General features: G+C 73.9%; 38 protein-coding genes, 1 tRNA gene and 1 pseudogene (1 of these 40 running past the window's edge). 19 read left to right on the forward strand and 21 right to left on the reverse strand.

All coding sequences use genetic code 11. The annotated features are described in order from the left end of the window. Positions 1-1,028: the 3' portion of an FAD-dependent oxidoreductase gene (locus WJX68_RS22365; RefSeq protein WP_340294326.1), read on the forward strand. The gene continues 484 nt to the left of window position 1, outside the view; 1,028 of the gene's 1,512 nt are visible here — the last part of the coding sequence; its start codon lies beyond the left edge, outside the window; it ends in the stop codon at positions 1,026-1,028. 6 nt (positions 1,029-1,034) lie between these two features. On the opposite strand, the gene WJX68_RS22370 is transcribed toward WJX68_RS22365, so the two are convergent. The 4 genes from WJX68_RS22370 to WJX68_RS22385 all read right to left on the reverse strand — a co-directional run bounded on the left by WJX68_RS22370 (position 1,035) and on the right by WJX68_RS22385 (position 5,802). Next, positions 1,035-1,688, reverse strand: coding sequence for a hypothetical protein (locus WJX68_RS22370; protein WP_340294328.1), 654 nt, complete (start codon positions 1,686-1,688; stop codon positions 1,035-1,037). Between the two features lie 110 nt (positions 1,689-1,798). After that, the gene (locus WJX68_RS22375) at positions 1,799-2,986 is read right to left on the reverse strand and encodes an MFS transporter (RefSeq protein WP_340294330.1); all 1,188 of its coding nucleotides are present in this window, start codon (positions 2,984-2,986) and stop codon (positions 1,799-1,801) included. A gap of 73 nt (positions 2,987-3,059) precedes the next feature. Then, positions 3,060-4,640 (reverse strand): MmpS family transport accessory protein, encoded by a 1,581-nt coding sequence (locus tag WJX68_RS22380; protein WP_340294332.1) that lies wholly within the window; start codon positions 4,638-4,640, stop codon positions 3,060-3,062. Between the two features lie 133 nt (positions 4,641-4,773). Next, positions 4,774-5,802 carry a cation diffusion facilitator family transporter gene (locus WJX68_RS22385; RefSeq protein WP_340294334.1) on the reverse strand — a complete coding sequence of 343 codons (1,029 nt, stop codon included), beginning with the start codon at positions 5,800-5,802 and terminating at the stop codon, positions 4,774-4,776. Positions 5,803-5,900: 98 nt separating this feature from the next. On the opposite strand from WJX68_RS22385, the gene WJX68_RS22390 reads away from it, so the two are divergent. Continuing rightward, positions 5,901-6,896: an LLM class flavin-dependent oxidoreductase gene (locus WJX68_RS22390; protein ID WP_340294336.1), complete on the forward strand. Its 996-nt coding sequence runs from the start codon at positions 5,901-5,903 to the stop codon at positions 6,894-6,896. Positions 6,897-6,912: 16 nt separating this feature from the next. After that, positions 6,913-7,509, forward strand: coding sequence for a GNAT family N-acetyltransferase (locus WJX68_RS22395; RefSeq protein ID WP_340294338.1), 597 nt, complete (start codon positions 6,913-6,915; stop codon positions 7,507-7,509). Positions 7,510-7,546: 37 nt separating this feature from the next. Here the strand turns inward: WJX68_RS22395 and WJX68_RS22400 are convergent, their stop codons facing one another. Next, positions 7,547-7,996 (reverse strand): ArsI/CadI family heavy metal resistance metalloenzyme, encoded by a 450-nt coding sequence (locus WJX68_RS22400; RefSeq protein WP_340294340.1) that lies wholly within the window; start codon positions 7,994-7,996, stop codon positions 7,547-7,549. A gap of 72 nt (positions 7,997-8,068) precedes the next feature. On the opposite strand from WJX68_RS22400, the gene WJX68_RS22405 reads away from it, so the two are divergent. From WJX68_RS22405 to WJX68_RS22415, 3 genes are read left to right on the forward strand one after another with little or no spacing between them, the layout of a single operon-like run. Continuing rightward, positions 8,069-8,452, forward strand: coding sequence for an ArsR/SmtB family transcription factor (locus tag WJX68_RS22405; RefSeq protein WP_340294342.1), 384 nt, complete (start codon positions 8,069-8,071; stop codon positions 8,450-8,452). Next, positions 8,449-9,528 (forward strand): ACR3 family arsenite efflux transporter, encoded by a 1,080-nt coding sequence (gene arsB, locus WJX68_RS22410; protein ID WP_340294344.1) that lies wholly within the window; start codon positions 8,449-8,451, stop codon positions 9,526-9,528. The genes WJX68_RS22405 and arsB overlap by 4 nt, the downstream gene beginning before the upstream one ends. Further along, positions 9,525-9,977, forward strand: a complete 453-nt coding sequence (locus WJX68_RS22415; RefSeq protein ID WP_340294346.1) for an arsenate reductase ArsC — start codon at positions 9,525-9,527, stop codon at positions 9,975-9,977. Before arsB ends, WJX68_RS22415 begins: the two co-directional genes overlap by 4 nt. On the opposite strand, the gene WJX68_RS22420 is transcribed toward WJX68_RS22415, so the two are convergent. Beyond that, complete coding sequence (locus WJX68_RS22420) at positions 9,931-10,764, reverse strand: Ltp family lipoprotein (protein WP_340294348.1); 834 nt, start codon at positions 10,762-10,764, stop codon at positions 9,931-9,933. The two genes, WJX68_RS22415 and WJX68_RS22420, sit on opposite strands and share 47 nt — an antisense overlap. A gap of 466 nt (positions 10,765-11,230) precedes the next feature. Here WJX68_RS22420 and WJX68_RS22425 point away from each other — a divergent pair, with 466 nt between their 5' ends. Both WJX68_RS22425 and WJX68_RS22430 read left to right on the forward strand, forming a co-directional pair. Then, positions 11,231-11,872: a class I SAM-dependent methyltransferase gene (locus tag WJX68_RS22425; protein ID WP_340294350.1), complete on the forward strand. Its 642-nt coding sequence runs from the start codon at positions 11,231-11,233 to the stop codon at positions 11,870-11,872. Between the two features lie 260 nt (positions 11,873-12,132). Continuing rightward, positions 12,133-12,537 (forward strand): VOC family protein, encoded by a 405-nt coding sequence (locus WJX68_RS22430; protein WP_340294352.1) that lies wholly within the window; start codon positions 12,133-12,135, stop codon positions 12,535-12,537. Between the two features lies 1 nt (position 12,538). On the opposite strand, the gene WJX68_RS22435 is transcribed toward WJX68_RS22430, so the two are convergent. Together WJX68_RS22435 and WJX68_RS22440 are read right to left on the reverse strand one after the other, a co-directional pair. Further along, positions 12,539-12,802, reverse strand: coding sequence for a hypothetical protein (locus tag WJX68_RS22435; protein WP_340294354.1), 264 nt, complete (start codon positions 12,800-12,802; stop codon positions 12,539-12,541). A gap of 686 nt (positions 12,803-13,488) precedes the next feature. After that, positions 13,489-14,382 carry a LysR family transcriptional regulator gene (locus WJX68_RS22440; protein WP_340294356.1) on the reverse strand — a complete coding sequence of 298 codons (894 nt, stop codon included), beginning with the start codon at positions 14,380-14,382 and terminating at the stop codon, positions 13,489-13,491. Between the two features lie 123 nt (positions 14,383-14,505). Between WJX68_RS22440 and WJX68_RS22445 the strand changes: the two genes are divergently transcribed. From WJX68_RS22445 to WJX68_RS22465, 5 genes are read left to right on the forward strand one after another with little or no spacing between them, the layout of a single operon-like run. Then, complete coding sequence (locus WJX68_RS22445; RefSeq protein WP_340294358.1) at positions 14,506-15,432, forward strand: dihydrodipicolinate synthase family protein; 927 nt, start codon at positions 14,506-14,508, stop codon at positions 15,430-15,432. Further along, complete coding sequence (locus tag WJX68_RS22450; RefSeq protein ID WP_340294360.1) at positions 15,425-17,161, forward strand: oxidoreductase; 1,737 nt, start codon at positions 15,425-15,427, stop codon at positions 17,159-17,161. The genes WJX68_RS22445 and WJX68_RS22450 overlap by 8 nt, the downstream gene beginning before the upstream one ends. A 38-nt stretch (positions 17,162-17,199) precedes the next feature. Beyond that, on the forward strand, positions 17,200-18,537 hold the full coding sequence (locus tag WJX68_RS22455; protein WP_340294362.1) for an MFS transporter: 1,338 nt from the start codon (positions 17,200-17,202) through the stop codon (positions 18,535-18,537). Further along, the gene (locus WJX68_RS22460; RefSeq protein ID WP_340294364.1) at positions 18,534-19,307 is read left to right on the forward strand and encodes an SDR family NAD(P)-dependent oxidoreductase; all 774 of its coding nucleotides are present in this window, start codon (positions 18,534-18,536) and stop codon (positions 19,305-19,307) included. The genes WJX68_RS22455 and WJX68_RS22460 overlap by 4 nt, the downstream gene beginning before the upstream one ends. After that, on the forward strand, positions 19,304-20,080 hold the full coding sequence (locus WJX68_RS22465; protein WP_340294366.1) for an SDR family NAD(P)-dependent oxidoreductase: 777 nt from the start codon (positions 19,304-19,306) through the stop codon (positions 20,078-20,080). The genes WJX68_RS22460 and WJX68_RS22465 overlap by 4 nt, the downstream gene beginning before the upstream one ends. Before the next feature lie 702 nt (positions 20,081-20,782). Here the strand turns inward: WJX68_RS22465 and WJX68_RS22470 are convergent. Genes WJX68_RS22470 through WJX68_RS22490 form a run of 5 tightly spaced genes read right to left on the reverse strand, consistent with a single transcriptional unit; the run spans position 20,783 to position 27,802 of the window. Further along, positions 20,783-22,117: a 2Fe-2S iron-sulfur cluster-binding protein gene (locus WJX68_RS22470; protein WP_340294368.1), complete on the reverse strand. Its 1,335-nt coding sequence runs from the start codon at positions 22,115-22,117 to the stop codon at positions 20,783-20,785. A gap of 59 nt (positions 22,118-22,176) precedes the next feature. Next, positions 22,177-23,064, reverse strand: coding sequence for an FAD binding domain-containing protein (locus WJX68_RS22475; RefSeq protein WP_340294370.1), 888 nt, complete (start codon positions 23,062-23,064; stop codon positions 22,177-22,179). Between the two features lie 38 nt (positions 23,065-23,102). Beyond that, complete coding sequence (locus tag WJX68_RS22480; protein WP_340294372.1) at positions 23,103-23,882, reverse strand: enoyl-CoA hydratase/isomerase family protein; 780 nt, start codon at positions 23,880-23,882, stop codon at positions 23,103-23,105. Between the two features lies 1 nt (position 23,883). Then, positions 23,884-26,295 (reverse strand): xanthine dehydrogenase family protein molybdopterin-binding subunit, encoded by a 2,412-nt coding sequence (locus tag WJX68_RS22485; protein WP_340294374.1) that lies wholly within the window; start codon positions 26,293-26,295, stop codon positions 23,884-23,886. Further along, on the reverse strand, positions 26,288-27,802 hold the full coding sequence (locus tag WJX68_RS22490; RefSeq protein WP_340294376.1) for a class I adenylate-forming enzyme family protein: 1,515 nt from the start codon (positions 27,800-27,802) through the stop codon (positions 26,288-26,290). The genes WJX68_RS22485 and WJX68_RS22490 overlap by 8 nt, the downstream gene beginning before the upstream one ends. An 87-nt stretch (positions 27,803-27,889) precedes the next feature. Here WJX68_RS22490 and WJX68_RS22495 point away from each other — a divergent pair, with 87 nt between their 5' ends. From WJX68_RS22495 to WJX68_RS22520, 6 genes are all read left to right on the forward strand, one after another. Next, the gene (locus WJX68_RS22495; RefSeq protein ID WP_340294378.1) at positions 27,890-28,495 is read left to right on the forward strand and encodes a PadR family transcriptional regulator; all 606 of its coding nucleotides are present in this window, start codon (positions 27,890-27,892) and stop codon (positions 28,493-28,495) included. A 111-nt stretch (positions 28,496-28,606) separates the two neighbouring features. Continuing rightward, positions 28,607-29,788 carry a cytochrome P450 gene (locus WJX68_RS22500; RefSeq protein ID WP_340294380.1) on the forward strand — a complete coding sequence of 394 codons (1,182 nt, stop codon included), beginning with the start codon at positions 28,607-28,609 and terminating at the stop codon, positions 29,786-29,788. Beyond that, positions 29,785-31,197, forward strand: a complete 1,413-nt coding sequence (locus tag WJX68_RS22505) for an MFS transporter (RefSeq protein WP_340294382.1) — start codon at positions 29,785-29,787, stop codon at positions 31,195-31,197. Before WJX68_RS22500 ends, WJX68_RS22505 begins: the two co-directional genes overlap by 4 nt. Continuing rightward, on the forward strand, positions 31,194-31,985 hold the full coding sequence (locus WJX68_RS22510; RefSeq protein WP_340294384.1) for an SDR family NAD(P)-dependent oxidoreductase: 792 nt from the start codon (positions 31,194-31,196) through the stop codon (positions 31,983-31,985). The genes WJX68_RS22505 and WJX68_RS22510 overlap by 4 nt, the downstream gene beginning before the upstream one ends. Then, positions 31,982-33,334, forward strand: coding sequence for a UbiD family decarboxylase (locus WJX68_RS22515; RefSeq protein ID WP_340294386.1), 1,353 nt, complete (start codon positions 31,982-31,984; stop codon positions 33,332-33,334). The genes WJX68_RS22510 and WJX68_RS22515 overlap by 4 nt, the downstream gene beginning before the upstream one ends. Continuing rightward, a complete protein-coding gene (locus tag WJX68_RS22520; RefSeq protein WP_340294388.1) occupies positions 33,334-33,933 on the forward strand; it encodes a UbiX family flavin prenyltransferase in 600 nt (199 codons plus the stop codon). The genes WJX68_RS22515 and WJX68_RS22520 overlap by 1 nt, the downstream gene beginning before the upstream one ends. 34 nt (positions 33,934-33,967) lie before the next feature. On the opposite strand, the gene WJX68_RS22525 is transcribed toward WJX68_RS22520, so the two are convergent. The 8 genes and pseudogenes from WJX68_RS22525 to WJX68_RS22560 form a co-directional block, all read right to left on the reverse strand. Then, positions 33,968-34,840: a LysR family transcriptional regulator gene (locus WJX68_RS22525; RefSeq protein WP_340294390.1), complete on the reverse strand. Its 873-nt coding sequence runs from the start codon at positions 34,838-34,840 to the stop codon at positions 33,968-33,970. A 229-nt stretch (positions 34,841-35,069) separates the two neighbouring features. Next, positions 35,070-35,462 (reverse strand): VOC family protein, encoded by a 393-nt coding sequence (locus tag WJX68_RS22530; protein WP_340294392.1) that lies wholly within the window; start codon positions 35,460-35,462, stop codon positions 35,070-35,072. A gap of 20 nt (positions 35,463-35,482) precedes the next feature. Then, a pseudogene (locus tag WJX68_RS22535) lies at positions 35,483-35,773 on the reverse strand (aldehyde dehydrogenase family protein); the annotation flags it as partial. A 546-nt stretch (positions 35,774-36,319) separates the two neighbouring features. Next, positions 36,320-36,393 (reverse strand) — tRNA-Pro (locus WJX68_RS22540). Positions 36,394-36,420: 27 nt separating this feature from the next. After that, positions 36,421-37,146, reverse strand: a complete 726-nt coding sequence (locus WJX68_RS22545) for a LuxR C-terminal-related transcriptional regulator (RefSeq protein WP_340294394.1) — start codon at positions 37,144-37,146, stop codon at positions 36,421-36,423. A 26-nt stretch (positions 37,147-37,172) separates the two neighbouring features. Continuing rightward, positions 37,173-37,946: a DUF5995 family protein gene (locus tag WJX68_RS22550; protein WP_340294396.1), complete on the reverse strand. Its 774-nt coding sequence runs from the start codon at positions 37,944-37,946 to the stop codon at positions 37,173-37,175. A gap of 73 nt (positions 37,947-38,019) precedes the next feature. Continuing rightward, positions 38,020-40,923 carry a helix-turn-helix transcriptional regulator gene (locus WJX68_RS22555; RefSeq protein ID WP_340294398.1) on the reverse strand — a complete coding sequence of 968 codons (2,904 nt, stop codon included), beginning with the start codon at positions 40,921-40,923 and terminating at the stop codon, positions 38,020-38,022. A 28-nt stretch (positions 40,924-40,951) separates the two neighbouring features. Then, on the reverse strand, positions 40,952-41,926 hold the full coding sequence (locus WJX68_RS22560; protein ID WP_340294400.1) for an IS481 family transposase: 975 nt from the start codon (positions 41,924-41,926) through the stop codon (positions 40,952-40,954). Positions 41,927-42,036 lie beyond the last annotated feature (110 nt).

Raw genomic sequence — 42,036 nt, forward strand, 5'->3', positions numbered from 1 at the left:
GCGGGCACACCCTGGCGGCCCGCCGGGTCGTCGGCTGCGACGGAGGCCGCAGCACGGTGCGCCGGCTCGCCGGGTTCGACGTCGCGGGCACCGAACCGCTGTTCACCGGCTACGTCCTGGACGCCGACCTCGAGGACCTCGACGTGCTCGCGCCGGGCTTCAACCCCACCCCGCAGGGCATGTACCTGCGGATGCCCGCCCCCGGGCACCTCGGGATCATGGACTTCGACGGCGGCGCCTTCGACCGCTCGCGGACCCCTACCCGCGAGCACCTGCAGGAGGTCCTGCGCCGGGTGTCGGGCACCGGCGTGACGCTGCGCGCGGTGCGCCGGGTCTCCACCTTCACCGACCGCACCCTGCAGGCCACCACCTACCGCCGCGGGAACGTCCTGCTGGCCGGCGACGCCGCGCACATCCACTCCCCGCTCGGCGGGCAGGGCCTCAACACCGGCCTCGGCGACGCGCTGAACCTCGGCTGGAAGCTGGCCGCCACCGTGCAGGGCCGCGCCCCCGAGGGCCTGCTCGACACCTACGAGGCCGAGCGGCACCCGGTCGCCGCCGAGGTCCTCGACTGGTCCCGCGCGCAGGTCGCGCTGCTGAGGCCCGGTGCGCCCGCGCTGCAGGAGGTCGTGCGTGACCTGCTGTCCACCCGCGACGGCACGACCTACGTCCACCGCCGCGTCTCGGGGGCCGGTCTGGGCTACGACCTCGGCCCGGGCCACCCGCTGCTCGGGCGGGTCGCACCGGAGTTCCGCGGTACCGACGGCACCCGCCTCGCCGACCTGACGGCCGACGGGCACGGCGTGCTGCTCGACACCCGCGACGACCCCACGCTGCGGGCGGCCGCGGCACGCCGGCCGGGCCGGATCCGCTACGCCGGCGGGCCGCTGCGCGACGACCTCGGCGTCCGCGCGGTGCTGCTGCGCCCGGACGGCGTCGTCGCCTGGGTCGGTGCCCCGCAGGACGACGCCGGGGCCGACGCCGGGTTCGACGCCGCGGCCCGGCGCTGGTTCGGCCCGGCCGCCTGACCCGGCTCAGGTGCCGGCTGCGTCGAGCAGCCAGTGGTGGCGCATCCGCAGCGCCCGCTCGGCGGCGCCGAGCGCCGCGGCCAGCCCGAGCGTGACGTTGAGCCACACCGGCAGCACCACCGGCGAGACGAACACGCCGATGGTCTCCGCGATCGGCGGGATGCGGGAGACGTGGCCCGCGATCTGCAGCAGGTTCAGCCCGAGCCCGACGACCAGCGCCAGCACCGACACGGCGCCGATCGCCCTGCTCAGGCCGGGGCGGCGGCGTTCGAGACGGGCCCGGCGGCCCTCCGCGGAGCGCGGGTCGGGCGTCAGCGGGCGGACGGTGCCGTCGGGGGCCGTCCAGTGGCAGCGACGCAGCCCGGCCGCCGAGGTCCGCACCTCGATCTCGCCGCCCCCGGCCGGCAGCAGTGCCGGCACCCGCGAGGACGCGTCGTGGCGGCCGTCGCGGTAGAGGTGCGCGACGACCCGGCCGTCGGCGTCGCCCTGGTGGCGCACGTCGACCGACCAGCGGACCGGACGGCCGTCGGGACCGGTGAGGTCGAGGTGCAGCAGCGCCCGTCCCACGAGCATCTGCCACCAGCGGAAGGGCTTCAGCGCCCGCCCGTCCCCGGGCCGCACCCGTCGTCGTGTCCACTGCGTCCGCCACGTCGTCGCCATGGGTCCCCCGACCTCGTCCTGTGGCCGGCACACCTCTCCGGCCTCGCCCCCGCACGGTAACACAGTGTACTAGTACAGTGTATCGGAACGGTTCGGCCGGGTCGGCCCGGTCACTCCCGGCACAGCCGCAGCACCGTCCCCGCCGCGCCCGCCACGACCATCACGACCACCACCCCGCACAGCACCGACGCCACGGCGGCCAGCCCCCACGCCCCCACCGCCGCCCCGGCCAGCAGGCTCGACACCGCGGCCGCCAGGTAGCAGTACAGGTAGACCGCGGCCAGGGTCCCCGCGTGGGTGCCGTCGGGACTGCGGGCGAGCAGCACCCGCATCGCCCCGGCGAACGCGACGCCGAACCCGGCCCCCGCGACGACGGCCGCCGCGAGGTAGGCGGCGAAGCTCCCGGCGGCGATCGCCGCGACGAACCCGAGCGTCCCCGCCGCCAGCAGCGCGGCGCCACCGGTCAGCGCACGCACCGCCGGGATCCGGCCGGACGCGAGCCCCGCGAGCGGCCCGGCGAGGTGGTACACCGCGACGGCCAGCGCCCCGCTGAACAGGTCGTCGCGGCCGAGCACGAACACCGCCAGCGACGGCGCCAGCGCCTGGGTGAACCCGCCGAGGACGTAGGTGGCGGCCACGACCAGGCACACCGCCGGGAACACCGCGCGCGCCGCGGCGGGGACGGCGACCTCGGGCCGCAGCGACCGCAGCGTCCCGGGGCGGCGTGCCGCGGTCTCCGGCAGCAGCACCAGTGCCGCCGCCGCGCCCGTCAGCACGACGGCGGCGACGACGAACACCCCCACCGGCGCCCCGGACGGCGCGAGCTGCAGCGCGGCCCCCGACGCCAGGGAGCCGAGCGCGATCCCACCCGGCGGGGCACCGCTGGTGATCGCCCCGGCGAGCGACGGGCGCCCCGGCGCGGCCAGGTCGACGACCCAGGCGCCCAGCGCGCCGAGCGCGAGCCCCACCGACGCGCCCTGCACCGCCCGCCCGGCGATCAGCGGGAGCGCGGAGTCCACCGTCGCCAGCACCAGGCACGCCGCCGCGCCCACGAGCAGCGCGGGCACCGCGACGCGGCGCCGCCCGAGGTGGTCGGACAGGCGTCCGCAGCACAGCAGCGCGACCAGCAACGGGACGATGTAGACGGCGAACGCGCCGGTCAGCGCGATCGTCGGGACGCCGTAGGTGCGCTGGTAGACGACGTAGAGCGGGGCGGGCACGCCGGCCGCGGCGCAGACCACGACGAACGCCAGTGCCGCCGTCGCGAACGCCGGGGGGCGGGGCCGGGAACGCAGCACCGCGGATCAGGCGCCGGGCGGCGCGACGGGGGGCACCCCCGCAGCCTAGGCCGCGGGGGCGCCGCCGGCGCCGTCAGCGACGGCCGCTGCAGGACACGGCCGCGTACTCGCCGGTGGCCTGCTCCTCGGAGACCACCGCACCGTCGACGACGATGCGGCAGGCGAGCTCGCCCGAGCCGCCGGAGGCCGTGAGGGTGTACTCGGCGCCGCCGTCGGCCGTCGAGGTGGTGCCCGACCAGGGCAGCGCGACGCCGGCCACCTGCGCCACCGAGGTCCCGGCGCCGTAGGTGATGGTCCCGGCGGTCCCCGAGCCGGTCACCTCGTAGACCACCTCGGCCGCCGCGGGCGCGGCCGCCCCGGCCGGGACGGCCGCGGTCGGCGCGGCGGGTGCGACGCCGGGCTGGCCGCTTCCGGTGCCGGTGGAGGTGTTGAACGCGACGGTGCCCTCGGCCGGGACGGCGCCGTCGTCGGGACCGCCGAGCAGGGCGAACCCGATCGGGACCGCCGCGACGACGGCCGCGGCGGCGCCGACCGCCCACAGGCGGCCGCGGGTGAGCAGCCGGATGCGGCGGCGCGGGCGGCGTCGCGCCCTCGCGCGCTCCGCGTCGGGCCGGTCCCCGCCGTCGCCGTCGCCGGCGCCGTCGCCGGCGCCGTACGGATCGGGTTCGTCGTGCTGTCCGGGCAGCTCCCCGTAGGTGTCGGGCCCGTACGCGCCGGCCCCGTACCCGTCGTCCTCGGGGGCGCCGGGCTCGTACGGGTCGGCCCCGTAGCGGGGGTGCGCGTCGACCTCGTCGTGCGGGTCGGGCACGGCGGGCACCGGCTCGGGGCGGTAGCGGTGCGGGCGGCGGCCCACCGGTGCGACGGCGGCGCGGGGCGCGTCCGCCGGCAGGCCCCAGCCGTCGTCGCCGTAGCGCGGCGGGCGGACCGCGGCGCCGGGCTCGTAGGAGTCCACCAGGGCACGGAACCCGTTGGTCGCCGACGGATCCGCGGCGCGGCGGCGACGGCGCCCGTGCGGACCGGCGCCGTGCGGACCGGCGCCGTGCGGACCGGCGTCGCCCGGACCCGGGTCGTGGGCACCGGCGTCGTGCGGACCGGCGTCGTACGCGCCATCGCGGTGGTCGTCGCGGTGGTCGTCGCGGTGGTCGTCGCGGTGGTCGTCGCGGTGGTCGTCGCGGTGGTCGCCCCGGCGGTCGTCGCGGTGGTCGACCCGGTGGTCGACCCGGCGGCCGTCGTGGCGGGGCCCGGCCGGGCGCGGCCGCTCCGCCGGCACCGGCCCGTACCCGGTGCCGCCCGGCGCGCCGGGCCACTCCGGCGGGGCGTGGGTCAGCGCGTCGTGCACGAGCCCGGCCCACGGCGGGTCCGCGACCGGCCCTCCGGGCTCCTCCGGGCGACGGCGGCGACCGGCCGGTGACCGGTCCACCGGGACGTCCCCGGCCGGGTGGGCCACCGGCCCCTCCGGCGCACGACGGCGCCCGCGGACCCGCCGCGGCACGTAGCCCGGGCCGGGCGTCGCCGGGCGGGTGGCCTCGGGACGGTCACCGTCCGGGTCGAGGACGTCCACCGCCCGGCGCCGGGCCCGCCGCGGGGCCGTCGACGCCGGGGCGTCGTCGAGCACCCAGGAACCACTGTCCGGATCCCACATCGGTCCTGCCACGACGACCCCCTTCGCTGCCGTGCCCGATTCAACGAGTCGGCGCAACGACAGTTACGGATCGGCATCGGCCTCGGCGGCACGTCCCCTCGAACGGCCCCTTGCTCACCCGGTCGGACGCGCTCCCGGGGGCGACTCAGGCGGTGCCGTCGGCCGGCGCGGGGTGGTCGCCGGGAGCGGTGTGGTCGACGGGAGCGGTGCCGTAGCGGCCCAGCACCCGGGCGCGCACGTCCGGGTCCTCCCGCGGGACCGGCTCGAGGAAGATCTCGTCGAGCTCGGCGAACTCCGCGCGCAGCTCCCGTTCCAGCCGGGCGCACATCCGCTCGACCTCGGACGCGGTGAGCGCGTCGTCGAGGTCCAGGCGCGCGCACAGCAGAACCTGGTCGGTGCCCACCATCATCGTCAGCAGGTCCACCACCGCGCTGACGCCGTCGTGACCGGCCAGGAAGTCGCGGATCGAGCGGACCAGCCGCGGTGCCGCCTGGCGTCCGATCAGCAGCCCCTTGTTCGTGTTGCCGAGCAGGTAGGCGACGCCGGTGAGCAGCAGGCCGATGAGCAGCGAGGCGATCCCGTCCCACACCCCCGACCCGGTCAGCTGGTGCAGCCCGACCCCGGCGAAGGCCAGCAGCAGCCCGACGAGCGCGGCGCTGTCCTCGTACAGCACGGAGACGACCGTCGGGTCGTCGGTGGTGCGCAGCCACTGCCGCACCGTCACCCCCTCCGCCCGCGCCTCGGACCGCACCTGGCGCACCGCCTGCACCCACGACGTCCCCTCCAGCAGGAACGACAGGCCCAGCACGGCGTAGGCGACCCACGCCAGGGTCTGCTCGGACTCCCCGCTCGCGATGGCCCGGATCCCCTCCACGATCGCGAACACCCCGCCCGACACGAAGATCGAGACGGCGGCGAGCAGCGCCCAGAAGTAGCGGTCCTTGCCGTAGCCGAACGGGTGACGCCGGTCGGCCGGGCGCGACGACCGGCGCAGACCGGTCAGCAGCAGCGCCTCGGTGGCGGTGTCGGCGGCGGAGTGCGCCGCCTCGGCCAGCATCGCCGCCGACCCGGTGAACAGTCCCGCGAGCAGCTTGAGGACGCCGATCGCGGCGTTGGCCCCCATCGCCAGCAGGACCGTGAGGGTGCTCTCCGGTGTCGCCCCGTCATCCGCCACCGGGGAAGCGTAGGGGTGGGCGGGCGGATCCGCCGGGAAGACCGGAGCCCCCTCCGTCGTTGCAGGGGTGTCACCGTGTCGATCCGTGAGGTGCTGTCATGCCGCTCCCGCTGCCGTTGTCGATCCTCGACCTGGCCACCGTGGCCCGGGGTGAGACCGTCGCCCAGGGACTGGAGGCGAGCACGACCCTGGCGCAACGCGCCGAGGACTGGGGCTTCCGCCGCATCTGGTACGCCGAGCACCACAACATGTCCTCGATCGCGTCGGCGGCCACCAGCGTGCTCATCGCCCACGTCGCCGCCCGCACCGAGCGCATCCTGCTCGGCTCCGGCGGCGTGATGCTGCCCAACCACTCCCCCCTGCAGGTCGCGGAGCAGTTCGGCACGCTCGCCGAGCTCCACCCCGGCCGCATCGAGCTCGGGCTGGGGCGCGCACCCGGCACCGACCAGGCGACCTTCGGCGCACTGCGCCGCGACCCGCGCGCCTCGGAGCGCTTCCCGCAGGACGTGCAGGAGCTGCAGGCGTTCCTCGGCTCGACCAGCATCGTCCCCGGCGTCGAGGCGCACCCGGGCCGCGGCACCGGCGTGCCGCTGACGATCCTCGGGTCCTCGCTCTACGGCGCCCGGGTCGCCGCCGCGCTCGGCCTGCCCTACGGCTTCGCGTCGCACTTCGCGCCGGACGCCCTGGAGCAGGCCGTCGCCCTGTACCGCCGCGAGTTCCGGCCGTCGGAGCAGCTGGCACAGCCGCACGTGCTGGCCGGTGTCAACGTCATCGTCGCCGACTCCGACGACGAGGCGGCCGGGATCCGGCGCGAGGTGCAGCGCTCGCGGGTGCGGTTGTTCACCGGCCGGCGCGGCGCCTCGCTCACCGACGCCGAGACCGACGCCGTCCTGGACGGCCCCTCCGGCGAGCAGATCCGCTCGATGACCCGCTACACCGCCGCCGGGACGCCGGCCACCGTGCAGAGCTACCTGGAGGAGTTCGCCCGGCACGCCGACGCCGACGAGCTGATCGTCACCGGCCCGGCGCCGCGGCGGGAGAGCTGGTGGCGCAGCTGGGAGCTGCTCGCCACGAAGGTGCAGAACGCGAGCTGACCGCTACCGTGGGGCGGTGACCGGCGCCGACCGTTCCCCGGCCCTCGTCGTCCGCATGCTCGACGACGGCACCTGGCCCGCCTTCGCCCGGCTCGCCGAGGCGAACAACGGGGTGTGGGGCGGCTGCTGGTGCGTGGGGTTCCACGTCGCGCTCGGCGCCGGCCGCACTCCGGAGGGCAACCGCGCCGAGAAGCACGACCGTGTCCTGCGCGGCACCACCCACAACGTCCTGGTGTTCGACGGCGAGGACTGCCTGGGCTGGTGCCAGTTCGGCACTCCCGCCGAGCTGCCCCGGGTGAAGAGCAGGCGGCGCTACGAGCAGGGCCTCACCGCGCTGCCGGACTGGCGGGTCACCTGCTTCTTCACCGGCCGGGGCCTGCGCAGGCGCGGGGTCGCGGCGGCGGCGCTCGCGGGCGCCCTCGCCGAGATCGCGCGCCGTGGTGGCGGCGTCGTCGAGGGCTACCCGGAGGAGACCGACGACCGCTCGGTGGCCGGGTCGTTCCTGCACACCGGACCGATGGCCGTCTTCGAGGACCAGGGCTTCACCCGGACCCGCCCGATCTCCCCGCACCGGTGGGTCGTGACCCGGGTCGTGGAGCCGGTGGCCGCCTGACCCGGGCGCGGACCCGCCGCCGGGCCCGGGACCGGGCTCAGGACCGGGCGCAGCACCCGTCGGGGCGGCCCGCCCGTGCGTCCGCCATCGGGGTCACGACGCCGTCGCCGCCGTACTCCGGGGAGTCGTCGGTGACGGTGTAGACCTCCCACGGCTCGTCGCCGGGGCCGTGCACCCACACCTTGTCCTGACGGGCGTAGCAGCAGGTGGTGTCGTTCTCCACCTGCGTGAACAGCCCCAGCCCGGCCAGCCGCTCGGTGGCCTCGTGCACCGTGGCGGTGTCCCCGACCTCGACGCCGAGGTGGTCGAGCACCGTCGGGCGGCCCGGCGCCCCCTCGATCAGCACGAGCTTGAGCGGCGGTTCGGCGACGGCGAAGTTGGCGTAGCCGGGCCGGCGCTTGGCCGGCTCGACGCCGAACAGCGACCGGTAGAACGCGATCGAGCCCTCCAGGTCCGACACCCGCAGGGCGAGCTGCACACGGGACATGACCCCTCCTTGTTTCGATCGATGTCGATACAGAGGTTGCGCGCATGCTTCGACGTTTGTCAAGATAGAAGTATGTCGAAGCAAGGTCCGCCGTCCCCCGGCAGCGGGGTCGAGTGCTGCTCCCCCCTGGTCGCCGAACCGCTCTCCGGTGACCAGGCCGGGGACCTGGCGCGGGTGTTCAAGGCGATGGGTGACCCGGTGCGGCTGCGGCTGCTGTCGTTGATCGCCTCGCACGCGGGGGGCGAGGCGTGCGTCTGCGACCTGACCGACGTGTTCGCGCTGTCCGGCCCGACGATCTCCCACCACCTCAAGGTGCTGCGCGAGGCCGGCCTGATCGCCGGGGAGCGCCGCGGCACCTGGGTCTACTACCGCGTCCTGCCCGGCGTGCTCGGCCGGCTCGCCGACGTCCTCGCACCGGTCGCGACCGGCCGTCCCGCGGCGGGTGCGGCCCGGTGAGCACCACCACGACCGACGACGGCCGCGTCGTCGCACGGCTGTCCACCCTCGACCGCTTCCTGCCGGTCTGGATCATCGCCGCCATGGTCGCCGGGCTGCTGCTCGGACGGCTGGTGCCCGGCCTGGCCCCCGCGCTCGACGCGCTCGCCGTCGACGGGATCTCCCTGCCGATCGCGCTGGGCCTGCTGGTGATGATGTACCCGGTCCTGGCCAAGGTCCGTTACGACCGTCTCGGCACCGTCACCGGCGACCGGCGGCTGCTGGTCACCTCGCTGATGCTGAACTGGGTCCTCGGGCCCGCACTGATGTTCGCCCTGGCCTGGCTGATGCTGCCCGACCTGCCCGAGTACCGCACCGGGCTGATCATCGTCGGGCTCGCCCGCTGCATCGCCATGGTCGTCATCTGGAACGACCTCGCGTGCGGCGACCGGGAGGCCGCCGCCGTGCTCGTCGCGCTGAACTCGGTGTTCCAGGTCGTCGCGTTCGGCGCGCTGGGCTGGTTCTACCTCGTCGGTCTGCCCGGGTGGCTCGGGCTGCCCGTCACCGAGGTCGCGTTCTCGACCTGGGACATCGTGCGGTCCGTACTGGTGTTCCTCGGCATCCCGCTGCTCCTCGGCTTCCTGACCCGCCGGATCGGCGAGCGCGCGAAGGGCCGCGCCTGGTACGAGGAGCGGCTGATCCCGCGGATCGGGCCGTTCGCGCTCTACGGCCTGCTGTTCACGATCGTGCTGCTGTTCGCGCTGCAGGGCGAGGCGATCACCGGGCGCCCGCTCGACGTCGCGCGGATCGCGCTGCCGCTGCTCGCGTACTTCGCCCTGATGTGGGCCGGGTCCTACGCGCTGGGCCGCGCCGTCGGCATGGGCTACGAGCGGACCACGACCCTCGCCTTCACCGCCGCGGGCAACAACTTCGAGCTCGCGATCGCCGTCGCCATCGGCACCTTCGGGGTCACCTCGGGCCAGGCGCTGGCCGGGGTCGTCGGGCCGCTGATCGAGGTGCCCGTGCTCGTCGCGCTGGTGTACGTCTCGCTGTGGCTGCGCCGCCGCCTCGTCCCCCGGAACGGAGCCGTGTCGTGACCCGGGTGCCCGAGGTGCTGTTCGTCTGCGTCCACAACGCCGGACGCAGCCAGATGGCCGCCGCCCTGCTCGCCCACCACGGCGGCGACGCCGTCACCGTCCGCTCGGCCGGGTCCGCACCCGCCGAGACGATCAACCCGGCCGTCCGCGAGGTGATGGCCGAGATCGGCATCGACCTGGCCGGGGCCACGCCGAAGAAGCTCACGACCGACGCGGTCGAGGCGTCCGACGTCGTGATCACCATGGGCTGCGGCGACGCGTGCCCGGTGTTCCCCGGCAAGCGCTACCTGGACTGGCAGCTCGACGACCCCGCCGGGCAGGGCGCCGACGCCGTCCGGCCGATCCGGGACGAGATCGACCGCCGGGTGCGGGGGCTGCTCGTCGAGCTGGACGTGACCGGGGTCAGAGCCCGACCGAGTCCGCGCCGTGCCGGGCCTGCGCAGCGGTGAAGCCCTCGAACTCGAGCTGGTCGATCAGCCCCTGACGGGAGAACGAGCTGATGTCCATGTAGCTCTTCGCGGACTTCGCGGCCTGCTCGTCCCAGTCGACGGTCACGTGGTCGACGGCGTAGGTGGCGTCGGCGGTGGAGTAGTTCTCGAACTCGAGCTGGTCGATCAGCCCGGTGCGGGAGAACGCGCCGACGTCGAGGTAGCTCCTGGCCGACTCGACGGCGTTCTGCCTGCTCACCGACAGGGCCGGGGCGGCCGGCCGGGCCGGGACCACGGCGGACGACGCGGGGGCGGACGCCGTGGCGCTCGGAGCAGGCACGGCGGCCGGGGCCGGCGCGACGAGGGTGGGCGGGACGACGGCGGGCGCGTAGGCCGGCGCCGCGGCCACCGGGGTCTCGGCGCTCCCGCCGCCCCCACCGGCCGCGGCCGCGGCGACGACCACGACGGCGAGGCCACCGACCACGAACGGCCACCTCCGCCGGCGCCGCGCGGCGGGCGGCGGGGGCGGCTGCTGCGCCCGGGGCCACTGCCGGGTGGCCGGGTCCTGCTGCGTGCTCCACGGCGACGCGGCCCACTGCTGCGCCGCCCGGTCCTGCGGCGCGCTCCACGGCGACGCGACCCACTGCTGCGCCGTCCGGTCCTGCGGCGCGCTCCACGGCGACGGGGCCCACTGCTGCGTGGTCCGGTCCTGCTGCGGGCTCCGCTGCTGCGGGATCCGGCCCGGCTGCGGGTACCGGCCGGAGGGGGTGGCGCGGAAGGGGTCCTGGGGGGTCTGCGAGGTCGTCATGGCCACTACGTCGTACGGGGGGATCCGGTGTTGCAATCGGCGGTACCCGTTCATCAGGAATGGGGACGCCGGCCCGGCCGGCCCCGGGACGTCGGACGCGGCGACGACCGCGGCGGTGCCACCGTTCGCCCGTGACGTCCGGCGGCGGCTGTGGGCGACGCTCGCGGTCCTCTCCGTCCGCGCGACCGCGTTCCACGTCCGCCGGGTGCCGCACGTCGCGCCGGGGGCTCCCCCGTCCCGCCGACCCGGGGTGGCAGCTGCGCCGCGTCCTCGGTCCCCTCGTGGTCGCCGCCGTCCCCTTCTCCGGTGCGGCGGCGTACCTCACCTACGCCGCCGACAGCGCCGGACGCGGCGGGCTGGGCCCTGCCGCCGGACCCGTCGTCGTCGCCTGTGCCGCGCAGCCGCCGGGTCCGGGCCCCCGGCCGGATCCGGCGGACGGCGGAGGCCTCGGGCTACGGTGGCGCCCGTGCCTGACGACTGGCTGTCGGATACCCGGTCCTCCTACGACACCGACGCGGCCGGGTACGCCGAGAAGGTCCGGGGGCTGCTCGACAGGAGCCCGTACCTGCGCGCGGGCCTGGGGGTGTTCGCCGAGTCGGTGCACCGTGCCGGAGGCGGGCCGGTCCTCGACATCGGCTGCGGAACGGGCTATGTCACCGGCCACCTGAACGAGGCCGGTGTGGACGCGTTCGGCATCGACCTCTCACCCGAGTTGATCTCCATCGCGCGCCGTGACCACCCCGGTTGCCGCTTCGCGGTGGGGACGATGACCGATCTGGACCTGGCCGACGGCTCGGTCGCAGGCGTCGTCGCGTTCTGGTCCGTGGTCCACGTGCCCGATCACGCCGTGCCCGGCGTGTTCGAGCAGTTCCGCCGCGTCCTGCGCCCGGGCGGACCGCTGCTCGTCGGCTTCCACGTCGGCGACGAGGCACGACACACGTCCGAGGGCTACACGGGCCGCCCGATCAGCGTCGAGAGCTACCACCGCCGGCCGGACACGGTCGCCGGGTGGCTGCGTGACGCGGCGTTCACGATCGAGGCGGAACTCGTGATGCGGCCGGACGAGGACGTACCCGGAGCGATCATCTTCGCCCGCGGCGAGGCCTGACCGGCCCCGACGCCGCCACCCGCTCGACGGGTCCTCGCCGGTGGACCCACGGAGGAGCTGCGGTGGAGACGGCACCGGCGACCCTCGGGCGTGGCCGAGCGGGATGCACCAGGTCGTAGGAGAAGAGGCCGGTACCGATGCGTCGGATACCGGCCTCCGGCCTGTCGGGACGACAGGACGGCGTCCGTGGCTGTCCGGTGGTGTCGCGCGGTTCTCCGGTGGCTCGCGGTCACGGTCGTGGTCACAGGACTCTCGTGCGCATGGCGTACCTACAGCTCACTGCACTCGTCGTCGACGACTACGACGAGGCCATCGGCTTCTTCGTGGACACGCTGGGCTTCGACCTCGTCAAGGACTCGGCAGCACACACCGACGGCGGCCGCCCCAAACGGTGGGTTGTCGTCCGGCCGGCGGGCGCAGAGACCGGGATCCTGCTCGCTCGGGCCGACGGAGAACGTCAAGTCGCGGCAGTCGGCGATCAGCACGCTGGACGGGTCGGGTTCTTCCTGTGGGACGCCGACTTCGAGAATCGGTACGCACACATGCGAGCGGCCGGGGTCGAGTTCCTCACAGAGCCACGAACAGAGGCTTACGGTCGGGTCGTCGTCTTCCGCGACATCTCCGGGAACCACTGGGACCTGCTCGGTCCCGCCGACTCCGGGTGAGTCACAGCGCTCCGCGGACCCGGTCGCGGTCTGCACGGTCCGGCCCGTGGCTCATGAGGGATTCGGCCATCGCCGAGTACCCGTCACAGACGACGTCGGACCGCTCGTGGAGGGCGTCGCCGATCTGCTCCCAGGTCGCACGACCGTGACGAGCCTCGGTGAGGCTGTCGAAGGTGTCGCCGCGCAGGGACCCGATCGACTCGACGGTGGTGCCGAGGACGCGGAGCGGGTCGGTGGTCCGCTCGTCGCGGATGGTCCGGAACATCTCGGGGTAAGTGGGCCCCACATGGTCCCCAGGAGGCTGCGGGATGACCACCGCGATGATCGACACCCGGACAGCGAAACAGCCCGCCGACCTGGGTTTCCCAGATCAACGGGCTGTTGTTCGGCCTGTCGGGACGACAGGATTTGAACCTGCGACCCCTTGACCCCCAGGACAATTCACGAAAGTGCCCGACCTGCACAAATAGAAAACGCGCAGGCCAGAGGATGCAGTTCGGATCCGTTCGATGCGGTTGGATGCAGCACAGCGCGTCCCGCTGCTCCACATCTGCTCCTTGAAATTGGTCAATGATCTTGAAGCGAGGCAGCCACTTGCCCGTCTCCAGAGCCGCCATACGACCGGGAGCGTCAGAGCCGTAAGCGATCGTGGCCCCTCGCGCGTGGACTGCGCCCGATGGTCTGCCGAAGTTGGATCGACGGGTTCACGTCCGGCGGTCGACACGGCGCGCGCCTTACCAGACTGATCACCGGTGCGGACGCCGTCCATGGGCGCCGTCCCGAGCTACCCCGCTCTCCAGGTGGGGCCACTACAGTCCGTGTGCTGCACGCTGTGCACGGTCACGCATCCAGAATGCCGACCGACGGTGTCGACGTCGCCGAGGCACCGTCCTGAGACGCACCGGCGACGGGCATCGGGCGACTCCAGCCGTCGTCCGTCGGACGCCTAAGCTAGGCCGTGTCGTGATCTCGCCGATGCCGCATGCGCTCGGCACTGGCGACGAACGCCGCGACCAGTGGATGCGCGGCCAGCCGCGGCCAAGCCAGCGTGATCGGTACCCGCGGCGAGTCCGCGACGAGCCGGTAGCGGATCTGCGGGTGGGTGTAGAGACGTCCGGTGGAGGCCGGTGTCAGTCCGACGCCCCGCCCGGCCGCGATCGCCTCCATCCACTCGTCGACGTTGCGGACCCGTACGACGGTGTCCGGGCGCCGGGTCGGCTCCCACAGCTCGAGCGTGGTCGTGCCCGAGACCACGTTGATCACGATCGTCTCGCTCGCGAGATCTGCCAGTACGACGTCGTCGCCGGAGACCAGCGGGTGATCCGCCGGCAGAGCGACGACGCGGGGTTCGTCGGCCAGCACCAGCGTCGCGAACCGAGGATCGGCGGGGTCGCCGGGCAGGAAGCCCACGTGGGTGCGGCCGTCGTCGAGTCCGGCCACGGTGTCGTCGTAACGCCGGATCTCCACCGTTACCTGCGGGTGGGACCTCTCGAAGTCCCGCACGATCGGCGCGGTGTACTCGGCCGTGGAACCCCAGGTGAACCCGACCCGCAGGACGGGTGGTCCGCCGGTCGCGGCGTCGACCGCCTCGTCGAGCACGGCCAGCGTGCGATGCACGTGCGGCAGGAACCGCTGACCGGCCGCGGTCAGCGCGACCGTGCGACGGTTCCGCGCGAACAGGGCCGTGCCGACCAGACGCTCCAGCGACGCCACGGTGCGGCTCAGGGCGGGCTGGGTGATCTGCAGGTGCTGCGCGGCGCGGGTGAAGTTGCGTTCCCGCGCGACGGCCACGAACGCACGCAGATGCCGCATCTCCACCCCGTGCTCCGCAGGCATCTCACTCATGCCTGGGCAGCATAAGTGCTGCTGGATCGGCATTTCCACCCGCGCCGACCGCGGGCCTAGCGTCCTGTCATCGCTGATCCGACAGGGAGAGGCCGAGCCGACGACGAGAGGACGGGGCCGACGATGGTCTCCTTCCAGGGTGTGATCCCGGCGCATCTGCTCCCGTTCACCGAGGACGGGCGGATCGACGAGCCGAATCTCCGCCGCCACCTGCATGCCCTGCTCGACGTCGACGGCGTCGCGGGCATCACGACCAACGCACACGCCTCGGAGGTGGCCACCCTCACCGCCGACGAACAGCGCCGCCAGCTCGACATCGTCCTCGACGAGGTCGCCGGGCGGGTCCCGGTGATCTCAGGGGTCTACCAGGACGGCTCCGCCAAGGCCGCACGGATCGCCGCGGACGCCGAAGCGGCGGGCGCCGACGGCCTGCTCGTGTTCCCCACTGTCGTGTTCGACGGCGGTGCGCAGCTGCGCCCGGAGATGGCGGTGGGCCACTACGCCGCGATCGCCGACGCCACCTCCCTGCCGATCATCGCGTTCGTCTATCCGGCGACGTCCGGGCTGCGGCTGGACACCGACGCCCTGGTCCGGATCTGTTCCGAGATCGACAACGTGGTCGCGGTCAAGGAGTGGTCGAACGACATCGTCGTCTACGAGCGCAACCTGCGGGCGCTACGGGCGCTGGACGAGCCGGTCTCGGTGCTGTCCAGCTTCAGTCGCTCGCTGCTCGCCTCGCTCGTGGTGGGCGCGGACGGAATCCTGTCCGGGCACGGCAGCGTCGTCGTGGACCTGCAGGTGGCGCTGTTCCGGGCCGTGGAGAAGCAGGACCTGACCGAGGCGCGACGGGTCTGGGACCGCATCCAGCCGTTCGCCGAGGCGTGCTACGCCGACCCGTTCCTGGACGGGCACAACCGGATGAAGGTCGCGCTGGCCCAGCTGGGCCGGATCGACGCCGCGCACGTCCGGCCACCGCTGCAGCCGGTGCCCGACACCGAGCGGGCGATGCTGCGGGCCGCCGTCGAGCGGGCGGAGCTGCCCCGTGGGTGAGAGCGCCGGCCTGTTCGACCCGATCGAGATCGGCGGCGTCCGGGTCCGCAACCGCACCCTGCTGCCCTCGATGACCACCCGCCTCGCCGACGACGCCGGGCACGTCACCGACGCGGCGCTCGCCTACTACCGGGCCCGCGCCGAGGGTGGTGTCGGGATCGTGACCGTCGAGATGGCCTCCCCCGAGATCGCCGGCAAGCACCGCTTCCGCGAGCTGGGCATCTACGACGACGCGTTCCTGCCCGGCCTGAACCGGCTGGTGGACACGCTGCACGAGGCCGGGGCGTGCGCGTCGATCCAGCTCGGGCACGGCGGCAGCCGGGCCCGGTCCGCGGTCTCCGGCACCACCCCCGTGGCGCCGTCGGCCGTGCCCACCCCGGTCTTCGAGGTGGAGAGCGAGATCGCCGTCCCGGAGGCCATGTCGCCGGCCCGGATCCGCGAGACGGTCGACGCGTACGTGGCCGCGGCGGCCCGCGCGCAACGGGCCGGGTTCGACATGGTGGAGCTGCACGGCGCGCACGGCTACCTGATCTCGCAGTTCCTGTCCCCGCTGGAGAACACCCGCACCGACTCCTACGGCGGGTCACTGGAGAACCGGGCCCGGTTCGGCCTGGAGATCCTGCGCCGCATCAAGGCCGAGGTCCCGGGCCTGCCGGTGATCTTCCGGATCGGGGTGGAGGACTTCTTCCCCGGCGGGCTCACCGCCGACGAGGGTGTGCAGGTCGGCCGGTGGTCCGAGCGCAACGGCGCCGACGCGGTCAGCGTGACCGCTGGGCACTACCGCTCGCTGCCCGCCGCCGAGCGGATGATCCCGCCGATGGCCTACCCCCAGGCGACGTTCGTGGAGTACGCGGCCCGGATGAAGCAGCTCGTCGACGTCCCGGTGATCGGGGTCGGGCGGCTCGGCGACCCCGACCTCGCCGCCCGTGCCGTGGCCGACGGCAAGCTCGACGTCGTGGCCCTGGGCCGGCCGCTGATCGCCGACCCGCACTGGGTGGCCAAGGCACAGGCCGGGGCCCCGGTCCGGCGCTGCCTGGCCTGCAACCACTGCATCACCAACATGCGCTCCGGTGCGCAGCTGTCCTGCGTGGTGAACCCGGCGACCGGTCACGAGGACGCCTACGCCGGCACGAGCGCGCCGGCGGGCAGGCGGATCGTGGTGCTCGGCGCCGGACCGGCCGGGCTGACCTACGCCTCCCTGGTCGCCGAGGACAACGACGTCACCGTGATCGACACGGCGGACCGCGCAGGCGGGGCGTTCCGGCTCACCGGCCTCGCCCCCCGGTTCAACGACGTCGCCGCGGCCGAACCCACGTTCACCGCCTACGTCGGCGAGCTCGAACGGACCTGCCGGCTCGGCGGCGTCCGGTTCCGCTACGGCTCCGAGGCGACCCGCGACGACCTGCGGGGCGCGGACGTGGTCGCGGTGGCCACCGGCGCGGACTATCGGTTCGGGCTCGGCGCACTGGTCCCCCGCCTGCTACGCACCCGGGCCGCCCGCTCCCGGGCCGCCGCCCGGCTGTTCGCCTCGGCCCGGGTCCGCGACAGCCTCTACTACCGGTTGCGCAGCGGACACGGCGCCGCGCTGGCCCGGCGCCTCCCCCTCGACCCGGGCACTGAGGTGCTCGTGCTCGGCGACGCCCGCCGGGCCGGCAAGGCCCGCGAGGCCATCACCAGCGCGTTCGAAGCCGCTCTGACCCCCAGCACCCGCCCCGCACCCACCAGCTGACACCGACAAGAGGTCCGAAAGCCATGACAGAGACGTCAGTGAGCGCAGACCACGCGCCGCCGGACAGCCGGCAGAGCAGCAAGGTCGCCTTCGCCAGCCTGATCGGTACGACCGTCGAGTGGTACGACTTCTACATCTACGGCACCGCCGCGGCGCTGGTGTTCCCGAAGCTGTTCTTCCCCGAGTTCTCCCCGGGAGCGGGCCTGCTCGCGGCGCTGTCCACCTACGCGGTCGGCTTCGCCGCCCGCCCGCTCGGCGGCATCGTGTTCGGCCACTACGGTGACCGGTTGGGGCGCAAGAGAATGCTGGTCATCTCGCTGCTCGCGATGGGACTCGGAACACTGGGGATGGGTCTCGTCCCCGGCTTCACCGAGATCGGCATCCTGGCCCCGATCCTGATCGTGGCGCTCCGGTTCGTCCAGGGCGTCGCCGTCGGCGGCGAATGGGGCGGGGCGGTGCTGATGGCCGTCGAGCACGCGCCGCCGGGCAAGGCCGGCTGGTACGGGTCGTGGCCGCAGGTCGGGAGCCCGCTCGGGCTGGTGTTGTCCACCGCGGCGTTCTCCGCGGTGAGTGTGCTGCCCGACGACGACTTTCTGTCCTGGGGCTGGCGGGTGCCCTTCCTGGCCAGCGCGGTGCTGATCGTCGTCGGGCTCGTCGTGCGGCTGCGGCTGATGGAGTCCCCGGTGTTCGCGCAGATGCAGTCCGCAGGTGACACCGCCCGACTGCCCGTGCGCGACGCACTGGCCAAGCACCCGGGCAGCGTGCTCGGCGCGGCCGGCGCGTTCATCGTGATCAACACGGTGTTCTATCTGGTCACCGTGCTCGGCCTGTCCTGGGCCACCTCGCATCTGGGCGTCCCGCGCGGCACGTTCCTGGCCGCCGTCCTGGTCGCTGCAGTGATCATGTGCGGCACCGTGCCGCTGTTCGGCGCGCTGTCCGACCGGGTCGGTAGGCGCCCGGTGTTCGCGGCCGGGGCGATCCTGGTGGCGGTGTTCGCGTTCCCGCTGTTCTGGCTGATCGAGACGATGTCGGCGCCGCTGCTGTTCCTCGGCGTCATCGTGATCATGGGCATCGGACACCCGCTGATGTACGGGCCGCAGGCGGCGCTGTACTCGGAGATGTTCCCGCCCGCGCTGCGCTACTCGGGTGCGTCGCTGGGCTACCAGATCGGCGGCATGCTCGGCGGGCTCGTCCCGCTCGTCGCCAGCGCCCTGCTGATCAGCTACGACAACGCGTCCTGGCCGATGGGCGCGCTGCTCGCCGTGACCGCCGTGATCAGCCTGCTGTCCCTGCTCACGATCCGCGCCCGCTACGCCGACCACACCCGCGCCGACCACACCGGCGCCGACGACACCGCTGGGGAGGTCACGCCGTGACCGCACTCGATCTCACCGGCCGAACCGCCGCCGTGACCGGCGCGGCCCGCGGCATCGGCCAGGCCATCGCCACGGCGCTGGCCGACGCCGGAGCCCGGGTCGCCGTGATCGACAAGGACACCGACGGCGCGCAGCGGGTCGCCGAGCAGGTCGGCGGCGTGCCGGTGGCGGCCGACCTCACCGACGCCGCCGCCGTCAAGCGGGCGTTCACCGAGGTCGTCGAGCAGCTCGGCGCACCCGACGTGTTCGTCAACAACGCGGGCATCCTGCGGGCCGCTGAGCTCGTCACCTCCGGGGTCGACGACTGGGACGCACAGTTCGCCGTCAACACCCGGGCGGCGTACCTGTCGGTGCGGGCCGCCGCGGGACACATGCGGGCCCGCGGTGGGCCGGGCTCCATCGTCGTGGTCACCTCGAACTGCGCCCGCACCCCGCGGATGGACCTGGGCGCCTACTGCGCGTCCAAGGCGGCTACCGACATGATGGCCCGCTGCCTGGCCCTCGAGCTCGCCGACGAGGGCATCCGGGTCAACACGGTGTGCCCGGGCTCCTGCGACACCGAGCTGCAGCGCGAGCAGTGGCGCACGCTCGGTGTCGGCCCCGAGCGACAGATCCATGGTGACCCCGCCAAGTACCGCACCGGCATCCCGATGGGACGCCTCACCACCCCGCAGGACGTCGCCGACCTGGCCCTGGTGCTCGCCTCGGACGCGAGCCGGTTCGTCACCGGCCAGTCCTGGCACGTCGACGGAGGACAGACCCTGCCATGAACGACGCCACCACCGACTCCGGCGCGGACGACCTCGCCGGACTGACCGCCGTCGTCACCGGCGGGGCCTCCGGGATCGGTGCCGCCACGGCGGCCCTGTTCGTCGCGCGCGGCGCCCGGGTCGCCGTTCTCGACCTCGATCCCGGCGAGGTGCCCGGCCCGCTGCTCGGGGTCCGCGCCGACGTCACCGACGACGACTCCGTGACCGCCGCCGTCGACGAGGTCGTGGCGGCGTTCGGCGGGGTGGACGTCCTCGTCAACAACGCGGGCGTCGGCGCGTCCGGCACGGTGGAGGCCAACGACCTCGACGAGTGGCGGCGGGTACTCGACGTGAACCTGCTCGGGCTGGTGCGCACGACCAGGGCGGCACTTCCGGCGCTGCGCCGCGCGCGCTCGGCGGCGGTGGTGAACGTCTGCTCGATCGTGGCCACCGCCGGCCTGCCCGACCGGGCGCTGTACTCGGCGAGCAAGGGCGCCGTGCTGTCCCTGACGCGGGCCATGGCGGCCGACCACGTCGGCGAGGGGATCCGGGTCAACTGCGTGTGCCCCGGCACGGTCGACACCCCGTGGATCGGCCGGTTGCTCGATGCCACCGACGACCCGGGCGGCGAGCTCGCGGCGTTGCGCCGCCGCCAGCCGACCGGTGGTCTCGTCGGGATGGACGAGGTCGCCCGGTCCATCGTGTACCTCGCCGACCCGCGGATGTGCTCGCTCACCGGCACCGACCTGGCCGTCGACGGTGGGATGTCGGGCCTGCGCGTCCCGCGACGATGAAGCGGCGGCGCCGAGCACGGCCGTGCCGGGAGCATCGCCGACGAGCTCGGTGTGCGGGGTCGTGAGCTCTGGCACGTCCTGGCGCATGCTCGACGGGATCCGGCTACCGGGCGCCGACGACGTCGGCGCCGGATCGGTCCGGGCGTCGTTCACGGACCCCGAACATCACCACCGCCCCCCAGCGCGCTGGGCACGAGCCGTGGCACCAAAGCCACGAGTAGGGCGTCGAGCCGTAGGCCGCCGCACCGAGCAGCGGGCCGAGCCACAGGAACCCGGTCGGAGAGCTCAGGTTGCCGAAGGCGAGCAGTGACGACGAACGGGCCGAGGATCAGGACCGCGGCCATCCTGTCCGCTCGTGCCGGTGACCGGGCCCGGATCGTGTCGTTGCTCGTCGGTCGTCTCGGTCTTTGTCAGCCGGATGACTCCGCGGATGTTCGCGAGAGCGTTTCTGCCCGCCCTGTGTCGTCCAGGTGTTCGGTGTAGTTGTGTGTCTGCCCGCGCAGTAGGCCGGTCATCGAGGTTGGCGAGTCCGCCTGCAGGGACGGGTTGTTCGCCGTCCCGTCGGGCCGGCCCGACTCCGATCGGAGTATTTGGAGGGTACGTAGGAACGACGCGCCGCGCGGGAGGGTCGCCTGGCTCGGCACCGGCTAGCGCTGACAACGCTGCGATGCAGTCGTTCGTCAGCTTGCAGCGGAAACGTCCTCAACTGTCGCCGTTGGACGAGCGACGGGAGCGGGCCCGGTCCTGCACCCGGGTACGGATCCGGTGCGCCGCGGAACGCAGGGCGTCCAGCGCCGCACCGGTCGCCATCCGCAGCGGGCTGGGGCCGGCCGACGACGCGTCCGGTGCCCGCCCGGTGCGGGCGGCCTCGTCCACCGAGCGTCCGAACTGCTCGAACAGCCGCCTGCTGACGTCACCGGCGAGCGCCCGCCCGAACTGCGCAATCCGTCCGGACAGATGCAGGTCGGCGTCGGCGGCCAGAACACATCCGCCGTCCTCAGCGGGCTCGACCCGAAGCTTGATCACGGCGCGGGTCGCGCTGCCACCGGAGTCGGCGCCCTGAGCCAGGACGGTCAGCCGGTGCTCGGCAGGCTCTCGCTGGACTACCTGGGCGAGCCCCTCGAACCTGAGCTTGACCGGCCCGAGGGCGACCGTGGCCCGCCCGCGGTAGCGGCTCTCGTCGAGGGTCTCGACGAGCTCGGCGCCGGGCAGGCAGCGGGCCAGGAGGTCGAAGTCGTCGATCACGCCCCAGACCGACACGACGTCGGAGGTCAGCGTGCTGCGCACCGACACCGTCGCCGACGGCGCCCCGGCGGGGATCCGCACCTCGTCCGGGACCGCCGGGCCCGCGTCCGGGTCACCCTGCGCCGAGCCCGCGTCGGCGGGGCGGGCCCCGCCGCGGCCGACCAGGGTCCGGGAGGCGCAGTTGTACGGGGCGGGGAGACCGTCGGGGTGCTCGGCGGCGACGTCGGCGACCGCGGACAGGATGCCCCGGTAACCGGTGCACCGGCAGATCACACCCGACATCTGTTCGGGCAGTTCCTCCGGCGCGACGGCGGTGCCGTCGGGTCCGTTCGTGAGCAGGTCGTAGCTGCTCATCAGCATGCCGGGTGTGCAGAAGCCGCACTGCAGACCGTGGTGGGCGGAGAACGCCTGCTGCAACGGGTGCTGGTCGTCAGCGGTGCCGAGGCCCTCGACCGTGGTCACCTCCGCTCCCTCGCACTGCACCGCGAACAGCAGGCAGGCGCGCGCGGCGTCGCCGTCGACGAGGACGGTGCACATGCCACAGACGCCGTGCTCGCATCCCAGGTGGGTGCCGGTGAGCCCGAGGTGTTCGCGGAGCACGTCAGCCAGATGCATCCGGGCCGGCACGGCCACCGTCACATCGGTGCCGTTCACGGTCATCGAGACGTCGACGAGGTCGCCCGCGTCCACCTTCGCGGCGGCGGGCAGGCGGCGCTGGACCGGCGTCCCGGCGGCGTCGGGTGTCCCTGTGAGGTCGGGGGCGGCGCTCTGCCGGGGTTGGGTCGCGGTCACGGGTCCTCCTCTCTGCGAGGTGTGTGCCTCGCGGCGTCGATTGCGGTCGGGCGGGGCGGTCAGGAAGGCCGCGATCCGGCTTTCCTCCAGGCCGTCGCCAGCTCGCGCGCGGCCAGCACCGAGAAGAGCCGGCGCCGGTACCCGGTGGAGCCGTGCGCGTCGCCCCCGGTGTCGACGACGCGGGCCGCGAGCTCGCCTGCGCCCGGGCGCAGCCGGGCGGCGAGGTCCTCCCGGCCGTCCCCCGGCAGCACGGAGCGCAGCAGGTCGGTCACGTCCTCGGTGACGGGCCGGTCGGAGATGCCGAAACCGGTCAGCCGGGCCGCACGCAGCGTCCCGTCGTCGTCGGTGTCCACGACGGTGACGACGCCGGCCAGAGCGAAGTCGCCGTGCCGGCGGGCGATCTCGGCGAACCCGAAACCCTGCCGTGGCCGGGCGACCGGCAGCTCCACCCCGGTCACGACCTCGTCCGGACCGATCCCGGTGGTCATGGCCCCGACCACGAACTCGGCGGCCGGCACGCGACGGCGTCCGGACGGTCCGGCCACGGTGACCGTCGCGCCCAGGCAGGACGCGACGGCGGGCAGCTCGGCGGCCGGGTCGGCGTGCGCGAGGCTGCCGCAGACGGTGCCGCGGCTGCGCAGCTCCCGGTGCCCGACGAACGGCATCGCCATCCCGAGCAGCGGGACGTCACGGGACAGCCGCGCGTGCTCGACGGTGCGCTGGCGCACCGCCGCACCGATCTGCAGCGTGTCGCCGGAACGGCCGAACCCGCCCAGCTCCTCGACCGCGTTGATGTCGACGAGCGTGCCGGGCCGCCCCAGCCGCATCGCGAGCACCGGCACCAGCGACTGGCCCCCGGCGAGCACCTTGCCGTCGCCGTCGGCGAGCTCGGCGAGCACGTCGTCGAGACCGGACGGGCGGACGTAGGCGAACGGTGCGGCCTTCATGGCTCCCCTTCCTGGGGTTCGGCGATCGCGGAGGAGGCTCAGCGCCCGGTGAACTCGGCCTTGCGCTTGTCGCCGAACGCCTTCACGCCCTCGGCGAAGTCGTTCGTGGAGCGCAACATGGCGTAGGCCTTCCGCTCCAGATCGATGCCGGTGTAGAGCGGGCCGTCGATCCCCTTGTCCAGCACCTCCTTCGCGGTGCGCTGGGCGGCCGGGGAGAAGTCGGCCATCTTCCGCGCCAGCGCCTCCACGGCGGCGTAGAGCGCGTCCCGGTCGGAGTGCACCTCGGCCAGGACACCCCAGTCGTGCGCCTGCTCGGCGCTGATCCGGGTCGCGGTCATGATGTGGTACTTCGCCCGGGACAGCCCGATCAGCCGCGACAGGCGCTGGGTGCCGCCGGAACCGGGGATCATGCCGAGGTTCATCTCCGGCAGCGCCAGCTGGGTGCGCGGCGTGCCGAGCCGGATGTCGCAGGACAGCACCATCTCGCAACCCACGCCGAAGCAGTAGCCGTCGATCGCGGCGATCACCGGTTTCGCGCTGCGGGCCGGGGCGGTGACGTTGTGCCCCAGGTCGGTGAAGTCGATCGGGTCGACCTCCATGAACCCGGCGATGTCCCCGCCGGAGGTGAAGTGCTCGCCGTCCGAGCGCACCACCACGACCCGGATCCCGGGGTCCGCGTCGATCTCGGCGAAGCGGTCCGCGACGAGCTGCCGCATCTCCCAGGTCACCACGGTGTAGCGGCCGTGGGACAGGGTCAGGTAAGCGATGCGGCCGTCGTCGCTGCGCTCGAGGAGGACGTCGCCGCCGGTGAGTGCCATGTCAGGAGATCTCCTTGGAAGTCGTCTCGAACAACTGGTGCAGTACCTCGCCGTGCAGCGGGAGGCGGTCTATCTCGATCCCGTGCGGAGCCAGCGCGTCGGCGACGGCGTTGGCGAACGCGACCGGGAAGCTCATCGACGACCCCTCACCGGATCCCTTGGCCCCGAGCGGGGTCAGCGGCGACGGCGAGACGACGTGGTCGGTGCGCAGCTCGTAGCCGGTCTCGGCACTGGTCGGGCACAGGTAGTCCAGGAACGTCGCCGACGTCGGCTGGCCGGACTCGGCGTAGGTGAACTCCTCGTACATCGCCCCGCCCAGTGCGTGGGCCAGCGCGCCGTACACCTGGCCGTCGAGCAGCTGCTGGTTGAGCACGGTGCCCGCGTCGTGCACCGAGGACACCCGGTCGATCGTGATCTCGAGGGTGTCCGGGTCGATCCGCACGGCCACGATCTCGGCCACGAACCCGTAGCAGAGCGAAGAGTTGATCTTGTCGTCCATCGTGGCGGCGCGGACCTCGCGGGGCGTGAACGCCGCTTCCTCGTAGAGCCGGGCCGAGGTTCCCTCCGGTAGCGCGCCGGGGTCCCAGTGCACGACGCCGGCCGCGTGGCGGAACTGGACGGACTCCCCCGACGGCGCTCGGACCGTCCCGTCGACCAGCTCCAGCTCGTCGGGTGCAGCGCCGAGCATCGTCGACGCCGCCGCCCGCACGGTCGCCGAGATCCGGTCTGCGGCCTGCACGACGGCGCTGGTCACCACCGGGGCGAAGCGCGAGGAGTAGCTGCCGGAGGTGACCGTCCACGGCGTCGTCGCGGTGTCCATGTCGACCACCACGCGGACCTGCTCCACCGGCAGCCCGAGGCGGTCGGCGGCGACCTGGCGGGCGACGGTCGCATGCCCCTGTCCCTGCGGGACGCTGCCCAGCAACACCGTGACCCGGCCCTGCAGGTCCACCGAGATCCGCACGTGCTCGGTGGAGCCGGACTTGTCCCGGCCCGGCTTGCGGTCCTGCGCAGGGGTGGCCAGGCCGACGTAGCCGATGTTCGTGCCGGACGGGTCGGTGACCAGCGCGACGCCGATCCCGTAGTGGGCGCCGTCTGCGCGGGCCTGCGACTGCCGCGCGCGCAGCTCGTCCATGTCCGCGTTCTTCTCGGCCAGCTCCAGTGCGGCCGGGTAGTCGCCGGAGTCGTAGACGCCGCCCGTCGGCGTCTCGTACGGGAAGGCGTGGATCAGGTTGCGCCGCCGCACCTCCAGCACGTCGAGCCCGGTGGCGCCGGCGACGGCGTCCATCAGGCGTTCGAGCCCGAAGTAGAGCTGCTGGCCGCCGAAGCCGCGGTTGAGCCCGGTCGGCATCTCGTTCGTGACCACGGCGCGGGCCCGGATCTCGACGGCGCCGATCGTGTAGGGGCCGGTGATGTTGCCGAAGCAGCGGTAGAGCGTGGAGGGCTCGGGCGGGCGCAGGTAGGCGCCCACGTTGTCCACCAGGTCGACCTTGAGCCCGGCCACCGTGCCGTCGTCGGAGACGGCGGCGGCGAAGCGCATCACCCGGTCCGCGCCCGAGGAGCTGGCCAACAGGTGCTCGACGCGGTCCTCGGTCCAGCGCACCGGCGTGCCGGAGTGCTTCGAGGCCAGCGCCATCAGGACCACGTAGGGGTAGATCCCGGCCTTGATCCCGAAGCTGCCGCCGATGTCGGCCGGCACGTGCAGGCGCACCTTCGAGGTCGGTACCCCGAGTGCCCCGGCCATCACCGGCACCATCGTGAACGGGCCGTGGAAGTTCGCCCACGCCTCGACGCCGGGCCCGTCGGCCTCGTCGTTCCACTGCGCGATCACCGAGAAGCACTCCATCGGCACCGAGGAGTAGCGCGGGAACTCGTACTCCCCCTCCACGACGTGCACGGCGTCGGCGAACACCTCGTCCACGCCGCCGAAGGAGAACGTGCGGTCGGTGGCCACGTTGGACGCGGCGTCCTCGTGCAGCAGCGGGGCGTCCGGCGCCAGTGCGGCGCGGGCACCGACGACGGCGTCGAGCGGCTCGTAGTCGACGGCGACGAGCTCGGCGGCGTCCTCGGCGGTGTAGCGGTCGCTCGCCACGACAACGGCGATCGGCTCCCCGACGAAGCGCACCTTGTCGGTCCCGGTGGGCAGGTAGGGCATCGCGGCGCCGGTGGAGAGCGGGAACGGGCGCAGCGCCTCGCGGACCTCGTCCGGTCCGATCACCGCGGCCACTCCCGGGTGGGCCCTGGCGCGGGACAGGTCCACCGAGACCAGCCGGGCGTGCGGCTGGGTCGCGCGCACCACGGCCGCGACGAGCGTGCCGGGGAGCGGGTCGACGTCGTCGAGGAAGCGGCCCATCCCGGAGACCAGCGGGGCGTCCTCAATCCGGGCCGGGGCCCAGCGGTCGGTGTCAGGCACGGGCCTCTCCTCTCGCCTGGTACTCACCGGCGGTCAGCGTGCGGCGCAGCGTCTTGCCCACCCCGGAGCGCGGGATGGCCTCGACCGCGATAACCCGCTTCGGGCGCTTGAGCGAGGGGAGCGCGTCCCGGGCGAACGCCAGCGCCTTCCCCGCGGCGCCCATCGGGTCGGCACCGCGAACCGGGACGACGAACGCGGTGACCGCGTGCCCCCACCGGTCGTCGGCCAGGCCGACCACGCACACGTCGTCGATATCCGGGCAGCGGGCCAGCACGGCTTCGATCTCGTCCGGATAGATGTTCTCCCCGCCCGAGTTGATCATGTCGTCGACCCGCCCGGACACCCAGAGGTCGCCCTCGTCGTCGGTGACGGCCAGGTCACCGGTGTAGTACCAGCCGTCCCGGATGGCCTTGGCGTCCGCGTCCGGGCGCTGCCAGTACCCGGCGAAGGCCTCCGGGCTGTCCATCGAGACGATCACCTGGCCCTGCTCGCCGGGCCCCACCACGGTGTCCGGCGCGGCGCCGACTTCGGGCGCGACCAGCCGGACCCGGGAGAAGATGCCGGCCCGCCCGGCGCAACCGGGCTTGGCCGCGGCGTCCGGCCCGATCGTGAACGTGTAGATCTCGGTGGAGCCGAAGTGGTTCACGAACGCCGACGGCGCGACCGTGGCGGTGAGCTCCCTGGCCAGCGCGGGGGTCATCGCGGCCCCGGCGTAGGCGAGCCGGTCCAGGCTGCGGGCCCGATCCAGCCCGCCGGCACGCAGCAGTGACCAGTACATCGTCGGCACCAGGTAGAGCGAGGAGACGCCCTCGTCCACGATCAGCGGGGTGGCCGTGTCCGCGTCGAACGCGGGCTGGGCGACCCAGGTGCCGCCGACCACGATCGAGCACAGCAGCGTGCGCAGGCCCATGGTGTGGAACATCGGCATGACGCCCAGCACCCGTTCGCCCTGGCGCTGCCGGGTCTGCACGGCGTGCGCGACGGCGGCGGCGCGTTCGGCCCGGTGCGTACGCGGGACGCCCTTCGGCTTCCCGGTGGTTCCGGAGGTGTAGAGCAGGACGCTCAGGGCGTCCTCCGACGGTGCGGGGCACGACACGGCGTCCGGCTGCCGCTCGGCGGCGGCGTCGAGCTCGGCCGCCGTCCGTACCGCTACGGCGCCGGCCGCGGCCGTGGTTCGCTCGGCCTGGGCGTCGTCGGTGATGACCAGCGACGCCCGCGCGTCGTCAAGGCAGTAGGCCAGCTCGTCGGTGGCGAACCGGGTGGACAGCGGTACCGAGACGGCGCCGAGAACCTGTGCGGCCAGGTGCAGCGAGGCCAGCGGTTCACCTCCGGTGAGGCTCAGCGCCACCCTGTCCCCCGGCCCGACGCCGGACGCCCGCAGCGTCCGGGCCAGCCGATTCACCCGGGCCTCCCATTCGCGGTAGGTCAGGTTCCGGCCGGTACCGGACACGGCGGTCCGGTTCGGGTGCCGCTCGGCGGTCCACCGCAGCGTGGTCGCGAGATCCATCCGTCTCCCTCATATGATCTGAAACAGACGGTACGGAATGTAGCGCCCGCTGGCAAGCCGACCCCGGAGCCCGGATAGGCTGGAAGGATGGACGTGCGACTGTCCACGACCTCTTACGTCGTGCTCGGCATGATCGCCCTGCGCGGGCCGTCGACCCCCTACGACCTGAAGCGAGCCGTCGGGCACTCGGTGGGCTACTTCTGGCACTTCCCGCACGCGCAGCTCTACTCCGAGCCGGACCGGCTCGCCGCGGCCGGGCTGCTGGAGTGCGAGAGCGAGGACGGCGGTCGCCGGCGCAAGACCTACTCGCTGACCGCGCTCGGCCGTGACGCCCTGCGCGACTGGCTGGCCTCGCCCACCGACGAGCACTTCCAGATGCGCGACGTCGCCGAGCTGAAGCTGTTCTTCAACGAGGTCGGTGATCCCGACGACGTGTACCGGCTCGCCGAGGAGCAGATCGCCCAGCACCGGACCCGGATCGCCGACTACGAGCAGATGGTCGAGCGGTTCGGCGAACGGCCGGAGGCGGGCCCACGGATGATCACCGTGGAGCTGGGGCTGGAGATGGAGTACGCGGCGCTGCGGTTCTGGCAGGCGCTGGCCAAGGACGACCTGGACGGGCTGCGCGCCGCCCGGTACACCGGCGACGGTCGCCCGGGTGCGGGCCCGTCCGTCGTCCCCCCCCGTGCGTGAGCGGCTATCGCTGGCATAGCCAGTTGCGCATCGTCGGGGCAGCGGTCCGCCTCGCAGACTCGGAGCACTCCGCCTTGCGGGTGGAGCAACGAGCGTCGAGAAGAGGCAACGGTGCCCGAGAGCAGACTGAGCGGGACCCTCCCGCAGTTCGATCCGCACGATCCCGGCCTGTCCCCCGAGCGTGCCTACGCGACCTACGCGGAGCTGCGTGAGCGGTGCCCGGTCGCCCACGGCGAGCGCCACGGCGGCTACTGGTCGATCTCCCGGTACGCCGACGTCCGCGACGTCGCCACGGACCACGCGACCTACTCCTCGACCGGCGGCGTGTACGTGCCGCCGGTGTCCGACAGCCGTTTTCCCCCGATCGACCACGACCCGCCGGAGCACGCCGGGTTCCGTGAGCTGATCGCGCCGCTGACCAGCGGCGCCGCGGCGAAGGCGATGGAGCCCGAGGTACGCGCCATCGCCGACCGCCTCGTCGACGGTCTCGCCGGACGGGGTCGTGCCGAGCTCGTCTCCGAGCTCGCCACGCCTCTCCCGCTGGACGTCATCACCCGGCTCTACGACCTGGGTCCGGAGCACACCGAGCAGATCCGCGGCTACTCCGAGGAGTTCCTGGCCCACGCGTCCGGCCCGCGCGGCCGGGAGATCATCGAGCGGGTGTGCCGCTACTGGGTCGCGTTGTTCGCCGACCGCCGCGACAACCCGCGCGGGGACTTCCTCACCGGGCTGGTCGAGGCCAACCGGGAGCTCGGGGCGACCGACGACGAGCTCGCCAACATGATGTTCATCCTGACCTACGCCGGGCACGACTCCACGGCCCTCGGACTGAGCAACACCCTCCGGTACCTGGCCGAGCACCCGGACGTGCAGCAACGCCTGATCGACGAGCCCAAGCTGGTCCCGTCCATGATCGACGAGATCCTGCGCTACGAGACCCCGCTGCACTGGTTCCCGCGGCAGCTCACCGCCGACACCTGCCTGCACGGTCAGCGGATGAAGGCGGGCGAGCGGGTGCTGCTCCTGTTCGCCTCGGCCAACCGCGATCCGGAGGTGTTCGACCGCGCCGACGAGGTCGTCATCGACCGGCGACCGAACCGGCACCTCGCATTCGGCGCCGGGATCCACACGTGCCCCGGGATGGCCCTGGCCAAGCTCGAGATCCGCGCGGCGGTCCAGGCCGTGCTGGAGCGCATCCCCGGGTTCCGGGTGGACGGCGACGTCGAGCGGACCGACCCGCTCGAGGGCGGAGGGCGCCACCTCGGCGTCCGGCGGCTGCCGGTGACCTGGTGAGCGCCGCCGTGCCCGGCCCGACCCCCGCGCCGACGACCCGCCAGATGGTCACCGCGGGCACCGCGTCCACGGTGGGCTTCGCGTTCGACCTGTTCGACCTGTTCATCCTGCTCTACGTGGCCTCCACGGTGGGTCCGCTGTTCTTCCCCACCGACAGCCCCACGCTCACGCTCGCGGCCACGTTCGCCTCGTTCGGGGTGAGCCTCGTGATGCGCCCGCTGGGTGGGGCGGTGTTCGGCCGCTACGCCGACCGGCACGGCCGCAAGCAGACCATGCTGGTCACCGTGGGCGGCGTCGGTCTGGCCACCGCCGTGATGGGCGCGCTGCCGACCTACGCCACGATCGGTGTCGCTGCACCGGTGGTGTTCGTTGCGCTGCGCCTGGTGCAGGGACTGTTCGTCGGCGGCGTCGTCGCCTCGACCCACACCATGGGCACCGAGACGGTGCCCCAACGCTGGCGCGGTCTGGTCTCCGGGCTGGTCGCCGGCGGCGGGCCCGGGCTGGGCGCCGTGATCGCGTCCCTGGTGTTCCTGGCCGTGTCCGCGATGTTCCCCGGACCCGCGTTCGACGAGTGGGGCTGGCGGGTCATGTTCTTCACCGGGCTGCTGGCCTCGCTGGCGAGCCTCGCGTTCTTCCGGTTGCTCGAGGAGTCCCCGGTGTGGGCCGCCGCCGCGCGGGCGCGGGCGGCCGGTACGGCGCCGGAGCAGCCGGCCCGGGGGCGGGACCTGCTGACCGCGGTGCGTCCGCGGACGTTGGTCGCGGCCGCCGCGCTGGTGATCGGCGCCGGCGCGCAGTACTACCTCACCTCGGGCTACCTGCCCACGTTCCTCGACAAGATCAACCAGCTGCCGACGGGCGCGCGCGGGCTGCTGCTGGTGTGGACCAGCCTGGCCATCCTGCCGATCGCGTTGCTGGCCGGACACGCCTCCGAACGGTTCGGCCGCCGCCCGGTGTTCCTGGTCACCGGCGTCGTGAACCTGGTGGCCCTGCCGCTGCTCGCGCTGGCCATGGGCGGACTGGGCCCGGACGACACCGGGGCGCTGCTCGGCTACGGCCTACTGATCACGGTGCTGGCCAACGCCCCCATCGCGGCGGTGCCGATCTTCCTCAACGAGCTGTTCCCGACCCGGTTGCGCGCCACCGCGACCGCGCTGATCTGGAACGGCGGGTTCGCCGTCGGCGGGCTGACCACCACGTTCGTCAGCCTGGCCAGCCCGACCGTGCCCGACATCCCAGGCCGGCTGGCCGTGTTCCTGGCCGCGGTCGTCGCGCTGTTCCTGCTCGGTGCGGCGTTCGCCCCGGAGACACGTGGCGCGCTCGACCGCGAGGACCCGTCGGACGCCGCTCCGGCACCGTCACCCACCGCCGCGGCCGACCGGCCGGAGGCCCTCCCGGGAGGATTGCGATGAGCACGAACGAGCAGAGCGTCGGCGAGCACGTAGGCCGCACCGTCCTGGTGACCGGCGCTGGCGGCGGGATCGGCGGCGACTACGTCGCCGCGTTCGCCGCGGCGGGCGCGAACGTCGTGGCCACCGATGTCGCCGCGGCCGCCGACGCGGGTAGCACCCTGGCCGACAAGGTGGGCTCCGCCGGAGGGGGACGGGTCGTGTTCGTGACGGCCGACGTCACGTCCGACGCCGACTGGCAGACCGTCGTCGCGACTGCGGATACCGAGTTCGGCGGGATCGACGCGCTGGTCAACAACGCCGCCGTCTACCAGGGACTGGGCACCAAGTCGCACCTGACCGAGCTCACCAACGAGTCCTGGGACCGGGTGCTGACGGTCAACGTGCGCGGCACCTGGCAGGCGATCAAGGCGGTGACCCCGGCGATGCGCGCCCGCGGCGGCGGACGGATCGTCAACATCTCGTCCACCGTGGCGCGGATGGGCGCGCCCGGGTTCGCGCACTACGTGGCGTCCAAAGCGGCCGTGGACGGGCTCACCCGGGCCGCGGCCCGCGAGCTCGGTCCTGACGCGATCACCGTCAACGCCGTCGCGCCCGGACTGGTCAGCGACGACGCCAGCCGTACGCTCAACACCGGCGACTACATCGCCGCGGCGGCGAAGGGGCGCGCGCTCGGCCGCGAGATGACTCCGGACGACCTGGTCGGCGCCGTGCTGTGGTTGGCCTCGCCGTCGGCCGGGTTCGTCACCGGCCAGACGGTCGTGGTCGACGGCGGCGGGGTGTTCACGTGAACCCCGACCTGCGTTCCTGGCTCGAGGTGCTCGAGAGTCGCGGCGAGCTCGCCCGGCTGACGTCCCCGATCGACCCGGACCAGGACGTCGCAGCGGTACTGACGCGCGTCGACGGGCGACGCGCCGTGCACTTCGCTCACGTCGTCGGCTCGGAGTTCCCGCTGGTGGGCAACACCGTGCCGGCTCGGACACACCTCGGTCTGGCACTGGGCTGCGAACCGGCCGGGGTCGCCGACCGGTTCGCCGCCGCCCTGGACGCTCCGGTGTGCTGCCCGCAGGTGGCGGCCTCCACGGCTCCGGTGCTGGCCAACCGGATGGCCGGCGACCGGCTGCTGTCGGCGCTGCCGCTGACCCGTCAGCACTCCGAGGACGGCGGCATGTACCTGACCTCGGCGCTCCTGGCGGTCCGCGACCCGTCGACCGGACAGATGAACCTGTCGATCAACCGGCTGCTGGCCGCGGGCGAGCGGGAGCTGCGGGCGCTGCTGCTGCCCGGGCGCCTGCGGAGGATCTTCACCGAGGCCGAGACGGCGGGGCGCGACCTCGACGTCGCGCTGGTGGTCGGGGTGCACCCGGCGCTCGTGCTGGCCAGCCAGTCCCCCGCCGACCGCGAGCTCGACGACTACGCGGTGGCCAACGCGCTGGCCGCGCCGGTCGAGCTCGTCGCCGCCCCGACGGTGGACGCGCTGGTGCCGGCCCGGGCCGAGTTCGTACTGGAGGGCCGCTTCCGGGCCGGGCGGCGCGAGGCCGAGGGGCCGTTCGGGGAGTACCCGCGCACCTACGGTCCCGGCGGCCCCGCCCCGGTGATCGAGCTACTGGAGGGCTGGCACCGAGACACCCCGATGTTCCAGACGATCCTCTCCGGCGGCCGCGAGCACTTCTACGCGGGCGGCGTCCCGCGCGAGGCGGCCTGCCTGCGGGCCCTGCGCCGGGCCGGACTCGACGTGGCGGCGCTGCGGCTGCCCGAGTCCGGGTCCTGCCGGCTCACCGCGGTCGTCGCGCTGCGCGACCCGGCTCCCGGGGCGCCGACCACGGCGATGATGACGCTGTTCCTGACCGCGGCGACGATCAAACAGGTCACCGTCGTCGACGACGACGTGGACATCGCCGACGACGAGCAGGTCGCCTGGGCGGTGGCCACCCGGACGCAACCCGACCGGGACCTGCTGGTGGTGCCGAACGCGAAGGGCAGCAGCCTGGATCCCTCGGCCGAGCACGGGCTCACCGCGAAGCTGGGCCTCGACGCGACCGTCCCGGCCGCCGACCGGGGCCGCTACCGGCAGATGGCGGTGGTCCCGGCCGACCCCTCCGCACTCGAGCGCCACCTCGCGGAACTGGGGAACCTCTGATGCGACGCATCATCGTCGCGCTCACCGGGGCGTCCGGGGCGACGTACGGGATCCGCGCGCTCGAGCTGCTCCGCGAGGTGCCCGACGTCGAGACGCATCTGGTGCTGACGAAGGCGGCGCGGGCGACCATCGCCTACGAGACCGACCGCAGCGTCGCCGACGTCCGCGCCCTCGCCGACGTCGTGCACTCCGACGGCGACCTGGGCGCACCGATCTCCTCCGGCTCGTTCCGGACGGCCGGGATGCTGGTGGCGCCGTGCAGCGTGAAGACGCTGTCCGGGATCGCCTCCAGCTATGACGAGTCGCTCGTGGTACGGGCCGCGGACGTCGTGCTCAAGGAACGCCGACGCCTGGTGCTGCTGCTGCGGGAGACCCCGCTGCACGCCGGCCACCTGCGGCTGATGTCCGAGGTCACCGCGTCCGGCGCGGTGGTGATGCCGCCGGTGCCTGCGTTCTACGCGCGCCCGGGCAGCGTCGCCGACATCGTCGAGCACACCACCGGCCGGGCCCTCGACCTGCTCGACGTGGACACCGACGCGGTCGCCCGCTGGACCGGTGAGCGCGGCGCCGGGGACGACGCCGTCGTGCACCGGTTGTAGGCCCGGTTGCTCCGGCGCACGGCGCCCGCCGCGCTCACCCGCGCACCGTGCTCAGCAGCAACCGGCGGAAGGCCTCGACCGGCGGCGACACGTGCGCGCTGGCCCGGGAGACCACGCCCAGCTCGCGGACTGCGCCGCGGTCGGCAACGGGGACGGTGAGCCCGTCGCCCGCGGCCAGCCTCGGCAGCAGTGCGACCCCCATTCCCGCCGCCACCATGCCGTGCACGATCGCCAGCTGCCCGGTTTCCAACACCAGCCGTGGTCGGACGCCGGCCTCGGCCAGCAGCTGGTCGGCGAGGTCGCGCAGCCCGTAGCCCGCACGCATCCCGACGATCTCCTCGCCGGCCAGCTCGTGGAGGGCGGCCTCCTCGAGCCCGGCCAGCCGGTGCCCGTCCGGAACCAGCAGCAGCACCGGCTCGCGGACCAGCACGTCCGTGTGCAGCCCGCTCAGGGCCACTGGCATCCGGGTGATCGCCAGATCCAGTTCCCCGGAACGCACGAGCTGCTCGAACTCCCGCGAGACGTCGTGCTCGACGATCCGCACGTCGACCCGTGGGTGCGCGCGCCGGAACTCGGCCAGCACCTCCGGCAACATGCGGGCGCCGATACTGGGCAACACGCCCACCCGCACCTCACCCTCGCGCAGCCCGCTGACCTCGGCCACCCGCTGCCGACCGCGGTCAAGCTGATCAAGAGCGAGCTGAGCGTGCTCGAGCAGCGCGGACCCGGCCGCGGTGAGCACGACCTGCCGACTGGTGCGCTCGAAGAGCCGCGCCCCGACGTCCTGCTCAAGCTTGCGGATCTGCACCGACAGTGACGGCTGAGACAGGTAGAGACGCAAGGCTGCGGCAGTGAAGCTGCCCTCGTCCGCGACGGCAACGAAGTAGCGAAGTTGATGCAGCTCCATAGATCACCTCATACCATCCGATTCAGACTATCAAGATGGTAGCGGGGCGACAACTGATCGGACGCCCGTCTGCCGGCCACAACCGACGGGCGCGACCCGGCCGACACACGCCCGGCGCGACAGCCGAGACCTCGCCGCGAGCCCGGCGGCGATGATCACGGTCACCGCGGACGGAGACCTCCGGGACGAGCGGCGCGGGTGACCGATGACGAGCCGCTGTCGACGCCGGTCAGTCCGGTGTGGGCAGCCACATCTCCCAGGCGATGCCGTCCGGGTCGCAGAACGAGACGAACTCGGCGTAGCCCGCGTCGCGAACCGGGGAATGTTCGATGCCGTGCTCGGCCAACCGCGTCGACCAGGCGTCGAGGGTGGTCCGGTCCGGCACGGTCACCGCGACGTGGTCGAGCCCGGTCCGTTGCGGGTCGAACCGGTCACCACTACGTCGGTGAGGCTCGTGGATGCCCAGCGTCAGTCCGCTGCCGGGATGGCGCGTCAACCGCCGGGGATGCCCTTCGGCCGGCGGCCCCTCAGTGACCTCACCGATCCGCTCGAATCCGAGCACGTCCTCGTAGAAGTGCACGCTGGTCGTCATGTCCCGCACGACCAGCGCGACGTGGGCCACGCCGGAGAAGCTCGCGATGCTCACTGGATCCAGATCGTCTTGGCGTTGACGAAGGACTGCGGGCCGAAACTCGCGAGCTCACGGCCGTAGCCGGAGTTCTTGGCTCCGCCGAACGGAACCTCGGGCGTCGACTCGGTGATCTTGTTGATGTAGACCATGCCGCTCTCGATCTCATTGGCGAAGCGCAGCTTCTCGTCCTCGTCCCGGGTCCATGCGCTGCCGCCGAGGCCGAACGGCGAGTCGTTGGCGATGGCGATGGCGTCGTCGACCTCACGGGCGCGGAAGACGAGCGCGACCGGCCCGAAGAGCTCCTCATTGAGCCGCTCGGCGGCCCCGCGATGTTGGCTGGCTGCCCGATCTCCTCGGTGACCCGTTCCACCAGGTCGTCGACATCGCTGGTCCGCACCAGCGGCTCACCCAGCGATTCGTGCATGCTCTCGCTCATCCGACACCCCACGCCGAACACTACAAGCGGCAGCTCGCCGCCATGGTGTGGAGCGAGTCGGGGACCAGCGCGACGCAGTGCGCGCGCATCTGAGGCCACGATACGCGGGGCGCCCGGTATGAAGGCGAGTCCCGCTCGGGTGGCCCGACCACGCCGCCGCGGTTCGATTGTCCTGCTCTCCGCGCGAGCACCGTCGACCGCCGAGGCCCACCGAACGGGGCCCGGCCGAATCGGACCGGCCGGCGCTGCGCTCAGGTACGGACAGGGTGTCGGGCGAGCCTCTACAGCCCACAGTAGACACCATCGTGATCAAATAGAGCGATCGTCAAAGATCTCCGTCAAGGGCAATATCTGCAGGTCAAATGGAACGAGGGCGGCATCACCATAAGGTGAAACCGCCCTCGAACTACCGTCGGGACGACAGGATTTGAACCTGCGACCCCTTGACCCCCAGTCAAGTGCGCTACCAAGCTGCGCCACGTCCCGGCCACCCCTCGCGGGGCGTGTAGAACCTTACCGCACCCCGTACGCGATTCCGCCGGGGGTGTCGTCGCCCGGCTCGACGCTGCGCACCATGGCGACCGCCTCCAGCTGCGACCCCACGTCGAGCTTCGCGAGCACCGCCCTGACCTGCGTCCGGACGGTCGGCAGCGACACCACGAAGTGCTCGGCGATGGCCTGCGCACGTACCCCCGCGGCGAGCAGGTCCAGCACCTCGCGCTCGCGGCGGGTCAGGGTGGCGAGCCGGTCGCGCACGCCGCGCTCGCGCCGGTCCCACTCGAGGTAGCGCGCCACCAGTTCGTCGCGCCGGCTCACGGGCAGCAGCGAGCGTCCCTCCAGCGCCTCCCGGATCGCGGCGACCAGGGCGGGCATCGACGCCGTCTTCGACACCCAGGTGAACGCGCCGTGGTGCAGCGCCGCGCCGACGCGGACCGCGTTCGAGCTGCCGGACAGCACGAGGACCCGCCAGCCCTGGGCGCGCAGCGCGGGGATGAGCGGCACGGAGTCGATACGGCGGCCGTCGGCGTCGCGGCCCAGGTCGAGGTCGAGCACCAGCAGCCCCGGGTCGACCGAGGCCACGGCGCGCCGCACGTCGACGACCGAGTGCGCGGGCCGGAACCCGGCCGGCAGCCCCTCGTGGCGCAGGGCCAGTGCGAGTGAGGACCCGACGAGCTCGTGGTCGTCGACGATCAGCACCGTCCCGGTCGTCGGCAACGCCGCCGCCGGGAGGTGCGACACCCGCCCGACCCCCACACGGGCGGGTGTCACGTCAGTGCTCCGAGCGTGAGCAGCCCGCGCCCCAGCAGCGCGGTCCGCCGGTCCAGCGCGGCGACCTCGTTCTCGTAGGCCATCGGGCGGGACCGCAGCTCCCAGAGCTCGAGCGCCTGCCGCCAGGCCACCTCCCGGGCCAGGACCACCGGGACGTCGGCGACAGTGCCGAGCAGCTGCTCGGACAGCGAGACGGTGCCGGGGTCCGCGGTGTCGTAGCCGTCGAGGAGACGGACCATGTGCAGGGAGAACACGTCGTTCACGGCCCGGTAGTCCGCCCGCTCGGCGGGCCCCGGGCCGCTGCGCCCCAGCACCGTGCAGGTGCGGACGACGGCGGGCGCGAGGTCGTAGTTGACGTGCGCGTTCACCCCGACCACGGCGAGCTCCAGCGGGGAGACGCGGCGGTCGTGGCGCCGGTCGAGCAGCACGCCCCAGGAGCGCGGCGGGGTGCCACCGCCGGCGTCGGCGAGCAGCGCGTGGAAGTAGCGGCGGGCGAACTCGACGTCGAACCGGACCAGGAAGTCGCGGTCGGTGAACAGGTCGTCGTCGAGCTGGGCCCGGATGCCGCGGGTGATGCGGGTGTAGAGACGGTTGAACGCGCCGACGCCGTCGCGGGGGCCGTAGGCGTCGTCGACGATCTCCTGCAGCGCCTCGAGGTGGGCGACGACGCCGTCGATCGTCTCCGGCGTGGTCGCCAGCATCGCCGCGACCCGGGCCGCGCCGGCCGCGGCGGCGCCCGGGTCGGCCGGGGTGTCGATCGTCGCCGTCATGGGTGCCTCCGAACTCGCTCGATCAGGTGACCAGCGTGCTCGACGGCGACCGGTGGGGCATCGGGCGAATGACCTACTCCCGGTGTTCGCGCAGCACGGCGGCGGCGCTGGTGCGGTTGCCGACCCCGAGCTTGGCGAAGATCGAGGCGAGGTGGGCGCCGACCGTGCGGGGCGCGATGAACAGCCGGGTCGCGATCTCCTTGTTGGTGGCGCCCTCGGCCAGCACGTCGAGCACCTCCCGTTCCCGGTCGGTGAGCTGCGCCAGCGGCCCACCGGCGTCCGCGGGCACCGGCGCGGCGGCACCGGGCAGGCCGGGCACCACGACCCGGGCCCGGCGGGCGACGCCGGCGATCTCGGCGAGCAGCGGCCCGGCGCGCAGTCCCGCGGCCAGCTCGGCCGCGCGGCGCAGGTCCGCCGTGCCCTCCGCCGCGCGCCGCCCGGCGAACAGGGCCTCGGCGCTGCGCAGCCGCGCGTACGCCCCGGGGTAGGGCTGGCCGAGCCCGTCGAGGACGTCGGCGACGCCCCGCCAGGTGGCCGGGTCCGCGCCCGGCGTCACCCGCGAGTCCTCCGCGACGCACATCGCCTCGTAGCTCTGCAGCACACCGCGCAGCGCCGGCTCGGAGCGGTCCGCCCGCTCGGCGAGCTCGCGGCGGTGGCGGCGCAGGCGCCGCACGGCGCCCGCCTCCGGTACCCGTCCGGCGAGGACGGCCTGGGCGTGGGCGCGGGCGCCGTGCCACAGCAGCGGCGCGACCGCGAAGACGTCGTCCACCCCGGACTCGACGATCTCCAGACCGCTCATGACGTGCGCGAACGCCGAGTCCGGCCGGCCGCGCCACATGTCGAGGCCGGCCCGCAGGATCAGCAGCGGGAGCCGCTGCTTCGGCAGCCCCGCCGACCCGACGACGAGCTCGGCGGCGGTGAGGTCGACGTCGGAGCCGTCGAGGTCGCCGCGGCCCATCCGCAGCCGGGCCCGGGACAGCCGCAGCTCCACCAGCTGCGCTCCCGACGGCGCCGCGGCCCGCGCCGTCGCCACCTCGCGCTCCGCGTCGTCCCACGCCCCGGCGCGGAACAGGCCGTTCGCGGCGACCACCCGCAACGACACCGACGCGGTGCGCGCCAGCCCGAGTGCCGCCATCCGCTCCGCACCCGCCCGGGCCTCGGCGACGCCGTCGTCGAGGGCGTTGAGCGGGCCGGAGTGCAGCTCCGCGCGCCGGACCAGGCAGTCCCCCAGCGTGACCGGGTCACCGCTCGCCTCGGCGACGGCGACGGCCTCGGTCAGCGCCTCCAGCCCGACCGCGCCGTCGCGGGCGGAGGCGGCGGCGAAGCCGAGCGTCGCGAGCACCGAGGCCAGCGCCCGCGGCTCACCGACGCGGCGGGCGGCCGCGAGCGCGTCGGTCGCCACGGCCCGCGCGCCGGTGAAGTCGGCCCGGTCGAGCAGGGCGGCCGCGTGCCCGGCGAGCACCTCCACCCGGGCCTCGTCCGGCTCGCCGCCGTCGGCGGGCAGCGCGGCGACCGCGCGCCGGAACGCGTCCTCGGCCTCGGTGAGCTGCCCGGCGGCACCGAGGTGGCGGCCCAGCCGGGCGCGCAGCACCGCCAGGGCCGTCCCGGTGGGCGCGTCGGGACCGGCGAGCCGCTCGGCCAGCAGCGCGACGGCGGCGTCGTGGTCCCCGGCGAGCGCGGCCGCCGCGGAGGCCCGTTCCAGGTACCCGCCCCGGGCGGCGACGGCACCGGGCAGCGGCAGGGTCGCCGCGCGCAGCCAGTGCCGGTGCGCCTCGGCGTAGCCGCGCAGCCGCTCGGCCTCCTCGGCCGCGGCCAGCGTCGCGGTCAGCGCCTCGGCGGGGCGCCCGGCGAGCTGCCAGTGGTGCGCGAGGCGCGCCGCGGCCCCGGGCCGGCCGTCGACGCCGTGCAGCGCCGCCGCGTAGCGCCCGTGCAGCTCGACCCGCTCGGCCGGGAGCAGGTCCGCCGCGACGACCTCGACCATCAGGCCGTGGCGCAGCGCGTAGCCGTCGGCCCCGGCGACGACGACGAGGCCCGCGTCCGCGGCCTCCCGCACCGCCGCGGCCAGCTCCGCCCCGCCGAGGTCGACGACCGCGGCCAGCAGCGCGTGCTCGACCTCCCCGACCCCGGCCGCGACCGCGCGCACCACCGCGACGGCGGCCGGGGACAGCGCCGCGACCCCCGCGCGCACCAGCTCGCGCACGGTCTGCGGGACCCCGCGCGGGTCGCCGTCGAGCACGGCGCGCACGGTCTCGCGGGCCAGGAACACGTTCCCGCCGGAGTGCCGCCAGACCAGGTCCTCGACGTCGGGGCGGTCCGGCGCCCAGCGGGCGACCAGCTCGGCCAGCTCCGTGCGGGGCAGCGGCTCGATCCGGGCGAAGCGCACCCCGCGGTGGCGGCGCAGCTCCCCCGCCAGGCCGAGCAGGTCGGCCGGTATCCCGCCGGCCGGGTCGTCGCGGTAGGTGCCGACGAGCAGGACCGGCGCCGTCGCCGGGACGGCCAGCAGGTAGGCGAACAGGTCGCGGGTGGAGCGGTCCGCGCGGTGCAGGTCGTCGACGACGAGCACGACCGGGGCGCGCCCCGCCACCCGGTCGACGACCGCGGCGAGCTCCTCCAGCATCTCGACCCGGCCCGACGGCGCGTCCGCCGCGCGCCCCGCGAGCTCGAGGCGGTCCAGCGCGGCGCGGACGATCCGGGCGACCGCGCCGCGGCCGTCGCGGGCCTGCTCGCGCAGCGCGGTGACCACCGGCCAGAACGGCGGCGCGTCGGCGATGTCCAGCGCGCGCCCGCTGAGGACGACGGCCCCGCCCGCGGCGGCGGCCCGGCCGAACTCCGCGACGAGCCGGCTCTTGCCGACGCCGGCGTCGCCGCCGAGGAGCACCGCCGACGCGCCGCGGGTCGTCGCGTCGCCCAGCGCGTCGTGGAGCGCCTCCAGCTCCGAGACGCGGCCGTGGAAGACCTCGGTCCCCGCCCCCGTCACATCGGAGGAGGCTAGTTGTCGTGACCCGTCAGGTTGTTGACGGGAGCCGGCTGATCGGGGGTCGGCCGCCGAGAGCGGAGTGGGCTCGTTCAGTGTTGTAGTGGCGGGTCCAGTCGTCGAGTGCGGCTCGGCGTTCGGTGTTGCTGGTCCAGGGCCGGGCGTAGGCGAACTCGGTGAGCAGGGTGCGGTTGAGCCGCTCGACCTTGCCGTTCTGCCAGGGGCATCCGGGTCGGATGAACCGGCGCCGGATCCCGAGCCCGACACACACCTGCGCCCAGGTCCGGCCGCGGCGGTAGGCCATCGCGTTGTCGGTCAGGACCCGCTCGATCTGCACGCCCTGGTGGTGGAACCAGGTCGCGGCGCGGTGCAGGAACTGGGCGCAGGTCGGCTCGCGCTCGTCGGGTAGCGCTTCGATGTAGGCAACCCGGGAGTGGTCGTCGACGGCGACGTGGAGGAAGTCGTAGCCGGTCGGGGTCTTCTTGTGTCGCTGGGCCACCATCGCCGCGCCGTCGCGGCCGTGCAGGCGCCAGCCGCCGCCGTCGGGGATCCGGCCGAGCTTCTTGACGTCGATGTGGAGCAGCTCGCCGGGACGCGATCGCTGGTAACGGCGGCCACCGCGGCGTTGGCGGACCGGAGCGCCGGTGATCGGGTCGGTCGCCGCCAGCGGCGCCACCTGGTGGCGGTGAAGGATCCGCCCGACGGTCGAGGCGACCAGCCCGAGCTCGCCGGCCAGGAACACCGGCCCGCGATGACGAGACCGGCGCAGCTCCAGGACCCGGTTCTCGACCTCGGTGTCGGTGCGGGTCGGGCACCGGTGTGGGCGACTGGAGCGGTCCATCAGCCCGGTCCAGCCCTCGGCGCGGTAGCGGCGGATCCACTTGTAGACCGTGGCTCGTGAGACCCCGAGTTGTTCAGCGATCCGGGCTGCGGGCCAGCCGGCCAGGAAGCGCTCGACGAGCAGCCGGCGGGCATACGGGGTCAAGCGGGCGTTACGGTGCGCCATCGAGGGCCTCCGGTGTGCGCGGTGGATGCGTCAGACACACCCACCCCGCCCTGGAGGCCCTCCCTGATCAAGTCGACACGCCGCCGTCAACAACGTCCGGGGTCACGACA

Origin of the sequence: Pseudonocardia spirodelae (assembly GCF_037727765.1) — a bacterium.
In the GTDB taxonomy this organism is placed as follows: domain Bacteria; phylum Actinomycetota; class Actinomycetes; order Mycobacteriales; family Pseudonocardiaceae; genus Pseudonocardia; species Pseudonocardia spirodelae.

Bases quoted from the DNA above. Each gene is read 5' to 3' on its own strand.
- WJX68_RS22370 (WP_340294328.1), bottom strand. From the start codon at position 1,688: ATGGCGACGACGTGGCGGACGCAGTGGACACGACGACGGGTGCGGCCC.
- WJX68_RS22390 (WP_340294336.1), top strand. From the start codon at position 5,901: ATGCCGCTCCCGCTGCCGTTGTCGATCCTCGACCTGGCCACCGTGGCC.
- WJX68_RS22400 (WP_340294340.1), bottom strand. From the start codon at position 7,996: ATGTCCCGTGTGCAGCTCGCCCTGCGGGTGTCGGACCTGGAGGGCTCG.
- WJX68_RS22405 (WP_340294342.1), top strand. From the start codon at position 8,069: ATGTCGAAGCAAGGTCCGCCGTCCCCCGGCAGCGGGGTCGAGTGCTGC.
- WJX68_RS22420 (WP_340294348.1), bottom strand. From the start codon at position 10,764: ATGACGACCTCGCAGACCCCCCAGGACCCCTTCCGCGCCACCCCCTCC.
- WJX68_RS22430 (WP_340294352.1), top strand. From the start codon at position 12,133: ATGGCGTACCTACAGCTCACTGCACTCGTCGTCGACGACTACGACGAG.
- WJX68_RS22435 (WP_340294354.1), bottom strand. From the start codon at position 12,802: ATGTTCCGGACCATCCGCGACGAGCGGACCACCGACCCGCTCCGCGTC.
- WJX68_RS22440 (WP_340294356.1), bottom strand. From the start codon at position 14,382: ATGAGTGAGATGCCTGCGGAGCACGGGGTGGAGATGCGGCATCTGCGT.
- WJX68_RS22445 (WP_340294358.1), top strand. From the start codon at position 14,506: ATGGTCTCCTTCCAGGGTGTGATCCCGGCGCATCTGCTCCCGTTCACC.
- WJX68_RS22465 (WP_340294366.1), top strand. From the start codon at position 19,304: ATGAACGACGCCACCACCGACTCCGGCGCGGACGACCTCGCCGGACTG.
- WJX68_RS22475 (WP_340294370.1), bottom strand. From the start codon at position 23,064: ATGAAGGCCGCACCGTTCGCCTACGTCCGCCCGTCCGGTCTCGACGAC.
- WJX68_RS22480 (WP_340294372.1), bottom strand. From the start codon at position 23,882: ATGGCACTCACCGGCGGCGACGTCCTCCTCGAGCGCAGCGACGACGGC.
- WJX68_RS22490 (WP_340294376.1), bottom strand. From the start codon at position 27,802: ATGGATCTCGCGACCACGCTGCGGTGGACCGCCGAGCGGCACCCGAAC.
- WJX68_RS22495 (WP_340294378.1), top strand. From the start codon at position 27,890: ATGGACGTGCGACTGTCCACGACCTCTTACGTCGTGCTCGGCATGATC.
- WJX68_RS22510 (WP_340294384.1), top strand. From the start codon at position 31,194: ATGAGCACGAACGAGCAGAGCGTCGGCGAGCACGTAGGCCGCACCGTC.
- WJX68_RS22520 (WP_340294388.1), top strand. From the start codon at position 33,334: ATGCGACGCATCATCGTCGCGCTCACCGGGGCGTCCGGGGCGACGTAC.
- WJX68_RS22525 (WP_340294390.1), bottom strand. From the start codon at position 34,840: ATGGAGCTGCATCAACTTCGCTACTTCGTTGCCGTCGCGGACGAGGGC.
- WJX68_RS22550 (WP_340294396.1), bottom strand. From the start codon at position 37,946: ATGACGGCGACGATCGACACCCCGGCCGACCCGGGCGCCGCCGCGGCC.
- WJX68_RS22560 (WP_340294400.1), bottom strand. From the start codon at position 41,926: ATGGCGCACCGTAACGCCCGCTTGACCCCGTATGCCCGCCGGCTGCTC.